General features: G+C 59.0%; 53 protein-coding genes, 4 tRNA genes and 1 pseudogene (2 of these 58 cut by a window edge). 26 read left to right on the top strand and 32 right to left on the bottom strand.

Features of this window, described 5'->3' with window-relative positions; genetic code table 11:
• The 7 genes and pseudogenes from clpB to CLU80_RS30635 form a co-directional block, all read left to right on the top strand.
• Positions 1–2,178, top strand: partial view of an ATP-dependent chaperone ClpB gene (clpB, locus tag CLU80_RS08900; protein ID WP_093434855.1) — the 3' portion only. 387 nt of this gene lie to the left of the window's left edge; only the last 2,178 of its 2,565 coding nucleotides appear in the window; the start codon falls outside the window, past its left edge; it ends in the stop codon at positions 2,176–2,178.
• 297 nt (positions 2,179–2,475) lie between these two features.
• Positions 2,476–2,551, top strand: a tRNA-Asn gene (locus CLU80_RS08895).
• Positions 2,552–2,560: 9 nt separating this feature from the next.
• Positions 2,561–2,637, top strand: a tRNA-Pro gene (locus CLU80_RS08890).
• Positions 2,638–2,642: 5 nt separating this feature from the next.
• Positions 2,643–2,718, top strand: a tRNA-Lys gene (locus CLU80_RS08885).
• A 97-nt stretch (positions 2,719–2,815) separates the two neighbouring features.
• Positions 2,816–2,892, top strand: a tRNA-Pro gene (locus CLU80_RS08880).
• Positions 2,893–3,057: 165 nt separating this feature from the next.
• Positions 3,058–3,828, top strand: a pseudogene (locus CLU80_RS30640) (MCP four helix bundle domain-containing protein); the annotation flags it as partial.
• Positions 3,820–4,683 (top strand): methyl-accepting chemotaxis protein, encoded by an 864-nt coding sequence (locus CLU80_RS30635; protein WP_371748319.1) that lies wholly within the window; start codon positions 3,820–3,822, stop codon positions 4,681–4,683. The pseudogene CLU80_RS30640 and the gene CLU80_RS30635, both read left to right, overlap by 9 nt.
• A 63-nt stretch (positions 4,684–4,746) precedes the next feature.
• On the opposite strand, the gene CLU80_RS08870 is transcribed toward CLU80_RS30635, so the two are convergent.
• From CLU80_RS08870 to CLU80_RS08850, 5 genes are all read right to left on the bottom strand, one after another.
• Positions 4,747–5,154 carry an HvfA family oxazolone/thioamide-modified RiPP metallophore gene (locus CLU80_RS08870; protein WP_016986236.1) on the bottom strand — a complete coding sequence of 136 codons (408 nt, stop codon included), beginning with the start codon at positions 5,152–5,154 and terminating at the stop codon, positions 4,747–4,749.
• A gap of 282 nt (positions 5,155–5,436) precedes the next feature.
• Complete coding sequence (locus tag CLU80_RS08865; RefSeq protein WP_016986237.1) at positions 5,437–6,735, bottom strand: NAD(P)/FAD-dependent oxidoreductase; 1,299 nt, start codon at positions 6,733–6,735, stop codon at positions 5,437–5,439.
• A gap of 63 nt (positions 6,736–6,798) precedes the next feature.
• Positions 6,799–6,972 (bottom strand): DUF3094 domain-containing protein, encoded by a 174-nt coding sequence (locus tag CLU80_RS08860; RefSeq protein WP_007909875.1) that lies wholly within the window; start codon positions 6,970–6,972, stop codon positions 6,799–6,801.
• A gap of 51 nt (positions 6,973–7,023) precedes the next feature.
• On the bottom strand, positions 7,024–7,551 hold the full coding sequence (locus CLU80_RS08855; protein WP_099757212.1) for an MOSC domain-containing protein: 528 nt from the start codon (positions 7,549–7,551) through the stop codon (positions 7,024–7,026).
• Positions 7,548–8,174 (bottom strand): DUF1780 domain-containing protein, encoded by a 627-nt coding sequence (locus CLU80_RS08850; protein ID WP_007909887.1) that lies wholly within the window; start codon positions 8,172–8,174, stop codon positions 7,548–7,550. The genes CLU80_RS08855 and CLU80_RS08850 overlap by 4 nt, the downstream gene beginning before the upstream one ends.
• 130 nt (positions 8,175–8,304) lie before the next feature.
• On the opposite strand from CLU80_RS08850, the gene CLU80_RS08845 reads away from it, so the two are divergent.
• The 3 genes from CLU80_RS08845 to CLU80_RS08835 all read left to right on the top strand — a co-directional run bounded on the left by CLU80_RS08845 (position 8,305) and on the right by CLU80_RS08835 (position 9,739).
• Positions 8,305–8,772, top strand: coding sequence for an FAD/FMN-containing dehydrogenase (locus CLU80_RS08845; protein ID WP_099757211.1), 468 nt, complete (start codon positions 8,305–8,307; stop codon positions 8,770–8,772).
• Positions 8,769–9,458 carry an energy-coupling factor ABC transporter permease gene (locus CLU80_RS08840; protein ID WP_099757210.1) on the top strand — a complete coding sequence of 230 codons (690 nt, stop codon included), beginning with the start codon at positions 8,769–8,771 and terminating at the stop codon, positions 9,456–9,458. The genes CLU80_RS08845 and CLU80_RS08840 overlap by 4 nt, the downstream gene beginning before the upstream one ends.
• Before the next feature lie 65 nt (positions 9,459–9,523).
• Positions 9,524–9,739: a hypothetical protein gene (locus CLU80_RS08835; RefSeq protein WP_007959584.1), complete on the top strand. Its 216-nt coding sequence runs from the start codon at positions 9,524–9,526 to the stop codon at positions 9,737–9,739.
• A gap of 6 nt (positions 9,740–9,745) precedes the next feature.
• Here CLU80_RS08835 and yacG read toward each other — a convergent pair whose 3' ends face one another.
• From yacG to pilB, 5 genes are read right to left on the bottom strand one after another with little or no spacing between them, the layout of a single operon-like run.
• Positions 9,746–9,946: a DNA gyrase inhibitor YacG gene (gene yacG, locus CLU80_RS08830; protein ID WP_095048684.1), complete on the bottom strand. Its 201-nt coding sequence runs from the start codon at positions 9,944–9,946 to the stop codon at positions 9,746–9,748.
• Positions 9,943–10,566, bottom strand: a complete 624-nt coding sequence (gene coaE, locus CLU80_RS08825; RefSeq protein ID WP_099757209.1) for a dephospho-CoA kinase — start codon at positions 10,564–10,566, stop codon at positions 9,943–9,945. The genes yacG and coaE overlap by 4 nt, the downstream gene beginning before the upstream one ends.
• Positions 10,563–11,435 carry a prepilin peptidase gene (locus CLU80_RS08820; RefSeq protein ID WP_093434872.1) on the bottom strand — a complete coding sequence of 291 codons (873 nt, stop codon included), beginning with the start codon at positions 11,433–11,435 and terminating at the stop codon, positions 10,563–10,565. The genes coaE and CLU80_RS08820 overlap by 4 nt, the downstream gene beginning before the upstream one ends.
• Before the next feature lies 1 nt (position 11,436).
• Positions 11,437–12,654, bottom strand: a complete 1,218-nt coding sequence (locus CLU80_RS08815; protein WP_093434875.1) for a type II secretion system F family protein — start codon at positions 12,652–12,654, stop codon at positions 11,437–11,439.
• A gap of 2 nt (positions 12,655–12,656) precedes the next feature.
• Complete coding sequence (gene pilB / locus CLU80_RS08810; RefSeq protein WP_099757208.1) at positions 12,657–14,357, bottom strand: type IV-A pilus assembly ATPase PilB; 1,701 nt, start codon at positions 14,355–14,357, stop codon at positions 12,657–12,659.
• Positions 14,358–14,583: 226 nt separating this feature from the next.
• Here pilB and CLU80_RS08805 point away from each other — a divergent pair, with 226 nt between their 5' ends.
• Both CLU80_RS08805 and CLU80_RS08800 read left to right on the top strand, forming a co-directional pair.
• Entirely contained in the window at positions 14,584–15,015 is a 432-nt protein-coding gene (locus tag CLU80_RS08805) for a pilin (protein WP_093434881.1), read from the top strand.
• 295 nt (positions 15,016–15,310) lie between these two features.
• The gene (locus CLU80_RS08800) at positions 15,311–15,667 is read left to right on the top strand and encodes a BON domain-containing protein (protein WP_077574577.1); all 357 of its coding nucleotides are present in this window, start codon (positions 15,311–15,313) and stop codon (positions 15,665–15,667) included.
• 285 nt (positions 15,668–15,952) lie between these two features.
• Here CLU80_RS08800 and CLU80_RS08795 read toward each other — a convergent pair whose 3' ends face one another.
• The 16 genes from CLU80_RS08795 to dksA all read right to left on the bottom strand — a co-directional run bounded on the left by CLU80_RS08795 (position 15,953) and on the right by dksA (position 37,076).
• Positions 15,953–16,249, bottom strand: coding sequence for a DUF2845 domain-containing protein (locus CLU80_RS08795; RefSeq protein ID WP_093434887.1), 297 nt, complete (start codon positions 16,247–16,249; stop codon positions 15,953–15,955).
• Entirely contained in the window at positions 16,249–19,200 is a 2,952-nt protein-coding gene (locus CLU80_RS08790) for a DUF748 domain-containing protein (RefSeq protein ID WP_099757207.1), read from the bottom strand. Before CLU80_RS08790 ends, CLU80_RS08795 begins: the two co-directional genes overlap by 1 nt.
• Before the next feature lie 218 nt (positions 19,201–19,418).
• Positions 19,419–20,435 carry a class I SAM-dependent rRNA methyltransferase gene (locus tag CLU80_RS08785; protein WP_093434893.1) on the bottom strand — a complete coding sequence of 339 codons (1,017 nt, stop codon included), beginning with the start codon at positions 20,433–20,435 and terminating at the stop codon, positions 19,419–19,421.
• A gap of 162 nt (positions 20,436–20,597) precedes the next feature.
• Positions 20,598–21,467: an oxygenase MpaB family protein gene (locus CLU80_RS08780; RefSeq protein WP_093434896.1), complete on the bottom strand. Its 870-nt coding sequence runs from the start codon at positions 21,465–21,467 to the stop codon at positions 20,598–20,600.
• Between the two features lie 51 nt (positions 21,468–21,518).
• Positions 21,519–23,456 carry an acetate--CoA ligase gene (acs, locus tag CLU80_RS08775; RefSeq protein ID WP_099757206.1) on the bottom strand — a complete coding sequence of 646 codons (1,938 nt, stop codon included), beginning with the start codon at positions 23,454–23,456 and terminating at the stop codon, positions 21,519–21,521.
• A gap of 266 nt (positions 23,457–23,722) precedes the next feature.
• The gene (gene pgi, locus CLU80_RS08765; protein WP_093434901.1) at positions 23,723–25,387 is read right to left on the bottom strand and encodes a glucose-6-phosphate isomerase; all 1,665 of its coding nucleotides are present in this window, start codon (positions 25,385–25,387) and stop codon (positions 23,723–23,725) included.
• A gap of 229 nt (positions 25,388–25,616) precedes the next feature.
• The gene (gene panD, locus CLU80_RS08760) at positions 25,617–25,997 is read right to left on the bottom strand and encodes an aspartate 1-decarboxylase (protein WP_003205654.1); all 381 of its coding nucleotides are present in this window, start codon (positions 25,995–25,997) and stop codon (positions 25,617–25,619) included.
• A gap of 211 nt (positions 25,998–26,208) precedes the next feature.
• Entirely contained in the window at positions 26,209–27,069 is an 861-nt protein-coding gene (gene panC, locus CLU80_RS08755; RefSeq protein ID WP_099757204.1) for a pantoate--beta-alanine ligase, read from the bottom strand.
• Positions 27,066–27,866 carry a 3-methyl-2-oxobutanoate hydroxymethyltransferase gene (gene panB / locus CLU80_RS08750; protein WP_093434905.1) on the bottom strand — a complete coding sequence of 267 codons (801 nt, stop codon included), beginning with the start codon at positions 27,864–27,866 and terminating at the stop codon, positions 27,066–27,068. Before panB ends, panC begins: the two co-directional genes overlap by 4 nt.
• A 401-nt stretch (positions 27,867–28,267) precedes the next feature.
• Positions 28,268–28,753: a 2-amino-4-hydroxy-6-hydroxymethyldihydropteridine diphosphokinase gene (folK, locus tag CLU80_RS08740; protein WP_099757203.1), complete on the bottom strand. Its 486-nt coding sequence runs from the start codon at positions 28,751–28,753 to the stop codon at positions 28,268–28,270.
• A 4-nt stretch (positions 28,754–28,757) separates the two neighbouring features.
• A complete protein-coding gene (locus tag CLU80_RS08735) occupies positions 28,758–30,158 on the bottom strand; it encodes a polynucleotide adenylyltransferase PcnB (RefSeq protein ID WP_064118692.1) in 1,401 nt (466 codons plus the stop codon).
• A gap of 734 nt (positions 30,159–30,892) precedes the next feature.
• Positions 30,893–32,329: a sigma-54-dependent transcriptional regulator gene (locus CLU80_RS08725; protein WP_093434911.1), complete on the bottom strand. Its 1,437-nt coding sequence runs from the start codon at positions 32,327–32,329 to the stop codon at positions 30,893–30,895.
• Positions 32,330–32,351: 22 nt separating this feature from the next.
• The gene (locus tag CLU80_RS08720; RefSeq protein ID WP_175559618.1) at positions 32,352–35,306 is read right to left on the bottom strand and encodes a sensor histidine kinase; all 2,955 of its coding nucleotides are present in this window, start codon (positions 35,304–35,306) and stop codon (positions 32,352–32,354) included.
• On the bottom strand, positions 35,290–35,466 hold the full coding sequence (locus CLU80_RS08715) for a hypothetical protein (protein WP_003176118.1): 177 nt from the start codon (positions 35,464–35,466) through the stop codon (positions 35,290–35,292). The genes CLU80_RS08720 and CLU80_RS08715 overlap by 17 nt, the downstream gene beginning before the upstream one ends.
• 77 nt (positions 35,467–35,543) lie before the next feature.
• Positions 35,544–36,440, bottom strand: coding sequence for a tRNA glutamyl-Q(34) synthetase GluQRS (gene gluQRS, locus CLU80_RS08710; protein ID WP_099757202.1), 897 nt, complete (start codon positions 36,438–36,440; stop codon positions 35,544–35,546).
• A 192-nt stretch (positions 36,441–36,632) separates the two neighbouring features.
• Entirely contained in the window at positions 36,633–37,076 is a 444-nt protein-coding gene (gene dksA / locus CLU80_RS08705) for an RNA polymerase-binding protein DksA (RefSeq protein WP_007909922.1), read from the bottom strand.
• Between the two features lie 334 nt (positions 37,077–37,410).
• Between dksA and CLU80_RS08700 the strand changes: the two genes are divergently transcribed.
• Together CLU80_RS08700 and sfsA are read left to right on the top strand one after the other, a co-directional pair.
• On the top strand, positions 37,411–38,583 hold the full coding sequence (locus tag CLU80_RS08700) for a pyridoxal phosphate-dependent aminotransferase (RefSeq protein WP_099757201.1): 1,173 nt from the start codon (positions 37,411–37,413) through the stop codon (positions 38,581–38,583).
• A complete protein-coding gene (gene sfsA, locus CLU80_RS08695; protein WP_093434919.1) occupies positions 38,583–39,296 on the top strand; it encodes a DNA/RNA nuclease SfsA in 714 nt (237 codons plus the stop codon). Before CLU80_RS08700 ends, sfsA begins: the two co-directional genes overlap by 1 nt.
• On the opposite strand, the gene CLU80_RS08690 is transcribed toward sfsA, so the two are convergent.
• Entirely contained in the window at positions 39,293–39,610 is a 318-nt protein-coding gene (locus CLU80_RS08690; protein WP_093434921.1) for a Rieske (2Fe-2S) protein, read from the bottom strand. The genes sfsA and CLU80_RS08690 overlap by 4 nt on opposite strands.
• Before the next feature lie 166 nt (positions 39,611–39,776).
• On the opposite strand from CLU80_RS08690, the gene CLU80_RS08685 reads away from it, so the two are divergent.
• Genes CLU80_RS08685 through CLU80_RS08670 form a run of 4 tightly spaced genes read left to right on the top strand, consistent with a single transcriptional unit; the run spans position 39,777 to position 43,323 of the window.
• Entirely contained in the window at positions 39,777–40,649 is an 873-nt protein-coding gene (locus tag CLU80_RS08685; protein WP_099757200.1) for a heme/hemin ABC transporter substrate-binding protein, read from the top strand.
• The gene (locus tag CLU80_RS08680) at positions 40,646–41,683 is read left to right on the top strand and encodes a FecCD family ABC transporter permease (RefSeq protein WP_099757199.1); all 1,038 of its coding nucleotides are present in this window, start codon (positions 40,646–40,648) and stop codon (positions 41,681–41,683) included. The genes CLU80_RS08685 and CLU80_RS08680 overlap by 4 nt, the downstream gene beginning before the upstream one ends.
• Positions 41,684–41,685: 2 nt before the next feature.
• Positions 41,686–42,450 (top strand): heme ABC transporter ATP-binding protein, encoded by a 765-nt coding sequence (locus tag CLU80_RS08675; RefSeq protein WP_502694638.1) that lies wholly within the window; start codon positions 41,686–41,688, stop codon positions 42,448–42,450.
• A 21-nt stretch (positions 42,451–42,471) separates the two neighbouring features.
• The gene (locus CLU80_RS08670; RefSeq protein ID WP_099757198.1) at positions 42,472–43,323 is read left to right on the top strand and encodes a ChaN family lipoprotein; all 852 of its coding nucleotides are present in this window, start codon (positions 42,472–42,474) and stop codon (positions 43,321–43,323) included.
• Positions 43,324–43,550: 227 nt separating this feature from the next.
• Here the strand turns inward: CLU80_RS08670 and CLU80_RS08665 are convergent, their stop codons facing one another.
• The 4 genes from CLU80_RS08665 to CLU80_RS08650 form a co-directional block, all read right to left on the bottom strand.
• A complete protein-coding gene (locus CLU80_RS08665) occupies positions 43,551–44,351 on the bottom strand; it encodes a Crp/Fnr family transcriptional regulator (protein ID WP_095125442.1) in 801 nt (266 codons plus the stop codon).
• A 16-nt stretch (positions 44,352–44,367) separates the two neighbouring features.
• Positions 44,368–44,640 (bottom strand): TfoX/Sxy family protein, encoded by a 273-nt coding sequence (locus CLU80_RS08660; RefSeq protein WP_003228231.1) that lies wholly within the window; start codon positions 44,638–44,640, stop codon positions 44,368–44,370.
• A gap of 286 nt (positions 44,641–44,926) precedes the next feature.
• On the bottom strand, positions 44,927–45,271 hold the full coding sequence (locus CLU80_RS08655; protein WP_007909940.1) for a pentapeptide repeat-containing protein: 345 nt from the start codon (positions 45,269–45,271) through the stop codon (positions 44,927–44,929).
• 90 nt (positions 45,272–45,361) lie between these two features.
• Positions 45,362–46,918: a bifunctional aminoglycoside phosphotransferase/ATP-binding protein gene (locus tag CLU80_RS08650; RefSeq protein ID WP_099757197.1), complete on the bottom strand. Its 1,557-nt coding sequence runs from the start codon at positions 46,916–46,918 to the stop codon at positions 45,362–45,364.
• Positions 46,919–47,036: 118 nt separating this feature from the next.
• Between CLU80_RS08650 and mrcB the strand changes: the two genes are divergently transcribed.
• The 3 genes from mrcB to CLU80_RS08635 are packed head-to-tail and all read left to right on the top strand — an operon-like array spanning position 47,037 to position 50,462.
• Positions 47,037–49,361: a penicillin-binding protein 1B gene (gene mrcB, locus CLU80_RS08645; protein WP_093434938.1), complete on the top strand. Its 2,325-nt coding sequence runs from the start codon at positions 47,037–47,039 to the stop codon at positions 49,359–49,361.
• 16 nt (positions 49,362–49,377) lie between these two features.
• Positions 49,378–50,127, top strand: a complete 750-nt coding sequence (locus CLU80_RS08640) for a tetratricopeptide repeat protein (protein ID WP_099757196.1) — start codon at positions 49,378–49,380, stop codon at positions 50,125–50,127.
• Positions 50,127–50,462, top strand: coding sequence for a YqcC family protein (locus tag CLU80_RS08635; RefSeq protein ID WP_093434942.1), 336 nt, complete (start codon positions 50,127–50,129; stop codon positions 50,460–50,462). The genes CLU80_RS08640 and CLU80_RS08635 overlap by 1 nt, the downstream gene beginning before the upstream one ends.
• A gap of 105 nt (positions 50,463–50,567) precedes the next feature.
• Here CLU80_RS08635 and CLU80_RS08630 read toward each other — a convergent pair whose 3' ends face one another.
• Positions 50,568–50,984, bottom strand: a complete 417-nt coding sequence (locus CLU80_RS08630) for a DUF4124 domain-containing protein (RefSeq protein WP_099757195.1) — start codon at positions 50,982–50,984, stop codon at positions 50,568–50,570.
• Positions 50,985–51,383: 399 nt separating this feature from the next.
• Here CLU80_RS08630 and CLU80_RS08625 point away from each other — a divergent pair, with 399 nt between their 5' ends.
• The 5 genes from CLU80_RS08625 to msrP form a co-directional block, all read left to right on the top strand.
• Positions 51,384–53,108: an acetolactate synthase 3 large subunit gene (locus tag CLU80_RS08625; RefSeq protein WP_093434972.1), complete on the top strand. Its 1,725-nt coding sequence runs from the start codon at positions 51,384–51,386 to the stop codon at positions 53,106–53,108.
• 2 nt (positions 53,109–53,110) lie between these two features.
• Complete coding sequence (gene ilvN / locus CLU80_RS08620) at positions 53,111–53,602, top strand: acetolactate synthase small subunit (protein ID WP_003176102.1); 492 nt, start codon at positions 53,111–53,113, stop codon at positions 53,600–53,602.
• A 48-nt stretch (positions 53,603–53,650) separates the two neighbouring features.
• Complete coding sequence (gene ilvC / locus CLU80_RS08615) at positions 53,651–54,667, top strand: ketol-acid reductoisomerase (protein WP_007909969.1); 1,017 nt, start codon at positions 53,651–53,653, stop codon at positions 54,665–54,667.
• A 149-nt stretch (positions 54,668–54,816) separates the two neighbouring features.
• Positions 54,817–55,674, top strand: coding sequence for a CDP-diacylglycerol--serine O-phosphatidyltransferase (gene pssA, locus CLU80_RS08610; RefSeq protein WP_016983477.1), 858 nt, complete (start codon positions 54,817–54,819; stop codon positions 55,672–55,674).
• A 63-nt stretch (positions 55,675–55,737) separates the two neighbouring features.
• Positions 55,738–56,435 carry the 5' portion of a protein-methionine-sulfoxide reductase catalytic subunit MsrP gene (gene msrP, locus CLU80_RS08605; protein WP_099757194.1) on the top strand. The gene runs 316 nt beyond the window's last position, so 698 of the gene's 1,014 nt are visible here — the first part of the coding sequence; the start codon lies at positions 55,738–55,740; the stop codon falls past the right edge of the window.

Below are 56,435 nucleotides of genomic sequence, written 5' to 3'. Positions count from 1 at the left end.
GGCGTGAGCAAGAAGGCCCTGGAAAACGCGATCAACAACCTGCGTGGCGGCGAAGCGGTAAACGACGCCAACCACGAAGAGTCGCGGCAGGCACTGGATAAGTACACCGTTGACCTGACCAAGCGCGCCGAAGATGGCAAGCTCGATCCGGTGATCGGTCGTGACGACGAAATTCGCCGCACCATTCAGGTTCTGCAACGCCGCACCAAGAACAACCCGGTGTTGATCGGTGAGCCAGGCGTGGGCAAAACCGCCATCGCCGAAGGCCTGGCCCAGCGCATCATCAACGGCGAAGTGCCGGACGGCCTCAAAGGCAAGCGTCTGCTCTCGCTGGACATGGGCGCGCTGATTGCCGGTGCCAAGTATCGCGGTGAGTTCGAAGAGCGCCTGAAATCGTTGCTCAACGAACTGTCGAAGCAGGAAGGGCAGATCATTCTGTTTATCGACGAACTGCATACCATGGTCGGCGCCGGTAAAGGCGAAGGCTCGATGGATGCCGGCAACATGCTCAAGCCTGCGCTGGCTCGCGGTGAGTTGCACTGCGTTGGCGCGACCACGCTCAACGAGTACCGCCAATATATAGAGAAGGATGCGGCGCTTGAGCGACGCTTCCAGAAAGTTCTGGTGGATGAGCCGAGCGAAGAAGACACCATTGCCATCCTGCGTGGCCTTAAAGAGCGTTACGAGGTTCACCACAAGGTAGCAATCACCGACGGCGCGATCATCGCCGCGGCCAAGCTCAGCCATCGCTACATCACTGACCGGCAGTTGCCGGACAAGGCCATCGATCTGATCGACGAGGCCGCTAGTCGCATCCGCATGGAAATCGACTCCAAACCGGAAGTGCTCGATCGTCTGGAACGTCGCCTGATTCAGTTGAAGGTGGAATCCCAGGCGCTGAAGAAAGAAAGCGACGAAGCGGCGATGAAACGTCTGGAGAAACTCCAGGAAGAAATCGTCCGCCTCGAACGCGAGTATTCCGATCTGGAAGAAATCTGGAACTCGGAAAAAGCCGAAGTGCAGGGTTCTGCACAGATTCAGCAGAAGATCGAGCAGTCGCGGCAGGAACTGGAAGCGGCACGCCGTAAAGGTGACCTCAACCGTATGGCTGAATTGCAGTACGGGGTGATCCCGGACCTGGAACGCAGCCTGCAAATGGTCGACCAGCACGGCAAGAGCGAGAACCAGTTGCTGCGCAGCAAGGTGACTGAAGAAGAAATCGCTGAAGTTGTGTCGAAGTGGACCGGCATCCCGGTGTCGAAAATGCTCGAAGGCGAGCGCGACAAGCTGATGAAGATGGAAAGCCTGTTGCACAAACGGGTGATCGGTCAGGAAGAGGCCGTGGTCGCCGTCGCCAACGCGGTACGCCGTTCGCGCGCCGGGTTGTCCGACCCGAATCGTCCGAGCGGCTCGTTCATGTTCCTCGGCCCCACCGGTGTCGGTAAAACCGAGCTGTGCAAGGCGCTGGCCGAATTCCTCTTTGATACGGAAGAGGCGATGGTGCGGATCGACATGTCCGAGTTCATGGAGAAACATTCTGTGGCTCGCCTGATCGGTGCACCACCGGGATACGTCGGCTACGAAGAGGGTGGTTACCTGACTGAGGCGGTGCGTCGCAAGCCTTATTCGGTGATCCTGCTGGACGAAGTCGAGAAGGCGCACCCGGATGTGTTCAACATCTTGCTGCAAGTGCTCGAGGATGGGCGCCTGACCGACAGCCATGGCCGTACGGTGGATTTCCGCAACACCGTGATCGTCATGACTTCGAACCTGGGGTCGGTACAGATCCAGGAACTGGTCGGTGATCGTGAGGCTCAACGTGCTGCAGTCATGGATGCGCTGACGTCGCACTTCCGTCCGGAGTTCATCAACCGGGTCGACGAAGTGGTGATCTTCGAGCCTTTGGCGCGGGATCAGATCGCGGGCATTACCGAGATCCAGTTGGGCCGTCTGCGTAGCCGTCTGGCCGAGCGCGAGCTGAAGCTGGAACTCAGTCCAGAGGCGATGGACAAGTTGATCGCCGTTGGCTACGACCCGGTGTATGGCGCACGTCCTTTGAAACGGGCAATTCAGCGCTGGATCGAAAACCCGCTGGCGCAGTTGATCCTCTCGGGTCACTTCATGCCGGGCGACACGGCAACCGGCACTGTCGAGAACGACGAAATCGTTTTCAACTAAGCCTGAGCGCCAATGAAAAAAGGAGGGCCCCACATTGTGGGGCCTTTTTTTTCGTTAGGCTGTTGAACTCAAAGGAAAAGGCTTGTAAAGTGCGCCCCGCAGTCAGTCGCCAAGACGGTCTCAGCTCACTGAGTTGAAATCTGAAATAAGTTGCAAATCATTAACTTGAAAGCAATTTAGGGGGTTGACAGAGGTGTTCTAGGTTGTAGAATAGCGCGCCTCAGACACACGAACGCAGCGATGCGAACGAGTGGCTAGATGCAGTAAGTTTCACCGTTGTAAATTGAAATATGTAGTTCCGTGATAGCTCAGTCGGTAGAGCAAATGACTGTTAATCATTGGGTCCCAGGTTCGAGTCCTGGTCACGGAGCCAATTTCAAACCGGGGTATAGCGCAGTCCGGTAGCGCGCCTGCTTTGGGAGCAGGATGTCAGGAGTTCGAATCCCCTTACCCCGACCATTTTTGGGTCGTTAGCTCAGTTGGTAGAGCAGTTGGCTTTTAACCAATTGGTCGTAGGTTCGAATCCCACACGACCCACCATTTTTGAAACCAGTTTGCGCTGGGATCGAATCTTAAGATCAGAGGCCAAAAGCGCTGATCGAAGAAGGCGATCTTTGAAAGGTCGCCTTTTTTTTACCGGGGTATAGCGCAGTCCGGTAGCGCGCCTGCTTTGGGAGCAGGATGTCAGGAGTTCGAATCCCCTTACCCCGACCATATTAAAAATCCTCGTATCGAAAGATACGGGGATTTTTTTTGTCCGACAAAAACTCATTTCCCCTTCAAGTCATCATACAACCTGCCGATAGCCCGCTAACACGAGGGGACTGCCATGGCTTTCGCCCCTTGAATCTGGCCAATACAAGAATAAGGGCGTTCGTCATGTTGCTTCGTCAGTTGAATATTGCTCCCCGGGCAGCCCTGGGGTTCGCCCTGATCGCGGTGTTGGTAGCCTTGCTCGGCGTGTTTGCGCTGGGGCAGATGTCGAGCATTCGCGATAGTGAAGTCGCAGTAGAAAACCAGTGGCTGCCGAGCATTCGTGGCGGCGACGAGATCCGCGAGATCATGCTGCGCATCCGCACCATCTCGTTGCGTATGGCGCTGGATCAGGACGCGAACAATATCGCCACCTACCGCAGCCAGATGGACACCCGCGACAAAGAGCTGAGCGAGAAAATCGCCGCCTACGACAAACTGGTCGACACCCCGGAGGGCCAGCAGCTATACGACCAATTCAAAAAGACCTTCGCCGCGTACCGCAACGGTATCGCTCAATCCTTCGCCCTCGCCGAGCAAGGCAAGCGTGATGAGTTGACCAGGTTGTTGCTGGTCGACATGAAAACCGTTGTCGATGGCTCCGGCAAACAACTCAACGACCTGGCGGATCTGTTCGCCAAACAGGTCGCCGCCGAAAGCCAGAAGTCCGCTGCGCACTATGAAAACTCGCGCACAATTGTCAGTTTGTTTATTGCGTTGGCCGCGCTGGCCACGGTGGCACTGGCGATGATGCTCACCCGCAGTATCGTTCGTCCGCTCAGCAGCGCCGTGAGCGCAGCAGAAAGTGTCGCGCAGGGGGATCTGACCCGGCCGATCGAAACCCATGGCAACGATGAAGTCAGTCGCTTGCTCAAAGCGTTGGCGGCCATGCAGCAGAACCTGCGCGAGACGCTGCAAGGCATCAGCGGTTCGGCCACGCAACTGGCGACCGCTGCCGATGAACTCAATGCGGTGACGCTCGACAGCACCCAGGGACTGCAACAGCAGAACAACGAAATCGAACAAGCCGCGACGGCCGTCAACCAGATGACGGCAGCAGTGGAAGAGGTCGCACGCAATGCGGTGTCGACGTCTGACGCGACCCGTCAATCCAGCGAGTCGGCGCATCTGGGTCAGGTGCGGGTCAGTGAGACCGCCACGGCCATCAATGCACTGGCCAGCGATGTGCAACAGACCGGTGAGTTGGTGCAATCACTGGCCAATCAATCGCAGGACATCGGCAAAGTGCTCGACGTGATTCGGGCGATTGCCGAGCAGACCAATTTGCTGGCGCTCAACGCGGCGATTGAAGCGGCGCGGGCCGGTGAGAGCGGGCGAGGCTTTGCCGTAGTCGCCGATGAAGTACGCGCGCTGGCCTATCGCACGCAGCAATCGACGCAGGAGATCGAGCAGATGGTCCAGGGCATGCGCAGCGGTTCGAGCCTGGCGCTGGATTCGATGCAGGCCAGTACCGCGCGGGCGACGACCACACTGGCCTTGGCTGAGCGTGCCGGTGAGGCGCTGCAAACCATTACCGCGTCGGTGCATGAGATCCATGAGCGCAATCTGGTGATCGCCAGCGCCGCTGAAGAACAAGCGCAAGTAGCCCGGGAAGTGGATCGCAACCTGGTGAATATTCGTGATTTATCGTTACGTTCTGCCGCAGGCGCTGACCAGACCAGCGCGTCCAGCCATGAGTTGTCGCAATTGGCCAATGCCTTGCAGGGCATGGTACGGCGCTTCCAGTTGTAAACGGGCAGGCGTGAAAAAGCCGCGTTTCTCTCAGGAGAAGCGCGGCTTGTTTTTTACTGTCGATCAAGCGCCGTCTTGATCTTTCAGGTGCTCGAACAAGCCTTTTGGCATCTTCTTGCCGTTGGCTTCAAAGTTGGCCTTCACGTTGTTGTAGGCCTCTTGTTCGTCGATGAAACCGTCATGGTTGGTGTCGATCTTGTCGAAATCGGACTTCGGCGCGACTTTCAGAAATTCGGCGCGCGAGACCTTGCCGTCACCGTCGCTGTCCGTCTTGGCCATCGAAGCATCGCCACATTTGCCTTCACCGCATTTGCCTTCCGGCGCTTTCACCGAGGTTTCCGCCGACGCAACCATGTAGCCCTGCGCCAGTGGTTGAGCGGCAAACACCGAACCAGACAACATCAGGCCGCCCGCCAGCGCGGCGCCGATCAGGCCAATGGATTTTTTACCGAGGGTCGAAGTACGGGACATTTACATTCTCCTGGGCTGCACTGCGCAACCACACGTTAAGGACGATTGCCTGAGCAGGTGTTGCTCGGGTGTGGCCATTAAGCGGTGGCGGTGTATCGCGTCTGTGTCGCGGAGCGGGGGAGTTTGTAAGCGAAGGGCGATAAAGAGGGCGCAGATACACTACGAGACAGAATCAAAAAGCAAATGTAGGAGTGAGCCTGCTCGCGATAGCGGTTTGTCATTCAACAATGATGTTGACTTACAAACCGCTATCGCGAGCAGGCTCGCTCCCACAGGTTTACATCAATGCAGTTTCAGGCGTGGCTCGGTGCCACGGCCAATCTTGCTGCCCAGCATCAACATCGCCGTGCGGAACGGCCCGTACAGCGCCATCTGGTGCATGCGATACAGCGACACGTAAAACATCCGCGCCAGCCAGCCTTCGAGCATCACGCTGCCGGTCAGATTGCCCATCAAGTTACCCACCGCCGAAAAGCGCGACAACGAGATCAGCGAGCCGTAGTCGGTGTACTTGTACTCCGGCAAGGTCTTGCCTTCGATGCGCAGTTTCAGCGATTTGGCCAGCAGCGACGCCTGTTGGTGTGCGGCTTGGGCACGCGGCGGCACATTGCGATCGGTACCCGGTTGCGGGCACGCGGCGCAGTCACCGAAAGCAAAGATGTTCTCGTCGCGGGTGGTTTGCAGCGTCGGCAGCACTTGCAGTTGATTGATGCGGTTGGTTTCCAGGCCGTCGATGTCCTTGAGGAAACCCGGCGCGCGAATGCCCGCTGCCCAGACTTTCAGGCTGGCCTTGATCTCGTTGCCATCGGCGGTGATCAGGCTGTCGGCGGTCACTTCGCTGACCGAAGCGTTGGTCATCACGTTGACCCCGAGTTTTTCCAGGGTCTTGTGCACCGGCCCGCTGATGCGCTCCGGCAGGGCGGGCAACACCCGTGGACCGGCTTCGATCAGGGTGATGTGCATGTTTTCCGGTTTGATCCGGTCCAGGCCATAAGCCGCCAGTTCGTGCGCGGCGTTGTGCAGTTCGGCCGCCAGCTCGACGCCAGTGGCGCCAGCGCCGACGATCGCAACGCTGATTTGCTCGACCACATCGGTTTGCCCGGCGTGTGCACGCAGATAGTGATTAAGCAGTTGCTGATGGAAGCGCTCGGCTTGCTTGCGGGTGTCGAGGAACAGGCAGTGCTGCGCCGCGCCCTGAGTGCCGAAATCGTTGGTAGTGCTGCCGACGCTGATCACCAGCGAGTCGTATTGCACTTCACGCGCCGGCACCAGTTCTACGCCGTTTTCGTCGTAGGTGGCGGCCAGCTGGATTTTCTTCTGTGCGCGATCAAGCCCGCTCATGCGCCCTAGCTGGAACTCGAAGTGGTTCCATTTTGCCTGGGCAACATAGTTGAGTTCGTCTTCGGAGGAGTTCAGCGATCCGGCGGCCACTTCGTGCAACAGCGGTTTCCAGATGTGCGTCAGGTTGGCGTCGACCAGCATCACACTGGCCGTGCCGCGCTTGCCCAGAGTCTTACCCAGACGGGTAGCCAACTCCAGACCGCCGGCGCCGCCGCCGACAATAACAATACGATGGGACATGGGGATAACTCGCAAGGTTTTTAAAGGAAATCGGTGCGGTTACCCAAGCGAGCGCCAAGCTGCTCATAGCGTCAGGTAACTGATAAATCGGCTCAACAGGCCAAGACCAATGGTCACTGCCAGCACCAGCACGAGGAGCATCCACGGCCGGAAAGGCCGGCGCTCGACTCGATGTTGGGACAGTTGCAGATACTCTTCGACATGTTTCTGGTCTTCGGGGTTCAGGCGGCTGGTCATATTTGCCTCGTCAGGTAGACGTTGCTGAATGGGCAGAAGCTACAGCGGTTTTTATCCGGGGTTGAACGCAGCATAGCCGCTGTCCGGAACCGGTTCGACGCTCACGCTATCTTCGAGGCGGATGATGCCGCTTTGTAACACCCGTGCGGTAATTCCGCCATGCCCGCGCACCGCTTGAAAGGTGCCCGGGCCGAGGTTGTTCTGCAGGCGTGCACAGGGCTGACACCAGCCCGTGGTTTCGAATATTGCCTGACCGATACGAAAGCGCCGACCCTTGAGACTAAACAAATTGATACCGCTGATAACCAGATTACGGCGCAGATCTTCAGGCTTGACCGGCTGATCGTGCGCACGCCCCATCAATGCGCTGATCACCGCCAGATGCTCCCACTGGATCAGCGTTACCTGGCGCGCATTACGCACACCGGGGCGCGCATGATCGCCGGTCAGCCCGGCCTCAAGTCGCGCCTCCACGGCATCCAGTTCGATCATCGGCCCACGGGAATCAGGGCGCACGCCAATCCAGCGCACACACCCGGTCTGTGGCACATCGGCAATCAATTGCTGAAGTGGCGTCACAGGCTGATCCCGACGTCGAAGACGATGCTGCGGCCGAGGTTGCTGCGCAGAAAGTCCGGCGCATCCGGGTGGGCGAACAGCACGCGGGCGAAGGTCGGGCCGACGAGGGACAGCGAGCGCCAGCCTTGGCGCAGGTATTCAGTAGGCGGGGGGAAATGGCTGTTCAGATCCAGCACCTCACGTTTAAGACTGGCGAAGGCGATGATATCCAGTTCGCCCAGATCCATGCCGCGTTCCTTGTAGTTATGTGCTTTTTTGCGCAAGGTCGGTGCCAGTCGCAGCAGGAATTCATTGGCCGGGATTCGTTTCGGCTTGGCTTCGCGGCGCACCAGTTGGCTGAGGGAAAAGGCGCTACGTCGTCGCTGCAATTCATCGCGCCATTCGTCGTTGAGCCGACGGCCCTCGTCGAGCACGAAGAACACCTCGAAATTGGCATCGCGAAACAATACGTCCGGCGGCTCGCCGGCCGGCGCGAATTCGTCGGCGCGGTAGGGAATGTTCAGGCCTTGCAGCAGGCGCTGGCAAACCCAACGCTCACGCTCCCATTTGCGGGCATTGGACAGAAAGGCGTTGGCCTGCTCGGCCGCGATGGTCAGCAGGCGTAAATAATCTGAGTCATCCATAAGCCCAAGCTTAGCGTTCAAATGCGACAAGCTGAAAGCGTTCCGCGGCAAAGTGCATCAGTGGGCAGTGGAGAAGGGCGGTGTAGACTCATGGAAATCGATTATTTGCGCCAAACCGTGAGGACTCATCGTGAAATTTCGCTGGCTGCTGCTGTTTGCTGTTTTTCCGCTGTGTGCCCATGCGCTCGAAACCGGTGAGCGTCTGGCTCCCTGGACGTTGCTCGATCAGTACGAGCAACCCTTCACCCTCGACAACAGCACCACCACGCTGCTGGTGGCACGGGATATGGACGGCGCCAAGCTGATCAAGGAAGCGTTGAAGGACCAGCCCAAGGGCTATCTGGAGGCCCGTCACGCGGTGTTCGTTGCCGACATCCAGCGCATGCCGGCGCTGATTGCCAAAATGTTTGCCGTACCGGCCATGCGCGACTACCACTATCGGGTCATGCTGGATCGAGAAGGACGGGTTGCGTCGCGCTATCCCGGCGCGGAAGGCCAGGTATTGTGGTTGCAACTCAAGGACGGTCGATTGCTCTCGCAACGTGAGTACGCCAACGCGGGTGACCTGCGCGAGGCACTGGAGAAGGCGCGCCCATGATCGGCGTCGACGTGCTGGCGACCGAAAGTCTGTTGCTGGGCTGGCTGATTTATCTGCCGGTGCTGCTCTGGGCGATCGCGCGTGCGCCGTGGGTCGAGTTGTTCAGCGACAGCCGGCGTCAGCATCTGCTGTTCGGCACCGTGTTTGCGTTGTTTCTCTTGTGGTTGATGCGCAGGGATTTCGACACGGGCGTGTCGTATCACTTCCTCGGTATGACGGCGGTAACCCTGTTGCTGGACTGGCCGCTGGCGATCGTTGGCGGGCTGGTGGCGCAAATCGGCCTGGTGCTGCTCGGGCGTCAGGATCTCGCAGCGATGGGGGTCAATGGCGCCTTGTTCATTTTGCTGCCGGTGCTGGTCACCGAATGCGTGGCGATCCTCGTCGAGCGTGCTCAGCCACGCAATCCGTTCGTGTACATCTTCTGTTCCGGCTTCTTTGCCGCCGCGCTGTCAGCCCTGTTGTGCCTGATCCTGAGCCTGACGCTGCTGTGGTACGACGGCCTCTTCGCCATGCCGGAGTGGCTGGAAGACTTCATCGGTTACGTGTGGCTGATCATTTTCCCCGAGGCGTTCATCAACGGCATGATCGTCAGTGCTCTGGTGGTATTCAGCCCGGAATGGCTGGAGACCTTCAACCGCACACGCTACCTTTCGGCGCCGTGGAAGGACGACGATCCGAAGTCTTGATCCACATCAAACCCGCTGCGCGCGGGAAATTTCATGCTCGCGCAAATCCCTTCAGGAGCAGCGGCATGAGTGTTTACGAGTGGGCCAGGCAGGAAACCCGGCAGAGTCTGGAGATGGCGCAGGAAGTGGGTTTCGACCCGGGGTTGAGTTTGCGCGCCTTGCTCAGTGCGGTGGTGCAGCAGAGCAAGGCCGTGCGCAACGCCGAAGACCTGGCCGACGAGTTGCGCTTTCTGGCGGAAAACCTCGACGACGATCAGGACTACGGCTTTATGCGGCCCTGATCGAGATCAGTGACGCGGATCGAAGTCGCCGGAAAACAGTTCGTCCTCGGCATCCGGTGCGACCGGAATCTTGTGTTCTTCCGACGCCCAGGCGCCGAGGTCGATCAGCTTGCAGCGATCAGAGCAGAACGGCCGAAACTTGTTTTCGGGGATGAATTCCACGGGGGCGCCGCAGGTCGGGCATTCAACGGTGGGGATCTGGCTCATGCTTGGCCTCCGGATAAAGTCAGGTAAAAGTGATGCAGACGCTCGACTTCGCTGTGCAGCCAGGCGAGGTCGCGGTCGTTGACGACCACGTCGTCGGCGCGGCTCACACGCTCTTCGCGGCTCGACTGGGCCTTGAGGATCGCCTGAACCTGCTGCTCGCTGGTCTGGTCACGTTGCAAGGTGCGTTCGATCTGCAATTGTTGCGGAGCGTCGATCACCATGATGCGTTGGGTCATCGTGTATTGCCCGGATTCGATCAATAGCGGCGAAACCAGAATCGCGTAAGACGATTTTGCCTGCGCCAGGTGATGAGCGATTTCCTCGGCGATCAACGGATGCAGCAGGGCTTCGAGCCAACGGCGTTGCTCCGGCACTTCAAAGATCAGTTTACGCAGGGCGGCGCGGTCCAGCGTGCCATCGGCCTGCAGCACACCGGGACCGAAGTGTTCGGCAATCTGCGCCAGCGCCGGACGCCCCGGCTCAACCACCCAGCGTGCCGCGTGATCGGCATCCACCACGTGGACACCCAGATCAATGAAGTGCTGAGCCGCTGCGCTTTTGCCGCTGCCGATGCCGCCGGTGAGGCCGAGAATCCAGGGTTTTTCCACAGGGGTATTCATTTCAAACCGACAAACTGCCAATAGAAGGCGGTTATTTGACCACCCCAGAGCAAGGCAATCCAGCCGGCAATTGCCAGATAAGGGCCGAAGGGGATTGGCGTCGAGGTTTTTTGCTCGCGCAGGCGCAACAAAATCACCCCGATAATGGCGCCGACCAGTGATGACAACAGAATCGTCAGCGGCAGAATCTGCCAGCCGCCCCATGCCCCCAGCAGCGCCAACAGTTTGAAATCACCATGACCGATGCCGTCCTTGCCGGTCAGCAGCTTGAACAGCCAGAACACTGACCACAGCGCCAGATAACCGGCCACCGCGCCCCACAACGCATCGTGCAAGGTTACGAACAGGCCGAAACTGTTGACGATCAACCCCAGCCACAGCAACGGCAACACCAGCACATCAGGCAATAGTTGATGCTCGGTGTCGATCAGACTCATCGCCAGCAGACCCCAGGTGAGGACGATCAGCAGGCACGCCGGCCAACCGAAACCCAAGTGCCAGGCGATGAAGGCCGAAAGCAGCCCACAGGCCAGCTCGGTCAACGGATAACGTTTGCTGATCGGAGCTGAGCACGCTGAACAGCGCCCGCGCAGCCATAGATAACTGAGCAGGGGAACGTTCTCCCACGGGCGAATCCGGTGGGCGCAATGCGGGCATTCGGAGTGCGGCAGCATCAGGTTGTAGATGGGTTGCGAGGCTTCGCCGGGCAAACCGAGCACATCGTGTGCCTGCTGGCGCCAGTCGCGTTCGAGCATTTTCGGCAGGCGCCAGATCAGCACATTGAGGAAGCTGCCGACCACCAGGCCCAGCAGCAGGGCGGTGCCGACAAACGCTAGCGGATACATGGCAAACAGTTCGTCGATAGGCATGTCAGATCGCTGAGCCGAGTTGGAAGATCGGCAGGTACATGGCCACCACCAGCCCGCCGACGATTACCCCCAGCACGACCATGATGAACGGCTCCATGAGGCTGGTGAGGTTGTCGACCATGTTATCCACTTCTTCCTCGTAAAAGCCCGCAACCTTGTCGAGCATGTCATCCAGGGCGCCGGACTCTTCGCCAATTGCGGTCATTTGCACGGCCATGCTGGGAAAGACCCCGGTGCTGCGCATCGAGAAATTCAGTTGCATACCGGTGGACACGTCCTGGCGAATGCGCAGCACGGCTCGCTTGAAGACCACGTTGCCGGTGGCGCCGGCCACCGAGTCAAGCGCTTCGACCAACGGCACACCGGCGGCAAACGTGGTCGACAAGGTTCGAGCGAATCGCGCCACGGCGGACTTGTACATCAGTGTGCCCACCAGTGGCAGTTTCAGCAGCCAGGTGTCTTTGCGATCGCGCAAGGCCTGGGATGTTTTTAGCGCGTGGCGGGTGCCAAAAATCGCTGCGACCAGTGCAGCGAGAATCGCCCACCACCATTGCTGCATGAATTCCGACAGGCTGATCACCATCAGGGTGAACGCCGGCAGTTCGGCACCGAAACCGGAAAACACTGACTGAAATTGTGGCACTACTTTGACCAGCAGAATCCCGGTGACAACAGCCGCGACCAGCACCACGGCGGTGGGATAGGTCATGGCTTTCTTGATCTTGGCTTTGAGGCTTTCGCTTTTTTCCTTATAGGTCGCGACGCGTTCGAGCAAGGTGTCGAGGGCGCCGGACTGTTCGCCGGCATCGACCAGGTTGCAATACAACTCGTCGAAATACTGCGGTTTCTTGCGCAGGGCTGCGGCGAAGCTGTTACCGGCCGCGACCTCCTGCTTCACGTCGTCCACCAGTTTGCGCATGGCCGGATTATCAAAGCCTTCGCCAATAATGTCGAACGACTGCAACAGCGGTACGCCGGCTTTCATCATGGTCGCCATCTGCCGGGTGAACAGGGCAATGTCCCGGGCCTTGATGCGTTTGCCAAAGCTCAGCAATGACGCGGATTTCTTGCGCACCTTGCCGGGATTGATCCCCTGTTTACGCAATTGTGCCTTGATCAGCGCCGGGTTCTGGCCGCTCAGTTCACCGGTGACTTTGCTGCCTTTTCTGTCCGTGCCTTCCCAGGCATAAATACTGATTTTTGCTGCCTTGACCGCCATGTTCAGTCCTTGGTGACCCGGTTGATTTCTTCAAGGCTGGTGATGCCTTGCATGGCCTTGTGCAGCCCGGAGGTGCGCAGGTCGTCGAAGCCGTCGCGGCGCATCTGCAGGTCGATTTCCAGCGAGTTGCCTTCAGCCATGATCAAGCGTTGCAGCTCCGGTGTGTTTTTCACCACTTCATAAATCCCCACGCGTCCTTTGTAACCGCCGTTGCAGTGATCGCAACCGACCGGCTCGTAGATCGTGAAATGGCCGATGCGTTCCTCGGGGAAGCCTTCCTTGAGCAAGGTTTCGCGTGGGATCTCGATGGCTTTCTTGCAGTGGATGCACAGTTTGCGCGCCAGGCGCTGGGCGATGATCAGGCTGACCGAGGTGGCGATGTTGAAACCGGGAATGCCCATGTTGTGCAGGCGCGTCAGGGTTTCCGCAGCGCTGTTGGTGTGCAGGGTCGAGAGCACCAGGTGACCGGTCTGCGCGGCTTTGATGGCGATCTCGGCGGTTTCCAGGTCGCGGATCTCACCTACCATGATCACGTCCGGGTCCTGACGCAGAAACGAGCGCAATGCTTGGGCAAAGTCGAGCCCTTGCTTGGGATTGACGTTGACCTGGTTGATGCCTTCCATGTTGATCTCCACCGGGTCTTCGGCGGTGGAGATATTGATGTCGACGGTGTTGAGGATATTCAGGCCGGTGTACAGCGACACGGTTTTCCCCGAACCGGTGGGCCCGGTGACCAGAATCATGCCCTGTGGTTGCTTGAGTGCGGCCATGTACAGATCTTTTTGCTCGGGCTCATAGCCGAGCGCGTCGATACCGATCTGCGCACTGGACGGATCGAGAATCCGGATCACCACTTTTTCGCCCCACAGGGTCGGCAGGGTGTTGACCCGGAAATCGATCGACTTGCTTTTCGACAGGCGCATCTTGATCCGCCCGTCCTGAGGTTTGCGCCGTTCCGAAATATCCAGGCTGGCCATGACTTTCAGGCGTGCGGCGATGCGCCCGGCCAGTTGAATCGGCGGTTTGGCAACCTCGCGCAGGATGCCGTCGGTGCGCACCCGCACCCGGTAGTTTTTTTCGTAAGGCTCGAAGTGCAAGTCGGAAGAACCGCTTTTGATCGCGTCGAGCAGCATCTTGTGCACGAAGCGCACCACCGGCGCATCGTCGGCGTCGAGGCCGCCGATGGCGTCCTGCTTGCTGTCGTCGACGGATTCGACATCGACCCCGTCGAGATCGACATCGGCCATGTCCTCGAGACCGCTGGTGTGGGTGTCGAAGAATTTTTCGATGGCATCGGTAAGTTTGTCGTCCTCGACCAGAATGGCTTCGGTGCTCAGCCCGGTGCTGAATTGAATGTCGTTGATTGCTTGATGATTGCTCGGGTCGGAAATGCCCACGAACAGCTTGTTGCCACGCCGCCACAAGGGCAGGGCGTGATGCTGACGCACGAGTTTTTCGCTGACCAGGCCTTTGGGCTGGGTTTCCTTGTCCAGGCAATTGAGATCAAGCAAGGCCATGCCGAAATGCTCACTGGCAATCTCGGCCACCTGCCAGCTCTTGACCAGTTTGTTCTGCACCAGATAGCTGACCAGCGACAGGCGATTGCGCTGGGCCTGTTGCCAGGCTTGCTGGGCGCCTTTTTCCGTGAGCAGTTCGGCCTGGACCAATTGCTTGGCCAGACCGCTCAGAGCGATGTCATTCATGGGGATTCCGCACGCTTGCCGTTCATGACTTATAGCCTAGTCAAGTGACAGCGCCAAACACGGCGGGTGCAGGTGACAAAAAGTGTCAGATAGTGCGGTTACAGGTTGTAGGAATTGGCGTTGCAAGCGCTTCGCGCCTAATGAACGGGGCTTTGCAGGCATTGGCATGGCCTATGCTCCGTCCCTTGCAGATCATGAGAATTCGACTCATGCATGGAGCGTGTCTATGAAAAAACAACAAGGTTTTACTCTGATCGAGCTGCTGATCGTGGTGGCGATCATCGGGATTCTGGCGACCATCGCGTTGCCGCAATATTCCAAATATCAGGCACGGTCGAAGGTGACGGCGGGGCTGGCGGAAATCAGCGCGCTGAAGGTGCCGTTCGAGGACACCATCAATCAAGGCACTGATCCGACCCTGACCCTAGTGGCGGGCAGTGCCACCGCTGCGACTTCCAACTGCACACTGGCCGCTTCCGGCACGGCATCCACCGGTGCCGGGACCATCACTTGCACATTGCTCAATGCTCCGGGTCCGGTGCTGAGCAAAACCATCACCCTCACACGTTCCTCAGGGACCGGCGCAGGTGTGTGGACTTGTGGTACCACCGTTGCTCCGGACTATTCGCCTAAAGGCTGCACTGCCACCGGTACATAAGCTGACGTGTGCTGGCCAGAATGCTCCGCTCTGCGGGGCATTTTTATTGTCTGGCACTTCACAAAAGCTTCAATAATTTCAGCGCCTTAGGAACTTTCCAAAAAACCGCAACTTGCATGTGAATATTCCTCGAGTCATGCATTTTGCATGAATCCGGAATTTTCAGATATCTGTAACCTATTGATTTATATGTGTTTTGTGTCTTTCAAAAAGTTGGCACAGCGTTCGCAACTACCTTGGTAACCCTGCTGACAAGACAACCAGCAGACTTTCCAGAAAAACAGGAGTTACTCGTATGAAGAAGTTCGCTATCACTGCCGCTGCTGCTACCGCGCTGACCCTGACCATGGCTTCCGGTGCATTCGCACAATCCACCCAGGCTACTCAGGCTCCAATGACTCTGGCCGCCGGTGAAGTCACCAAGGCGAAAGAAGCTACTTCCGACACCTGGATCACCACCAAAGTCAAAAGCGATCTGGTCACCGAAAAAGGCATTCCGGGCACCGACATCAAAGTAGAAACCAACAAAGGCGTGGTTTCCCTGTCCTCCACTGTTGCAGTGACCGAGGCTCAGAAAACCACCGCAGTGAACATCACCAAGAAAATCAAAGGCGTTAAAGCGGTCTCCGCTGACGGCCTGAAAGCCGAGTAAGGCATGACTTCTCGCCTGGACCGGGAGAAGGCGCGACAGACGGGCCGAGCCATACGTCTGCCGCAACTTTAGAGTTCATGCGAACGGTCACACGGATGTGACCATTACGGGCCCCGGCACTTGTGTCGGGGCCTGTTCTATTTCAGGGACGAAAGAGTCGAAGGGCACCGCAAAACAACTGTGGGAGCGAGCTTGCTCGCGAAAGCGGTATGCCAGTCACAATGGATTTGACTGACCAGACGCCTTCGCGAGCAAGCTCGCTCCCACATGGGTAAGTGATTTGGATCAGTTACCGCGTTTGCTGTTGATCTGCCGCAGGCGATTGCCTTCGAAGCGCAGGTATTGGTACATGCCGTTGCTCGGACCATAGGTCCATTCCTCGACCTGAAACTCCTCGCGGCGGTTGGCGCTGCGCTTGTAACCCAAGACATCACGGCTGACCGGCTCACCACACTTTTGCAGGACTTCGCTGGAACGGTCGCCCAGGCTGATCAGTTGACTGCCGCAGCGCAGGGTATCGGACGCCGAGGCGTGGCTGGCCGCGAAGGTCATTGCGATCAAGGCCAGCCACTGCAGTTTCATCATTCGGCATCCAGGTGCATTTGCGTCACCACGCGGCCATCGCTCTCGGCTTCACCGAGACTGGCGTCGATGAAGTACACGCGGTCGTCTGCCAGCTGGCCTTTATCGACCAGATAATCCTTGATGCTGCTGGCACGGTCCTGACCCAACTGACGCAACAACACCTCGCTGCCACTCCAGAACTTGATCACGCCTTCGCGCATCTTCGCCGTGCGTTCTTCCTTGCCCAGATCCTTCCATTCGGCTGGCGGCTGGGTTTTCAGACGGGTGCGGTAAATGCCTTCGAGCAGTGGACCTTTTTCGCTGTCTGGCACTTGCAGCAACGAAGCTTGGGCCGGGACTTTATCGCCGCGACGTTGGAGCATCTTGTAGTAGTTGTACTGGTATTCACGTTCCAGGCGTTGCTCGGCGAGTAACGGGCCGTCACTGCTTTTGGCGGCAGTGCCTTCGATCTCTAGACGCAGTGCCGGACGCTCCTTCAGCGCTTGAGACAGTTTGATCAGCGCCGCTTCGGCATCCTTGCTCAACTCGCTGGAACCCGGAGCAAACGACACGGTGCCAAGGTCTTGCGAACTGCCACCACTGATCAGCCCGCCAATCATTTTGAAGGGTGCGGCAGCGGCTTTGACGATGAGATTGCGCAGGGTCTGCCAGACAATCGGCATCACGCTGAACTGCGGGTTGTTCAAGTCGCCGGTCACCGGCAATTCGATGGAGATCTTGCCGTCTACGTCCTTGAGCAAGGCAATCGCCAGTTTCAGTGGCAGGCTCACAGCATCCGGGCTGTCGACTTTCTCACCGAGCTGCAATTGCTCGACCACCACTTTGTTTTCGGCTTTGAGCTGGCCCTTGGTGATCAGGTAATGCAGGTCGAGATTGAGCCGGCCCTTGCGGATACGGTAACCGGCGAATTTGCCGGAGTAGGGCGTCAACGTTGTCAGCTCGACACGTTTGAAACTGGTGGCGATGTCGAGGCTGGCCATCGGGTCGAACGGATTGACCGCGCCCTTGATGGTCACCGGTGCATAGCGGTCGACCTTGCCTTTGATGTCGACACTGGCCGGTTTCGCCTGACGGCTGTCGATGGTGCCGATCTGGCCATTGAGTTGCTGCACGGCGGTAGCGAAATTCGGCGTCAGGCTGAAGTCGGCGAAGTTGGCCGAACCGTCGTTGATGGCGATGCCGCCGATGTGAATGCCCAGCGGTTTCTCGTTGCTGGCCGGTTTCGCTGCTGCGCTTTTGGTGCCGCTGTCGGCGGGCTGCGGGATCAGCAGGTCATCGATGTTGGTGGTGCGATCATCGTTGATCATGAACCGCACATACGGCTGGAACAGGTTGACCTTGTCAATCGACAGGCTGTCGCCGTGCTGATAGTTCAAGCCTTCGACCACGACCTGCTGCCACTTGAGGAAATCGCGGGTTTTCAGGGTGTCGAGGGTGTGCAGTTGATCGATCTGCGCGCGCCCGGTGACGCTTAGGGCCAGCGGCTCGGTGCTCTTGAGATTGACCTTGAGATCACTGCCGAGCATGCCGCTGCGCAGTTCCAGGCGAATGAACGGGTTGATGTAAGACTGCGCGACTCGCAGGTCGATGTCCTGGGTTTTTACATTGAGCTGGGCGTTGACCGGAGCGAGATTGACCGTGCCGTCAGCCGTGATCTTGCCTTGCTTGCCCACGCCGCTATCGAGCTTGAGCTTGAAGGGCGAGCCGTTGAGGCTGTCGAAGTCTTGCAGGTCGACATTCAGCGGGGTGATGTCCAGTGCTACTGCCGGTTTGGCCGAGCGGTCGGCCAGATGCACGGTGTAATTGCGCAATTGCACGTCTTTGAGCAGCACTTGCCAAGGCTTGCTCGGCGCAGTCGGTTCAGCTTTCGGCGAGTCTGCAGCGGCTGGCGTGTTCGCCGGTTCTGCGGCGGCTTTGGCGGCAGGTTTGGACGGTTGGCTGGCGAACAGTTTCTGCCAGTCCAGCTGGCCGTCGGCTTCAAGGGCAGCCCAGGTTTCCAGTTTCTGGCTGCGGATCTTGCCGACTACGACTTGTTGTTTGGCCAGATCCACCGAGGTCTCGCTGACGTCGAGGCGTTCAAGTTTCACAAGTGGCCGCCCGTCCGGAGCCTTGATGGCGAATGGCGCGATGCTCACTGCGACATTGTTCAACTGCAGTTCGGTTTCTTTCGACAGATTGAGTTTGTATTCGCTGCTGAGGCTGATCACACCATCTTCGAGTACCAGCGGTACCGAGTCACGCACGTAGGGCCAGAACGCTTTCATCTTGCCGTCGGTGACTTTCAGGGTGCCTTCGGAAGTGAACGGGATCAGGCTGAAATTGCCACTCCAGTCGATCCGGCCACCGGCAGGGCCGATGGCGACCAGGGTCATGTCGGCGCTGTCTTCGGGCAGGGTGCTGAGGTTTTTCAGTTCGAAGCTGAGGTCGTCGTAGAGGAATTCGATCGGCTCGCTCGGGCGCACGTCCTCAAAGTGCACGACGCCGCCGGCCAGTTTGATGTTGTCGATGCGCAGCGGGAAGGGCTTGGCGTCAGGGTCGGCCGGTGTCGGCTCGCTGGCCGGCACATTGAACAGGCCGAGCAGGTTGAGCTTGCCGTCTTTGGCGAAAAGGATTTCGGTCTTTGGCTTGTCCAGCTCGATGTTGGCCAGATGCAGAGCTTTGGTCCACAGACTGTCGATTTGCAGGTCGGCGTACAGGCGATCGAAACCGACCTGTTCCTTGCCCGGCTCGCCGATGACCAGCCCCCACAAGGTAACTTCAAGGCTGAACGGGTTGAGCTCGATACGCTGGATATGCGCAGGCACTGTTGCGTAGTTGGCCAGTTGCTGATTGGCCACGCGCAGGGCGATGCCCGGCAAAATCAGAAACCCCAGCAGGCTGTAGAGGGCCAGAGCAGTCAACGAGGCGCCAATCGCGCGAATCAATCCTTTGGGCATGTGCGGCTTCATCTGTCTGAATCGGAGTGCCTTGGAGTATGGCACGCGATTCTGGTTCCGAAGTAACAGCCGTGCTGCAGGATTGTTCAGATTTCTCTGTAATCACAAAAAATGTGGGAGCGAGCTTGCTCGCGAAAGCGGTCGTCCAGTTGATCAAGATGCCGACTGACACGACGCCTTCGCGAGCAAGCTCGCTCCCACAGGGGAACAGTTGCCGCCGCGCGAGCGCTTCAGAGCTGCAGAATCAGGGTTTTCAGCGGCGGTTGCTGATCCATCGACGGGAAGTCGGCGCCTGGGGTCATCACGCTCCACTCACGCACCGGTCGCCCGGCCTTCTCGGCACAGCGCAGCACCTGCTCGCGCCAGTCGTCCATGCTGACTTTCGCCAGATTGTTGCAGCAGATCAGCACGCCATTGTCGGCGGTGGTCAGCAGGGCCGGTTTGAGCAGGCTCTGATAGTCGCGCAGCAAATCGACAGTGCCGAATGCGCTCTTGGCCCACGCTGGCGGATCAAGCAGGACCAGATCGTATTGGCGCTGATCGAGGCGCTGGTAGCTCGGCAGTTTTTGTCCACGGCGCTGACTGATCGGCAGCCCGGCGAGTTGGCGGATGGCCGGGAAGTAGTCCGACTGGATGAATTCCATCTCCGGCAACTGCGGGTTGAGCAGGCCGTTTTCGCGACCGACCGCCAGATTGCCTTCGGCGAAATCCAGATTGCACACTTCACGCGCGCCACCGGCGGCCGCACTGAGGCCGACGCCGCAGGTGTAGGCGAACAGGTTGAGCACGGATTTGCCTTGGGCGTGATCCTTGACCCAGCCACGGGTGTTGCGCAGATCGAGGAACAGCAAGGGATCCTGCCCGGCATGGCGTCCGCGCACCCGGTAGTTGAGGCCCCATTCGTGGCCGACCAGATCGGCCAGTGCCGCGTCTTCAGCTTTGTAGACGCTGTCTTCACGGTCAATGCGCGAGTTGCCTCGGGATCGGTCGTTGTAAACCAGCAAGGTTTCCATCCCCAGGCTCTGATTAACCATGGCGTGCAGTTGCAGCAGGTCGTCACGCTCCAGCGTCTGGTGGAAGCTTTGCACCAGCAGTTGCGGGCCGTAGCGGTCGATGGTCAGGCCGCCGGCGCCTTCCTGGCTGCCGTGGAACAGCCGATAGCAATCGGTGCCCTGGCGGTGCAACTCGGCCAGCAGATCCTGGCGTTGATCGAGGGCGGCGCGCAGCGCCTGATTCAAGGAAGACATGCGGGCGCCTTGCTGGTGAGAATGGGGGCGCGGGAGTTTAGCAGCTTGGCGGGCAATCGAGTTGCGCCCTTCGCGAGCAGGCTCGCTCCCTCATGGGATCCATGGTGCAAATTAGATCTCCTGTGGGAGCGAGCTTGCTCGCGAAGGCGTCCGACGAAGTTTTCAGCTCAAGCCCATCCGGCGTTTGGCCCGTTGCACCGAACCATTGCGCATTGCCCAGCGCAGCATCGGTGCGCTGCGCCGGACGCTGGCGCGAATCAGTTGCCGTTGCAGCGAACTCTGGCGGACGTCGAGCATGTCGCTGGCCCAGTCCGGCAACAGGTCGATCCCGGCCTTCATCATCAGATCGCCAAACGGTCGCGCCAGAACACTCGGCGCCGGCGCGTCGAGCAGCAGGCGCAAAACCTCACGGCTGCGCTCGTCGCACAGCAACTGCGGGCGCATGCGTTGCAGATACTCGGCCACGGCTTGCCGCGATTTCGGTACATCGCGCGCGCCCAGGCGTTCGGCTATCACGGCGATTTCCGTGTAATAACGATCCTGATCTGCCCCCGACAACTGCGGATTGCGATAACGCAAATGCGCCGCCAGAAAGTTACTCACTTCCGCCACATGCACCCAGGTCAACAAATCCGCATCGCTGGCTGCGTAGGGCCGGCCATCAGGCGCCGTGCCGACCACCTGCAAATGAATGGTGCGCACTTTCTCGATCAACCAGTCGGCGTCCCGGCGCGAGCCAAACGTGGTACCGGATACAAACTGGCTGGTGCGCCGCAAACGCCCGAGCATGTCTTCACGAAAGTTCGAATGATCCCAAACCCCGGCCAGCGCCAGCGGATGCAAAGCTTGTAGCAACAACGCGCTGATACCGCCGATCAACATGCTGCTGAAATCGCCGTGCACCTGCCAACTGATCGAGTCCGGACCAAACAGGCCGGGATCGCCCTTGGGGTTTTCCAGGTCGAGCTGACCAAGCGACAGCCCGGTCAGGCTCATGAGTTGCTGTTCGATACGGCTGCGGATGAATTCCATGACCACTCAGTGAGAAAGGCCAGGCGCGACCGGTTGACCGCGCCCGGGGTGTTACTGATTGAGGCGCGTGTCGATCAGGCCTTGCACCACACTCGGATCGGCCAGGGTCGAGGTATCACCGAGGCTGTCGAGTTCGTTGCAGGCGATCTTGCGCAAGATGCGCCGCATGATCTTGCCTGAACGGGTTTTCGGCAAGGCCGGCGCCCACTGGATCAGATCCGGTTTGGCGAAGCTGCCGATTTCCTTGCTGACGTGGGCCAGCAATTCTTTCTTCAACTCGTCATTGGGTTCGGTGCCGTTCATGGGAGTGACGAAGGCGTAGATGCCCTGACCTTTGACGTCGTGGGGGTAACCAACCACGGCGGCCTCGGCGATGCTGTCGTGCAATACCAGTGCGCTTTCCACTTCGGCGGTGCCGATGCGGTGACCGGAGACGTTGATCACGTCATCGATGCGCCCGGTGATCCAGTAATCGCCGTCCTCATCGCGGCGTGCGCCGTCGCCGGTGAAGTAGTAGCCGGGGTAGGGTTTGAAATAGGTGTCGACCATGCGCTGCGGGTCGCCATAGACGCTGCGGATCTGCGCCGGCCAACTCGACTTGATCGCCAGCACGCCACTGCCGGCGCCTTTGATTTCCTTGCCGTGCTCATCGAGCAGCACCGGTTGCACGCCGAACATCGGTTGGGTGGCGCAGCCAGGCTTGATTCGCTGGGCGCTGACCAGGGGACTGAGCATGATGCCGCCGGTTTCGGTCTGCCACCAAGTGTCGACGATGGGGCAGCGCTGTTCTCCGACGACATTGAAATACCATTCCCACGCTTCCGGATTGATCGGCTCACCGACGCTGCCGAGTAATCTGAGGCTGGCGCGCGAGGTTTCCTTCAACGGTTCGGCACCTTCACGCATCAACGCGCGCAGGGCGGTCGGCGCGGTGTAGAAGATATTGACTTTGTGTTTGTCGATCACCTGCCAGAAACGCGAACTGCTCGGATAGCTCGGCACGCCTTCGAACATCAGCGTGGTCGCACCATTGGCCAGCGGGCCGTAGACAATGTAGCTGTGACCTGTGACCCAGCCGACGTCAGCAGTGCACCAGAACACTTCGCCGTCGCGGTAATCGAGCACGTACTTGAAGGTCATCGCCGCTTGCAGCAGGTAGCCGCCGGTGGTGTGCAGCACGCCTTTGGGTTTGCCGGTGCTGCCGGAGGTGTAGAGGATGAACAGCGGGTCTTCGGCGTCCATCGGCTCCGGTGGGCAATCGTCGCTGACCTCGCGCACGGCCTGGTGATACCAGAGGTCACGACCCTCGACCCAATCGACTTTGCCCTGGGTGCGTTCGACCACCACGACGGTGCTGACGTCGGGGCAACTTTGCAGGGCTTTGTCGACGTTCTGCTTGAGCGGGACGAACTTGCCACCGCGCACGCCTTCATCGGCGGTGATCACCGTGCGGCAATCGGCATCGAGGATGCGGTCACGCAGGGAGTCAGGGGAGAAACCGCCAAACACCACCGAATGGATTGCGCCGATCCGCGCGCAGGCGAGCATGGCGTATGCGGCCTCGGGGATCATCGGCATGTAGATGCACACCCGGTCGCCTTTGTTCACGCCACGGCTTTTCAGCACGTTGGCGAGTCGGCAGACGTGGTGGTGAAGTTTTTTGTAGGTGATTTGCGCCGATTCGGCAGGGTCGTCGCCCTCCCAGAGCAGGGCGGTCTGATCGCCGCGCTTGGCCAGATGACGGTCGATGCAGTTGTAACTGACGTTCAGTTTCGCACCGGCAAACCAGGCGGCTTCACCGGTTTTCAGGTCGTAGCGCTGAACGGTCTGCCACGGCGTGCTCCAGTCGAGGAACCGCGTGGCCTGTTCGGCCCAGAAGGTGCTGGGGTGTTCAATGGATTCGCGGTACAGGCGCCGATAGTCTTCCTGACTCAATTGCGCAGCCCGGCGGACGGCATCGGCTTTGGGGAACGTGCTGATATCGAACATGACGGTTCCTTATTCTTGTGGTGCGACAGGAATAAAGATGCGCCGAGCGGGCGAAGGGTTCAAGCCGGATCAGGAATCTGATGGCTGAAGCTGATTCTGAATGCCCCCAAAACAACTGTAGGAGTGAGCCTGCTCGCGATAGCGGTGTGTCATTCAACATCAATGCTGACTGATTCACCGCTATCGCGAGCAGGCTCACTCCTACAAGGGATTTCTGTGCCCACAGGATTTGGGTTGAGCCAAACCTTGTGGGCCGAACCATCACATCAACCGCGGTGACGACCGCGGAAGTAGTTGATCAAGCCCTGAGTGGAAGGGTCATCAGCAGTGCTTTCATCGCTGCCGACCAGACGGTTGTAAACGCCTTTGCCCAGTTCCTTGCCCAGTTCCACGCCCCATTGGTCGAAGGCGTTGATGCCCCAGACCACGCTTTGCACGAACACTTTGTGTTCATACATCGCCACCAGTGCGCCGAGACGACGCGGGCTGATGCGCTCGACCACGAGGGTGTTGCTCGGACGGTTGCCCGGGATCACCTTGTGCGGCGCGAGCTTGTGCACTTCATCTTCGCTCATGCCCTTGTCGCGCAGTTCCTGCTCGGCTTCCGGCAAGGTCTTGCCGAGCATCAGCGCCTGGCTCTGCGACAGGCAGTTGGCGTACAGCCACTGATGGTGGTCGGAGACCGGGTTGAAGCTGACGATCGGCACGATGAAATCGGCCGGAATCAACTGCGAACCTTGATGCAGCAACTGGTGGTAGGCGTGCTGACCGTTGCAGCCGACGCCGCCCCAGATCACCGGACCGGTATCGGTCGACACCGGCGTGCCGTCCTGACGCACGCTCTTGCCGTTGGATTCCATGTCCAGCTGTTGCAAGTGCTTGGTGATGTTACGCAAATAGTGGTCGTACGGCAGGATCGCGTGGCTTTGCGCGCCCCAGAAGTTGCCGTACCACACACCGAGCAGGGCCAGCAGCACCGGCATGTTCTGTTCGAACGGCGCGGTCTGGAAATGCTGGTCCATGGTGTAGGCGCCGGACAGCAGTTCCTTGAAGTTGGACATGCCGATGGCCAGGGCGATCGGCAAACCGATGGCCGACCACAGCGAATAACGACCACCGACCCAGTCCCACATCGGGAAGATGTTTTCTTCGCGGATACCGAACGCAACGGCCGCTGCGTTGTTGCTCGATACGGCGATGAAGTGACGATACAGCTCGGCCTCCGAACCGCCCTGCGCCAGGTACCAGGCGCGCGCAGCCTGCGCGTTCTTCAGGGTTTCGAGGGTGTTGAAGGATTTCGACGAAACGATGAACAGCGTGGTCTCGGCGCGCAGTTTCTGCGTCAGTTCGTGGAATTCGCTGCCGTCGATGTTCGCCAGATAATGGCAACGCACGCCTTTCTGTGCGTACGACAGCAGCGCTTCGGAAACCAGCTCAGGGCCGAGGAACGAGCCACCGATACCGATGTTCACCACGTCGGTGATCGGCTTCTCGGTGTAACCGCGCCACAGACCGTCGTGGATGCGGCCGACCAGATCGGTAATCTGGTTCAGGACCTTGTGGACTTCCGGCATCACGTTGACGCCGTTGACCGACAGCTTGTCGCCTACCGGGCGGCGCAGGGCGGTGTGCAGCGCCGGGCGGCCTTCGGACGTGTTGACGATTTCGCCTTCAAACAGCGCTTTGATGGCGCCTTTGAGATCGACTTCATTGGCCAGACCGACCAGCAGGTTGCGGGTCTGGGCGTTGATCAAATTCTTCGAATAATCGAGAAACAGTCCGCAGCTGCTGAGGGTGAACTGGTTGAAGCGCTGCGGATCGGCGTTGAAGGCTTCGCGCATGCTGAAATCCTGCATGGCTTGGCGGTGATCTTTCAACGCTTGCCAGGCGGGCAGAGCGGTAACGTCTTGAGGAGTGAGGTAATACGCCATCGCTGCGGTTTTCCTTTTTACTTGAACGGCCTTTTGAACACTGAACAGACCCGGCACGCCATGTTTGGGCATGGGATCAACTGCGTCGACACGATTTCTGGACACAGGGCGAATACAGTAAACCTCGCGCTGCGTTCTGTCTTGACTTTGTCTGACCAGATCCCTGTACTTTTTTAACATCGAGACCGGGATTTGGCCGACAAACGGAGGGGGCGGGGCAAAATCGGGATCAGGCGAGCTGAACCGGGATGGCGTTGCTGGTGTGGCTCAGCTCGTTGCCTGGCGCCATGTAGAGCATGCGCGGCTTGAAATTGACCAGTTCCGCTTCGCTGTAATGGGCGTAGGCACAAATGATCACACGGTCGCCAACCTTGGCCTTGTGCGCTGCGGCGCCGTTGACGGAGATCATCCGCGAGCCTTCTTCGCCACGAATCGCGTAGGTGGTGAAACGCTCGCCGTTGTCGACGTTATAAATCTGGATCTGCTCGTATTCACGAATGCCGGACAAGTCCAGCCACTCGCCATCGATAGCGCACGAACCTTCGTAATCGAGCACCGCATGAGTGACTTCGGCGCGGTGCAGTTTGGCCTTGAGCATGATCGCGTGCATGAGGGATTTTCCCGGGTTGGAATCGAACGGCGGGCAGTGTGCCCGAAGGCTTTAGGGGCGGCAATAAGGCTTGAAACGCAATTTTCATAACACCGAAAACCACTGTAGGAGTGAGCCTGCTCGCGATAGCGGTGTGTCATTCAACACTAATGCTGACTGACACACCGCTATCGCTAGCAGGCTCACTCCTACAGGGGGTATTGCGATGTTTTCAAGCGGGGGTGTCGAGATTCAGGTGCAGGTTGTCGATCAACCGAGTAGTGCCAAGAAACGCCGCCACCAGAATCACCAGATCACGATCCTCCGGCGTCGCCGGACGCAGGGTCAGTGCATGGCGGATTTCCAGGTAATCCGGACGCAGGCCCGCCGCTTCCAGCTGCTGTACCTGGGCACTGATCATTGCCGGGAAGTCGCGTTGGCCTTGCTTGATCAACTCGGCAATGTTGCTCAGCGAGCGATAGACCACCGGAGCCACCGCGCGCTGTTCCTCGTTGAGGAAGCCATTGCGCGATGACAGCGCCAGGCCGTCGGCGGCACGCACAGTCGGTTCGCCAATGATCTGGATCGGCATGTTCAAGTCGTGCACCAGCGCGCGAATCACCGCCAGTTGCTGGTAATCCTTCTGGCCGAAAATCGCCAGATCCGGCTGGACCATGTTGAACAGTTTGCTGACGACGGTCGCTACACCCTCGAAATGCCCCGGACGGCTGGCGCCGCACAGGCCTTCGGACAACTGCGGCACGCTGACCCGAGTCTGACCGGCCATGCCGTCGGGGTACATTTCTTCGACAGTCGGCGCGAAGAGCAGGGAGCAACCGGCTTCGAGCAGCTTCTCCTGATCCGCTGCCAACGTGCGCGGGTATTTATCGAGGTCTTCGCCGGCACCGAACTGCAGCGGGTTGACGAAAATACTCGCGACCACGAAGTCCACCCGTTGGGTGGCTTTGGTGATCAGTGCAACGTGACCGCTGTGCAGGTTGCCCATGGTCGGCACAAAGCCGATGCGCTTGCCTTCGCTGCGGGCGCGGGCTACGGCGGCGCGCAGTTCGCGTACGGTTTTAACGGTGTTCATGCAGAGAATCCGTGTTCGATGCCAGGGAACGTGGTGGCTTTGACTTCGTTGACGTAAGCCTTCAGCGCGGATTGGATGCTGTCCTGGCCGTGCATGAAGTTTTTGACAAATTTCGGCACGCGGCCAGTGATCGACAGGCCGAGCATGTCGTGCAGTACCAGGACCTGGCCGTCAGTGGCGTTACCGGCGCCGATGCCGATGACTGGAATCTTCACCGCCTGGCTGATTTCGGCAGCCAGTTCGCTCGGTACGCATTCGAGCAGCAGCATGGCGGCGCCGGCCTGTTCCAGCGAGATCGCATCGGCACGCATCTGCCGCGCCTGATTTTCGTTACGGCCCTGCACTTTATAGCCGCCGAGAATGTTCACTGCTTGCGGAGTCAGGCCCATGTGCGCGCATACCGGTACACCGCGCTCGGCGAGCAGACGGATCGACTCGGCCAGCCACAGCTGACCTTCGACCTTGACCATGTGCGCACCGGCCTGCATCAGCATGGCGCTGTTAGTCATGGTTTGTTCAAGGGTGGCGTTGGCCATGAACGGCAAGTCAGCCAGGATCAGGGCATCGGTATTGCCACGTTTGACGCAAGCGGTGTGGTAGGCCATTTCTGCGGTGGTCACCGGCAAAGTGCTGTCGTGACCTTGCAGGACCATGCCGAGGGAGTCGCCCACCAGCAGCACTTCGACACCAGCCTCGTTGCAGGCGTGGGCGAAGGTCGCGTCATAGCAGGTCAGCATGGTGATCTTTTCACCTTTCTGCTTGAGGCTCTGGAGCGTGGTCAGGGTGATGGCTGGCATGTAAAAAATCCTCGTTCAGGCGCTCTGGAAACTACTGCGAGTAACGCGCGTGATTCTTCATCTACTCAGGCGCACGCTCTTTTGTCGTGCTTATAAGGCCTGGATTGCGCCCGTATGTGCCGGGTTGGCGGCAGCGGGACGCCTATAGTCGTGATGAGCCAACAGGAAGTCAATTGCGTGTGTTACCGCATTGTTACGAGGGGAGTGTTACCGGCGTTACTGATGCGATTCAGCGCTGCGGCGGGCCTGATTCGCGGGGTTTTTGTCGGACAATAAATCTGGATGTGGCGCAATCCCTGTAGGAGTGAGCCTGCTCGCGATAGCGTTCTGTCAGCCAAAGATTTATTGGTTGATCCACCGCTATCGCGAGCAGGCTCACTCCTACAAAGGGCGGATTTGTGTCAGGCGTGGGGGAGGCGTTCCAGGCCGACGAACGGGCAGGCTGCCAGCAGCTCGGACAAGGTGCGGCCATCGGCCAGACGCAGATCTTGCGGCGCCAGTTCGGCAAGGGGATAGAGTACGAACGCACGTTCCTGAATCTGATAATGCGGGACTTTCAGGCGCGGTTCATCGATCAAGCGATCACCGAACAGCAGAATATCCAGGTCCAACGTGCGCGGGCCCCAGCGCTCCAGACGCTCGCGGCCCTGATCATTCTCGATGGCTTGCAGCGCGTCGAGCAGTTCAATCGGCGCAAAATCGCTGTCGAGCGCAGCGACCGCGTTGGTGTACCGCGGTTGGCCTGGCAGCAACGAGTCGCTTTGATAGAAGGCGGAAACGCCCGCGAGTGTGGTCTGCGGCAGTTGCCCCAGCGCCTCGACGGCGCTGCGCAACTGTTCGGCCGGGTCAGCGAGGTTGCTGCCCATGCCGATGTAGATGCGTTCCATGCCTTTATTCGCCTGTAGCGCTCGGGGCGCCGGCGCGTTTGCGCTTGGAACCGCTGCTGCGGCGACGTTTGCGCGGAGCACCACTGGCGTCATCGCCCTTGCCGCTGAGGTCGCGGATCATGTCGCGACGTTCGCTGTCGTTGGCGTCCTGATAATCCGTCCACCATTCACCGAGGCCATCAGTCTCCTCGCCGGCGCTTTCACGCAGCAGGAGGAAGTCGTAACCGGCGCGGAAACGCGGATTGTCCAGCAACAGGTCGGCACGTTTGCCGCTGCGGCGTGGCAGGCGCTCCTGCATGTCCCAGATCTCGCGGATCGGCATCGTGAAGCGTTTCGGAATCGCAATGCGCTGGCATTGTTCGGCGATCAGCTCGTGCGCGCCTTCCTGCATCGCTGGAATCGGCGGCATGCCACGTTCCTGCAAGCGCAACACGCGAGCCGGCAAAGCAGGCCACAACAGTGCGGCAAACAGGAACGCCGGGGTCACCGGTTTGTTCTGCTTGATGCGCAAGTCGGTGTTGGTCAGCGCTTCGCTGATCAGCGTGTGGGTGTATTCCGGGTTGTGTTCCAGCGCATCGGCACTGGCCGGGAACAGCGGGGCGAACAGTTGCAGATCGACCAGCATTTCGAAGGTGATTGCGCCGTGTCCCGAAAGGAACAGCTTGAGTACTTCTTCGAACAGGCGTGCCGACGGAATCTCGCGCAGCATCGGCGCCAGTTCGCGGATCGGCTGAACCGTGTGCTTCTCGATGCCGAAATTGAGCTTGGCGGCAAAACGCACGGCGCGCAGCATGCGTACCGGATCTTCCTGGTAACGCTGCTTCGGATCGCCGATCAAACGGATCAGGTGGTTGCGTATATCGTGTACGCCGTTGGCGTAGTCGAGGATGCGCTCGCTGACCGGATCGTAATACAGGGCGTTGATGGTGAAGTCGCGGCGTTGCGCGTCTTCTTCCAGGGTGCCGTAAACGTTGTCGCGCAGAATCCGCCCGCTCTCGTTACGCGAAGACTGGTTGCTGTCTTCGTCGTCTTCGTTGACCGGGTGATTGGCGCGGAAGGTCGCGACTTCGATGATTTCGCGACCGAAATGGATGTGCACCAGTTTGAAGCGACGGCCTATGATCCGCGCATTGCGGAATTCGGCACGGACTTGCTCGGGGGTGGCGCTGGTGGCGACGTCGAAATCCTTGGGCGTGATGCCCAGCAGCATGTCACGCACGCAACCGCCGACCAGATAAGCCTGGTAACCGGCACCTTGCAGGCGTTCGACGATATTCACCGCGTAGCGGCTGAATTGCGTTTTCTGCAGCGAATGTTGGCCGCTGTTGAGCACTTCAGGGGTGCTGCGGATGTGTTGCGTACGACGCACGGGAGTTCGGAATGACTGGAACAGCTTCTTCAGCATGGGATGCACTGTTTGAAGGAATGTTCGGCCATACCAAAGAATGACCGCATGATGGGCGCAGATTCTAGCATTTAGTCGGGGGATGGTGTAGGACACGGCAGATTTGAGCTGTAAGCCCCAAGCTGCAAGGGGCGAGCAAGGGAAATTCGAAGGATTTTGCCGGAAGGGAGAAACTACAAGGGGAGCCGAAGCTCCCCAAGAAGTAGTTGCGTGCTCTTTTTATTATTGATTCGGGCTTCTTGTTTTTGTTGAGTGCCCTCGCCACGAAGTGTTTCCTTCGTGACCCTCCCAATCGGGAGCCAAGAGCAAACGGATTGCTTTGGTCGCTGAATTGCAGTGATCTCTCGATCCAACCAGTACAGGCTCTGTCTTAGGACAGTTTTTGTTGTTCTCGGCCTGGTCGTGGGGCAAGCCCCAAATACAACGCCTCTCCAAAAGAATCAGTTAGCTGCGCCTCTCGCCGTCTTGTTTTTATTGTGCGTGAGTCGATTCGTCTTATTTTTATTGTCTTGTGCATTGCTTGTTATTGTTCTTGTACCAAACATATAGCAGGGGCCGTGCCAACTTTTGCGAAACCCAATAAAACAAGGGGTTAGGTCGATATAACCGTTTTGTCGGGGCGAAAAAAAGCCGGGGTTTCGTTACCGATAACCCCGGCTTCTGTTACGTGAATCGACTGAGGTAACAGTTTTTTCACATCTTCAAGCGTTACCCGCACACTCGACAGGTAACGTTCAGCTCTCGCTGGCGACTCCGGTCTTGCGCCGTGGGATGCCTAGACGCTGACGGCGCTCCCACAGACATTTACGGCTGACGCCCAGTTTGCGCGCCAGTTCGGTCTCGGTCATGTGGTCCTGATGCTCGAGAACGAAGTGCTGGAAGTAGTCTTCCAGCGACAGGTCTTCGGTCGGCTCGTGGCTGCTGTTGCTGGCGTTACCCGGCGTTTGTGGCGGCAGACCGATGAACTCGTCGTCTTCCAGATCGCTCAGCTCGATGTCGATGCCCAGCAGGTCGGCGGAGATTTCCGCGCTTTCGCTCAGAATCACCGCGCGCTCGACTGCGTTTTCCAGTTCACGCACGTTACCCGGCCAGGAATAATGACGAATCGCCTGTTCGGCATCCGCGGCAAATTTCAGGTCGGTACGGTTGATGCGCGCACTTTGGCGAGCGAGGAAAGCCGTGGCGATCTCGTTGACGTCGGCGCCGCGCTCGCGCAGGGCCGGCAGTTTTAACGCGATCACGTGCAGACGGTAATAAAGGTCTTCACGGAACTGGCCGATTTTCGCCAGGCTCTTCAAGTCGCGGTGAGTGGCCGCGATCAGGCGTACATCGACCTTCTGCGACTGCACCGAGCCAACACGGCGAATTTCGCCTTCCTGCAACACACGCAGCAGGCGAGCCTGAGCTTCCAGTGGCAGTTCGCCGATTTCGTCGAGGAACAAGGTGCCGCCGTCCGCCGCTTCGACCAGACCGGCACGCCCGGCGCTGGCGCCGGTGAATGCGCCTTTCTCGTGGCCGAACAGTTCGGACTCGATCAGGCTTTCCGGAATGGCTGCGCAGTTCACCGAGATCATCGGCGCCTTGGCGCGTTTCGACAGGTTGTGCAGTGCGCGGGCCACCAGTTCTTTACCGGTGCCAGACTCGCCCTGGATCAATACATTGGAATCGGTCGGCGCGACTTTGCGGATCTTGCTGTACAAGTCCTGCATCGGTGGGCAGGAGCCGATGATGCCAATCTCGCCATTGCTGTTGTCGACGGCGGATTTGCCGCTGCCATTGGCCGGTTTACTGGCAACTGCTTCGCCGGCCGCCGGTGCCGATTGGCGATCACGCAGGATCCGCGCGACAGCCTGAAGCATCTCATCGTGGTCGAAAGGCTTGGCGATGTAGTCCACCGCGCCCATCTTCATCGAGTCGACCGCCGAGCGCAGGCTGGCATAGCTGGTCATGATCAGCACCGGTGTGCCCTGGCCGAGCTTGATCAGCTCAGTACCCGGCGCGCCCGGCAAACGCAGATCGCTGACGATCAGATCGAACGTAGGAATGGTGAAGCGTTCTTGTGCTTCCTGCACTGAACCGGCTTCGCTGACCTGGTACTGGTTGCGTTCCAGCAGGCGGCGCAAGGCGGAGCGGATAATTGTTTCGTCTTCGACGATCAAAATGTGCGGCATTGATTCGATACTCTCGACGGTCTCAGTTCACAGCGGACGTCGCTTCGACATGACGCGGTAAGGTCACCCGGATACGGGTGCCGCGTTGGCTTTGTACATCAGCCGGGCTGTCGATGGTGATTTGTCCATAATGCTCTTCAACGATGGAATAGACCAGTGCAAGGCCCAGACCGGTGCCTTCGCCAGGATCCTTGGTGGTGAAGAAGGGTTCGAACAATCTATCCATGATGTTCTTCGGAATACCGCTGCCTTCGTCTTCGACGATCAGATCGACCGTGTGTTCGCCGGCTTCACTCTTGACCCGTACCGCACTGTGCGGCGGCGAGGCGTCGCGGGCGTTGGAGAGCAAGTTGATCAATACCTGGGCGAGTCGCTGCGGATCGCCTTCGACCCAATGATCAGGATCGCAGAGGTTGTAGAACTGCACCTCGAAATTGCGTCGGTTCAGGGCCAGCAGGCCGATTGCATCTTGAGCGACCTCTGCCAGACAAACGGGCTCGTCACTGTGCTGATGGCTGCCAGCGTGGGCGAAACTCATCAACGACTGGACGATGCGCGACACACGTTTGGTCTGTTCGAGAATCTGCCCGCTGATTTCCGTCAGTTCGCCGTCGTCTTCACGCTCTTCGCGCAGGTTTTGCGCAAGACAAGCAATGCCGGTGATCGGGTTGCCGATTTCGTGAGCCACACCCGCCGCGAGACGACCAATGCTGGCCAGACGCTCGGAGTGCACCAGTTTGTCTTCGAGCATCTGCGTTTCGGTCAAATCTTCGACCAGTAGCACCAGGCCGCTGTTACCCGGTGCCAACGGTTCGTCGATTGCCGCTTTGTGCAGGTTCAGCCAGCGCGTCTGACCGTCGAGGGCCAGGTGCTGTTTGTGCAAATGCTCGTCGGGCAGGTTGATGAAACCCTGGAGTAACTCTTTCCACGGCTCGCCGATGGTACTCAGGCGCGAACCGACCACGCGTTGGGCGGCGATTCCGGTGAGCTCTTCCATGGCCTTGTTCCACATCAGGATCTCTTGATCCTTGGCCAGCGAGCAGACGCCCATCGGCAGTTCCTGCAAGGTTTGGCGGTGGTAACGGCGCAGGGCGTCGAGTTCGGCGGCCAGGCCTGTGAGGCGCGAGTGGTAATCCTCGAGGCGGCTTTCGATGAAGTGGATGTCTTCGGTCACGTAGTTTTCGCCACCCGCCTTGTAGGGCAGGAAGGTTTCCACCATGTCCTGCGCCACGCTCGGGCCCATCAGACCGGAAAGGTTGGCCTCGATACGGTCACGCAAACGGCGCAGTGCATAAGGACGGCGTTCGTCAAATGGTAGATAGAGGTCACGCAACGCTTGCTCGACTTCTTTCTGCGCAGCCTTGGCGCCCAGCGGTTTGGCCAGTTGTGTGGCGAATTCCTGTGGCGAGGCCGCATGCAGTTCACGGCGCTGCGGACGACGGACGTTGTCTACCGCACAGGCTTCGGCGGCGCTGGCTTCTTCCGGGCTGGCGTTGGTGAACAGCGAGATCAGCGTGAACATCAAGACGTTTGCAGCCAGCGAGGCGATTGCCGCCATGTGCCAACTGGTGTCGTCGAGCACGTAAATCATGTTCAGCAGCGGGATGTAGAAACCCTGCAGATTGCCGACCAGCGGCAGCAGCATGGTCACTACCCAGACCAGAATGCCCGCCAGCAGACCGGCGATAAAGCCGCGACGGTTGGCGGTCGGCCAGTACAGCACCGACAACACCCCGGGCAGGAATTGCAGGGTCGCGACAAACGCGACGATGCCGAGGTTGGCCAGATCCTGCTCGGCGCCAAGCATCAGGTAGAAACCGAAACCGGCCATGATGATCGCGACGATCAGCGCGCGGCGGGTCCACTTCAGCCAGCGGTAGATGTTGCCTTCGGCCGGCGGCTGGTAGAGCGGCAAAACCAAGTGGTTCAGCGCCATGCCCGACAGCGCCAGCGTGGTGACGATGATCAGCCCGCTGGCCGCCGATAAACCGCCGACATAGGCGAGCAACGCCAGCGGTTTGCTGTTGGCGGCGATGCCGATGCCGAGGGTGAAGTATTCCGGGTTGGTTGTGGCGCCGAGTTTGAGGCCGGCCCAGAGAATCAGCGGTACCGCCAGGCTCATCAGCAGCAGGAACAGCGGCAGGCCCCAGCTCGCACTGACCAGCGAGCGCGGGTTGAGGTTTTCGGTAAAAGTCATGTGATACATGTGCGGCATCACGATCGCCGAGGCAAAGAACACCAGCAGCAGCGTACGCCACGGGCCTTCCTGCAACGGCGTGTGCAGCGCGGCGAGGGCAGTCTGGTTTTGCAGCAGCCAAATCTCAAGCTGTTGCGGGCCGTCGAACACGCCGTACAACGCATACAGGCCGACGCCGCCAAGAGCGATCAGTTTGATCACCGACTCGAAGGCAATCGCAAACACCAGTCCTTCGTGCTTCTCACGGGTGGCGATATGCCGGGAACCGAAGAAAATCGTGAACAGGATGATCAGCGCACAGAACGCCAGCGCGACGCGACTCTGGATCGGCTCGCCGGTCAGAATGCCGATGGAGTCGGCCACCGCCTGAATCTGCAACGCCAGCAGCGGCAGCACACCGATCAACATGAAAATAGTGGTCAGCGCGCCGGCCCAGGTGCTGCGAAAGCGAAACGCGAACAGATCCGCCAGCGACGACAGTTGATAGGTGCGGGTGATTTTCAGGATCGGATAGAGCAACACCGGCGCCAGCAGAAATGCGCCGGACACGCCGAGGTAACTGGACAGAAAGCCGTAGCCGTACTGATAGGCGAGGCCGACCGTGCCGTAGAACGCCCACGCACTGGCGTAAACCCCCAGCGACAAGGTGTAGGTCAGCGGGTGGCGAATGATCGCCCGCGGGATCATGCCCCGTTCGCTGATCCAGGCGACGCCGAACAGCACCGCCAGGTACGCGGCGCTGATCAGGATCATCTGGGTCAGGCTAAAGCTCATCGGCATCTTTTTGGCTCTGCAGGATGAAGGTCACGACAATCAGGATCAGCCAGAGCAGATAGGGGCGATACCAGGCGCCCGTAGCGTCGATCCACCAATCCATGATGGCGGGGGAAAACAGGTAGATCCCCACGACTAAAAGCAGGACCAAGCGATAGATGTACATCCCGGCCTCTCTTTTTTATGCGCGTGCCCGAAAACGTGCGGCGATGGTAACGGATGGGCGCGCGACTGCAAGTGTCGTCATAGCAGTTGCGCTTCGGGCAGGGTCAGTGTGCGCGGGATCTTCGTGGCATCCCAGTGTGCGCTGCCCCACTTGAGTAATTCTTGCGGTGAGGCGTGGGCCAGTTCAGCGCCAGGGTTTTGCCCCAGAGCACGCAGGGCGCGCAGCAACAATGGTGTGGCTTGATCAGCTTGCAGCGGCGGCGAGCGATAGGACTTGCCGAGTTTGTTGCCGTCCGGTTGGGTAATCAGCGGCAGGTGCAGATAGCGCGGCTGGCGCAACCCCAGCAACTCTTGCAGATAGAGTTGGCGCGGCGTCGAGTCGAGCAGGTCGGCACCACGCACGATGTCGGTGATACCTTGCCAGGCATCATCCAGCACCACCGCCAGTTGATAGGCGTAGAGACCGTCACGGCGGCGGATCACGAAATCGCCGACGTCGCGACCCAGATGCTGGCGGTATTCGCCTTGCACGCGGTCGATAAAGTGGTATTCCAGTTCGGGTACGCGCAGGCGGATAGCGGCGTCTTGCTGATCGTGGCCGGCATTGCGGCACAGGCCCGGATAAATCCCGTTATACGCTTCGAGCTGTTTGCGCGAGCACGTGCAGGCGTAAGCGAGGCCGTGATTGAACAGGCTGTTGAGCACGTCCGCGTAGGCGTCGTGGCGATCGCTCTGGCGCACCATGTCGCCGTCCCATTCAAAGCCGTAGCTTTCCAGCGCCTTGAGAATCGCCGCTTGTGCGCCGGGTTCTTCGCGGGGCGGGTCGAGATCTTCCATGCGCACCAGCCAGCGACCGCTGACCGAGCGAGCGTCGAGGTAAGAGGCGAGGGCGGCAACCAGCGAACCGAAGTGCAAGTGGCCACTGGGGGTTGGGGCGAAGCGGCCGATGTAGGCGGGGGATATTTTGGCAGTCATGGAGACGAAGCTACTTTTCAGGCTATACGCAGGTCAACCTGTGGGAGTGAGCCTGCTCGCGATAGCGGTGTGACATTCAACACCGATATCGACCGACCCACCGCTATCGCGAGCAGGCTCACTCCTACAAAAGGCAAAAGGCAGAAACAAAAACGGAGCGTTCGCACGCTCCGTTTTTCGTTCAGGTCGAGATTACTTGCCGACCTGCTTTTCCTTGATCTCAGCCAGGTTCTTGCAGTCGACGCACATGTCGGCGGTAGGACGGGCTTCAAGGCGCTTGACGCCGATCTCGATACCGCACGAATCGCACCAGCCGTATTCGCCGTCTTCGATCAGTTGCAGTGTCTTGTCGATCTTCTTGATCAGCTTGCGCTCGCGATCACGGGCACGCAGTTCAAGGGCAAACTCTTCTTCCTGACTGGCACGGTCGGCCGGATCGGGAAAGTTGGCCGCTTCGTCCTTCATGTGATCAACAGTTCGGTCGACTTCCTGCATCAAGTCCAGTTTCCACTTGGTCAGGATCTTGGTGAAGTGCGCGCGCATGGGTTTGCCCATGTACTCTTCGTCTTTGGCCTGAACGTAAGGTTCGAAGCCACTGATCGCCGTTTGCTGCTGTTGCTTTGCTTGGGTGGGCATGAAATGGACCGCCTCTACTCTTGTAATCCATTGCGCAGGATTGCTCCATCACCGACACCTGCCGGCCCTGCGGCTGCAAGCGGGCGAACTTACCAGATCAATTCGGCCTGCGCTACTCCCGGATGTCGAGGCCCCGGCGGGTGGCGCTTGCAAATGTTTGGCAAGCCGTGTCTGGTGGTGCTGAAGACCTGTTCAATCACTGATTTTAGTCAATCCTGGAGCGTACGCTCATATCGTTACAGTCCAGCGTTCTTGAGGCTGTGACCGCTGCGGGTTCTCGCTCGTTCCGGCAGATGGGTAGAATCGTCTCTTTTTCCCTGCCGAAGGAAAACCAATGGCTCAGCCCTACAGTGCGCGCAGTCGTGCGATCGAACCGTTCCATGTGATGGCGCTGCTGGCGCGGGCCAATGAATTACAGGCTGAAGGCCACGACGTGATCCACCTGGAAATCGGCGAGCCGGACTTTACTACTGCCGAGCCGATCATCCGTGCCGGGCAGGCCGCTTTAACGGCGGGCAAGACCCGTTACACCGCTGCGCGCGGCATTCCTGAATTGCGCGAGGCGATTTCCGGTTTTTACCAATCGCGCTATGGCCTGAACATCGATCCGCGGCGGATTCTGATCACGCCGGGCGGTTCCGGTGCGCTGTTGCTGGCCAGTGCATTACTGGTCGATCCGGGGAAACACTGGCTGCTGGCGGACCCGGGCTACCCGTGCAACCGGCACTTCCTGCGACTGGTCGAAGGCGCAGCGCAGCTGGTGCCAGTTGGCCCGGACGTGCGCTATCAACTGACTCCGGATCTGGTCGAGCGTCATTGGGATCACGACAGCGTCGGTGCATTGGTCGCTTCGCCGGCCAACCCGACCGGGACGATCCTGACCCGCGATGAGCTGGCCGGGTTATCCACAGCCATCAAGGCGAAACACGGGCATCTGGTGGTGGACGAGATCTATCACGGTCTGACTTACGGCACCGATGCGGCGAGCGTGCTGGAAGTCGATGACAGCGCTTTTGTGTTGAACAGTTTCTCCAAATATTTCGGCATGACCGGCTGGCGTCTCGGCTGGCTGGTGGCGCCGGATGCTGCCGTCAGCGAGTTGGAAAAACTGGCACAGAACCTCTACATCAGCGCGCCGAGCATGGCCCAATATGCGGCGTTGGCCTGTTTCGAACCGGACACCATCGCCATTCTGGAAGAGCGTCGGACCGAATTTGGTCGCCGCCGTGATTTCCTCCTGCCAGCGTTGCGCGAGTTGGGTTTCAACATCGCCGTGGAGCCGGAAGGCGCGTTCTATCTTTACGCCGATATCAGCCAGTTCGGCGGCGATGCCTTCGCGTTCTGCCGACATTTTCTCGAAACCGAACATGTAGCGTTCACCCCGGGTCTGGATTTCGGTCGCTATCAGGCCAGCCACCACGTGCGTTTTGCCTACACGCAAAACCTCCCTCGCTTACAGGAAGCGGTGGAGCGTATTGCCCGTGGCTTGAAGAGCTGGCAAGGCTGATGCGCTTTTATCCTGCTCTGGAAGAGGCGCGACTGATCCGTCGTTACAAGCGTTTTCTCGCCGATATCGAAACTGTTGACGGCGAGTTGCTGACCATTCACTGCCCGAACACTGGTTCGATGCTCAACTGTCAGGTCGAAGGCGGGCAGGTCTGGTTCAGCCGCTCAAATGACCCGAAACGTAAATTACCGGGCACTTGGGAAATTGGTGAAACCCCGCAGGGTCGGTTGTTTTGCGTGAATACCGCACGGGCCAACGGTTTGGTCGAGGAGGCGCTGCAGGCCGGCGTCATCAGCGAGTTGAACGGCTTTACCGCATTGAAACGTGAAGTCGCATACGGGCAGGAAAAGAGCCGAATCGACTTCCGCCTCGAATACCCGAGCGGCCCGGCTTATGTTGAAGTGAAAAGCGTCACCCTCGGTTTCGACGGCACCGCCGTGGCGGCGTTTCCCGATGCGGTGACCCAGCGCGGCGCCAAGCATTTGCGTGAATTGGCGCATCTGGCGCGGGACGGCATTCGGGCGGTGCAGTTGTATTGCGTCAATCTGACCGGGATTGACGCGGTGCGGCCGGCGAAGGAAATCGATTCGGCCTACGCCGATGCCCTTCTCGAAGCGGTGGCTTGTGGCGTTGAGGTGCTGGCGTATGGCGTGCGGCTGGACCATGAAGAGATGGTCATCGACCGGCGTCTCGACGTGCTGCTTAACGGTTAAACATCGATCCACAGCCCTTGCGCATCTTCCCGGCAAGAAATGGCGGTGAGTGCTTGCCCGGCGCAAGGCCCGGCGACGCATTCACCGTCCTCGATCAGAAACAGTGCGCCGTGGGTGGCGCACTGGATCAGGCTGTTGCTCGGGTCGAGAAACCGGTCGGGTTGCCATTCCAGGCCCACGCCCCGGTGCGGGCAGCGATTGAGGTAGACATAGGCCTGACCATTGCGACGCACGGCAAACAGCTTTTTTCCGTCGATCTCGAATCCACGACTTTTCGCTTCGGCCAGATCGGCGCCTGCGCAGAGAAGCTTCATGACTATCCTCTAGTGTCCGCTCGTGTCTGGATATGTCCGAGCTTGACGTTTAAATGCAAACAATTATCAAATGGCGGCCTTCACCCGCAGGCGTCTGGCAGATGTCGAGGATACTTGGCCTGCCATCCGGATGCCCGGGAAAAAACCTTATTCAAGGAAGCTGTGTATGCGCCTGAGTACCCGCGTTGCCGTGCTGTGTGTCGGACTTTTGGTCAGCCACCAGGCTGCAGCGGCCGATTTGCCGCAACGTTGGGTCAGCGCCGGCGGTGCGCTGTCGGAGTGGGTAACGACATTGGGCGGCGAGTCGAAACTGGTTGGCGTCGATACCACCAGCCAGCATCCGGAGTCGTTGAAGGCGCTGCCAAGCATTGGTTATCAGCGCAGCCTTTCCGCTGAAGGCATTCTCAGCCTGCGTCCGGACATTCTCATCGGCACTGAAGAAATGGGCCCGCCACCGGTACTGTCGCAGGTAAAAGCGGCCAAGGTTCAGGTGGCGTTGTTTTCGGCTCAGCCAGATCTGCCAACGCTGGAGAAAAACGTTACTCATTTGGGCCAATTGCTCGGCGCACAGGCTCAGGCCGCGCAACTGCTGCAAAGTTATCAACAGCAACTCGATGCGCAGAAGGCTCGGGTTACTGAAGTGCAGACCAAACAAAAAGCACCGGGTGTGTTGCTGTTGCTTGGACATGCCGGTGGCAAGCCATTGATTGCTGGCAAGGACACCGCCGCCGACTGGTTGCTGCAACAGGCGGGCGGACATAACCTGGCGACGCACACGGGTTACAAGCCGTTTTCCGTGGAATCCCTCGCCAGTCTCGATCCTGAAGTGCTGGTGTTCGCCGACCGTGCGTTGACCGGTGAGGCGGCGAAAGCGGCGCTGTTCAAGGAAAACCCTATTCTCAATTCAAGTCGCGCCGCGAAGACCGGGCGTGTGCTGGAGCTGGATCCGACCCTGCTGGTCGGTGGGCTCGGGCCGCGTTTGCCAGCGGCGCTGAAAACCCTGACTGACGGTTTCTACCCGGCCAAGAGCGGCCAATGACCACACTGGTAAAACCCCGTGGCTTGTTCATTGGCCTGACGCTCCTGTGTTTATTGGCGATCTGGCTATCGTTGGCACTCGGGCCCGTCAGTCTGCCGCTGTTCGACACGTTGCGTGCCGCGTTACGCATGCTTGGTGTGCCGTTGGCACCGGACGGACTGGAGCAGGCTGAACTGATCCTTGGGCAGATTCGTCTGCCGCGAACGCTGCTGGGACTTGCAGTGGGCGGTGTGCTGGCGTTGTCTGGCGTGGCGATGCAGGGCTTGTTTCGTAACCCGCTGGCCGATCCGGGACTGGTCGGTGTTTCCAGCGGAGCGGCATTGGGCGCAGCGATCGCGATTGTCGGCGGTGCTTTTTTTGGCGGCCTGCCGGAATGGATCGGGCCGTATCTGCTGTCGGTCTGCGCGTTTCTCGGCGGCCTCGGCGTGACGGCGCTGGTGTATCGACTGGGTCGCCGTAATGGCCAGATCAACGTCGCTACCATGTTGCTGGCGGGCATCGCACTGACGGCGCTGGCCGGTTCGGCGGTGGGGCTGTTCACTTATCTGGCGGATGACGCGACCTTGCGTACGCTGACGTTCTGGAACCTGGGCAGTCTCAACGGCGCCAGTTACGCGCGGTTGTGGCCATTGCTGATCATCAGCGCCGGCGTGGCGTTGTGGTTGCCGCGTCGCGCCAAAGCGCTGAATGCCTTGCTGCTCGGGGAATCCGAGGCTGGTCATTTGGGCATTGATGTCGAGCGGCTCAAGCGTGAATTGGTGTTTTGCACGGCGCTGGGGGTTGGCGCAGCAGTGGCGGCAGCCGGGATGATCGGTTTTGTCGGGCTGGTGGTGCCGCATCTGGTGCGCTTGCTGGCGGGACCGGATCACAAAGTGTTGCTGCCGGCCTCAGTGCTGGCGGGGGCGAGCCTGTTGCTGTTGGCTGATCTGGTCGCGCGGCTGGCGCTGGCGCCGGCAGAGTTGCCGATCGGCATCGTCACCGCGTTTATCGGTGCGCCGTTCTTTCTCTATTTGCTGCTGCGAGGGCGTGCCTGATGTTGCGTGCGCAGAATCTGCACATCCTTCGGGGTCGCAAGGCTGTGCTCAGCGATGTCTCGTTGCAGGTCGAACCGGGTGAAGTGCTCGGTGTGCTTGGGCCGAACGGTGCTGGCAAAAGTACGTTACTCGGTGCCTTGTGCGGTGAGCTGGCAGCGAGCGCGGGCGGGGTTTCGCTCGACGGGCAAGCGTTGAGCCACTGGACTGGCCCGCAGCGCGCGCAACGACTGGCGGTGTTGCCTCAGGTGTCGACCCTGGATTTTGCTTTTCGCGTTGAGGAAGTGGTCGGCATGGGCCGCTTGCCTTGGCAAAGCGGGCGGGTGCGGGATGCCGAAATCATCGCACAGGCATTGACGGCAGCTGATGCCGGGCACTTGAGTGGTCGCAGTTATCTGGCGCTGTCCGGGGGCGAGCGTCAGCGTGTGCATCTGGCGCGGGTGCTCGCGCAGCTTTGGCCGGGGCAGGCCGGGCAGACACTGTTGCTGGATGAGCCGACTTCGATGCTTGATCCGCTGCATCAACATACGACACTGCAGGCCGTACGCGAGTTTGCCGATCGTGGCGCGGCGGTGTTGGTGATCCTGCATGATCTGAATCTGGCGGCGCGTTATTGTGATCGCATTCTGCTGCTGGAGGGTGGGCGTCCGGTGGCGCTGGATACACCGCAGCAGGTTTTGCGTCCGGACACGCTTCAGGCCGTATTCGGTCTCGAAGTGTTGGTGCAGCCGCACCCGGAGCGCGGGCATCCGCTGATCATCGCCCGCTGACAGGATCCTTGAGGTGATGGCATGCGTGGGTTGTGGTTGTTGGCGGTGATGTTACTTGCGGGGTGTCAGCATGTTGCGGCGCCACCGCCGATCAGTGGCGAGATTCGCGACCTGCGCAACGGTCAGGTGCTGACGGCACAGCAGTTGCTGACGCGTCTTGTCGAGTCTGAACGGCTGATTATCGGTGAACAGCATGACAACGCCGATCATCACGCCGCGCAATTGTGGCTGTTGCGCTCGCTCGGTGAGCAGCGGCCGCAGGGCAGTCTTTTACTGGAAATGCTCACGCCGGATCAGCAGCCTCGCATTGATCAAGTGCGCCAGGCTGCAACGCCGCCCGCGGACTTCCCTGCCGCATTGGCCTGGAAGGACGGCTGGGACTGGAATCTCTATGGACCCATTGTCCGCTTCGCGCTGACTCAGCCGTATCCACTGCTGGCGGCGAATTTGAACAGCGCTGAAATCCGCACCTTCTATCGTGATCCGCCTGTGCTTAACGGGGAGCGCAGCAATACAGCATCCGTGAAAGCTGTTTTGCTGGAACAGATCAGCGATTCCCATTGTGGCCTGCTGCCCGAATCACAGATGCCGGCGATGCTCGCCGTTCAGCAACAACGTGATCGGCGTATGGCCGAGCGTCTGCTGGCGGCTCCTTCACCTTCAGTCCTGCTGGCCGGTGCGTGGCATGCGCGCAAGGACGTCGGCGTGCCGTTGCATGTTGTTGATCTGGGCGCCGCCCAGGCACCCACCGTGTTGCTGTTGGCGGAGCATGGCTCCGAGGTAACGGCTGCGATGGCCGATTACGTTTGGTACACGCCGGCCACGCCAAAACAGGATTACTGCGAGCAGATGCGTAAACAGTTCGGCAAATGACTTTTCCACAGGCAAAAAAAGACCCGGTAAAAACCGGGTCAAATAACCGTGATTAGCCTGATGAGGAGATAATCTGAGAGTCCGAACCAAGGGCTTTTCAGAATATCGACTGATCTCGCGACCAGTTGTGATAATCATAGCGATTCTCATTACCGAGTCAACAACTGTTTTTCCGTTTCTTTGAAATCGTCCGGAAAATGGTCGGTACGCCCAGCAAACAAAGACTTTTAGCGTTGACCTTCAGTCGGTGTCATTTGCGTGATCTGCCGATTCAACTGGCCGATCCGCCGTGCCATGCTCTCGATCAGGCTGTGGGCGATCTTTGGATTGGTGCGGGTCATGCTCAAAAAATGATCACCGGGAATCAGCATCACCGTGCTCGGTTCTCGTGCTATCACCGTGGCATTGCGTGGCTCGCCGGTAAACACGGCCATGGCACCGAAAATCTCGTCTTTGGCCACATCTCCCACCTTATGCCCGTCGACAAACGCTTCGGCATGCCCGTCGATGATCACGAACACGTGATCAGCCGCGTCCCCTTGGTTAATCAGGATTTCACCCGCCTCGACCCGTTTGAAGCCATTGGTGCTGCGAAACTCGCGCGGTTTCAGTTCCGCGACGGCATGGGCGAGGATCGCCATCTGCCCCAGCAGATACTCTAGAAACTGGTCTGTCCGATGAGCGTCGGCATACACATGCTGGAAAACCTCACGGCGCCAATAGGGCGTCAAGCGCAACGCCCCGTCACTGCACAAACGGCAATCAGCCCAGTCCTCACCTTGCTGAAGGCCGATCAAATCGCCGTCCTGCCAATAAAACAGCGGACGGGCGCCGATACAGCCGTTGATCATCCCTTCATTCAGCATGAATAGCTGATCGGCGGGTAACTGCGTCAGCAAATCATCCGCCGCCTCCAGTTCCAGCATTGGACCGCAAGGCGCCAAATCGCGCAGCCACAGTGCGGGCAAGCTCTGCAAACGGTTGATCAAGGCATCGGCGCAGGCCGATTGTTCCCCCAGTAAATACATGACGGTCAATGCCCGTTCAGTTCTTGTGGCGCGAGGAAATGGCTTCGAGTTGCTTGTTGAGGGCGTCCTTGCGTTCGGCAGGGATGTCGTTCCAGTGCACATCCATCAGCGCGCCTTCGATCGCATACAACAACACCTTCGATGCGCGAAACCCGCGGGTACGCACGGCCCGGTAGGCGTCCACCGCGCCCAGGCGACGCAAGTCCGAGGCGCTGTGGATGCCCACGGCATGCAGCCATTGCGCCGACGTCTTGCCAAGATTCTTCAGGTGTTGCAGTTCATCATTCATCAAGCCTCCTTGCGACGGCCGAATGGTGCGTGGGCGAGCTTCTCAGGAGTGTAGCCATCAGTAGGAAAAGCGTGATTGTTTGGTCGGATTCAACGCAAACGCTTCTAAGAAAGGGCGCTTGAAAAGCCTGCGAACGCAGAAAGAAGGGGAAAAAACACATATCAATGTAGGCGTGAGCCTGCTCGCGATAGCGGACTGGCAGGCACACATGTGTTGAATGTTAGACAGCTATCGCGAGCAGGCTCACGCCTACAGGGTGTGCGTCGTGTCAGAGGGAAGGCGACTTTCAGCGGGTGCGATAGCGCAGGCGCGTGCCGAAATTCATCGACATCAGAATCTCGTCAGCGCTCAGTTCCGGCGGGAAGTAAGCCCCGGAAATCTGCGCGTGAGCCAGGCTCGCGCCTTCCAGCGACGCATTGCGGAAATCGATGCCTCGCAGATCGGCAGAACGGAAATACGCGTCCCTGAAATCCACGCCATCGGCATTCAGTTCGCGCAAATCAAGACCACGGAAATCGCCGCCGACCATGTCGATCGGGCCATCTTGTGGGCGCTCTTTGTTGAAACCTGTGATGTCGTCTTTGTGCAGCAAGGCATATAGCGGGGTGTCGAGAAGTTTCGGCTGGCTCATGTCATATCACCGTTGGTTTTATGACGCCAGTATAGTGCCACTATTTGGCGGCCGTGAAGCAAGCGTGGGCTTCACGGCCGAAATAGTTTTTTACAGGCCTGGCAGGCGTTGACGAATCTGCGCGACCACGGTGTCCAGCGTGCCGGATTCATTGGTCTGTACGCGTTTGCTGCGCAGGATTTCTTCCGGCGTCAGCGCTTCGCGATTGGCCTGCTGCGCTTCGATCACCGCCAGGGTGGCGTCGGACGGATCCTTTTGGTCGGCCTGACGAATCGCCAGCCAGCTCTCGATCACCGCTTGTGGCGCGTTGCAATCGAGGATCAGGAATGGCGTGCCGGTGGCTTCGGCAATTTTTGCCGCGTTGTCGCGTTGTTCGCGCTTCAGGTAAGTCGCGTCGATCACCACCGGGAAACCGGCGTGCAGGATCACTTCAGCGATTTCATGCAGACGCGCGTAAGTGGCGGCGCTGGCGTCGGCACTGTAAATGCCAGCCTGCACATCATTAGCAACAGTTTGCTCACCGAACAGACGCTTGCGTTCTACGTCCGAACGCAGACGGATGGCACCCAGCGCTTCGACCAGACGCATGGCCACGTGGCTCTTGCCGACAGCGGAAACACCGTGGGTGATTGCCATGAAGCGCGATGGAATGGTGCTGTAGCTTTCCGCCAGGTTGGCGTAGTTGCGGTACTGGCGCAGGGTGGTGGCGCGCTGCACCGGGGTCGCGTCAGCCGGCATGCTGAACAGGGCAACCTTGGCACGCACCAGTGCACGGTAGGCTTTATAGAAGTTCAGCACTTCCAGGCCCTGATAGTCGCCAGTCAGTTCCAGATACTGACTGATGAAGCGGCGCGCCAGGGATTTCAGACCACGGTCTTCCAGGTCCATCGCGAGGAAACCGGTGTCGGCCCAGACGTCAGTGAAGCGGAACGGTTCGTTGAACTCGATGCAGTCGAAGATAACCACTTTGCCGTCGATGACCGTGGCGTTGCCCAAGTGGATATCGCCGTGGCATTCACGGGTGAAACCCTCGGTCTTGCGCTGAGCGAACAGTGGCTTGAGACGTTCGAAGCTGCTTTCGGCCCAGGCTTTCAGTGCCTCGAGTTGCAGCAGATCGTTTTTGTCGCTGAGAAACGGCAGGATCTGTTCGAAGTTTTGCGAGACCGGCGCCATCACGCTGTCCGGGGTGCCGGCGTCGTGTTCGGCCGGGACCTTTGGCGCGGTGAGGTGGAAGCGGGCGATCTGCTCGGCCATCTCGTCGATGTGCCGAGTCGTCAGCTCACCGTTGGCTTGCAAGGTGCTGAGCAAACCGCTCTGCGGGAATTGACGCATTTTCAGTACGTATTCGATGGCCGGACCGTCGCCGCCCAGTTGCGGTGCTTCAAGGCTGCCGGTGACTGGCAACACTTCCAGATACAAATCATCGGTCAGGCGCTGGTTCAAACGCAGCTCTTCCGCACAGAAATGCGCGCGCGATTCGAGGCCAGTGAAGTCGAGGAAGCCGAAATTAACCGGCTTCTTCACTTTATAAGCGAAGGGACCGGTGAGGATCACCCACGAGATATGGGTTTCGATGACCTGAAACCCTTCGACAGGGTGCGGGTAGAGGGCCGGGTTTTGCAGGGCAGCGATCAGAGACTGGCTCACGGGCGATCCTTCAGAGACTGGGGGAAATTCGAGGCCGCCATTATGGCCGCTCGCCAGCCCGACGCAAACCTCGGAGCGCTCCTGTTGAGGATGAATAAAGTGCGTATAATCCGCCGCCATGACTCGAACTCGATCCCCCCGTACCAAGAAAAAACCACCCTCCAAGGGCCTTAGCCCATGGTTGAGCTGGGCCATTAAACTCAGTCTGGTCGGCCTTGTCGTGCTGGCTGGCTTCGCCGTTTACCTCGATGCCGTGGTGCAGGAGAAGTTCTCCGGCAAGCGCTGGACCATCCCGGCCAAGGTTTACGCGCGGCCGCTCGAGCTGTTCGTCGGACAAAAGCTCAGCAAGGACGACTTCCTTACCGAACTCGATGCCCTCGGTTATCGCCGCGAAGCCGTGAGCAATGGTCCCGGCGCGGCAGCCGTTAGCGGCAACACCGTCGATCTGAATACCCGTGGCTTCCAGTTCTATGAAGGTCTGGAAAAGCCGCAGCCGGTGCGCGTGCGTTTCTCTGGCGATTATGTGGCTGAGCTGTCAGCGACCAACGGATCGAAATTGTCTGTGGTGCGCCTCGAACCGCTGATGATCGGTGGTATTTATCCGAAAAATCTCGAAGACCGCATTCTGATCAAACTCGATCAGGTGCCGCCGTACCTGCTTGAAACTCTGGTCGCTGTCGAAGACCGCGATTACTACAGCCACTGGGGCGTGTCGCCGAAGTCGATTGCCCGCGCTATCTGGGTCAACACCTCGGGCGGCAAGATGACGCAGGGCGGCAGTACGCTGACCCAGCAGTTGGTGAAAAACTTCTACCTGACCAACGAACGCAGCCTGACCCGCAAACTCACCGAAGCGATGATGGCGATGCTGCTGGAGCTGCATTACGACAAAAAGGAAATCCTTGAGGCCTACCTCAACGAAGTCTTTGTCGGCCAGGACGGTCAACGTGCGGTCCACGGTTTCGGTCTGGCCAGTCAGTTCTTCTTCGGTCAGCCGTTGTCCGAGCTGAAACTGCATCAGGTGGCGTTGCTGGTCGGCATGGTCAAAGGCCCGTCTTACTACAACCCGCGTCGCAACCCGGAGCGTGCGCTGGAGCGGCGCAACCTGGTGCTCGACGTGCTTGAGCAGCAAGGCGTGGCGACGGCCGAGCAAGTGGCCGCAGCGAAGAGCATGCCGTTGGGCGTGACCACTCGTGGCAAACTGGCCGACAGTTCGTTCCCGGGCTTCATCGATCTGGTCAAACGTCAGTTGCGTGAAGACTATCGCGACGAAGACTTGACCGAAGAAGGCCTGCGCATCTTCACCAGCTTCGACCCGATCCTGCAGATGAAAGCCGAGGCGTCGGTCAACGACACCTTTAAACGTCTGTCCGGGCGCAAAGGCTCTGATGACGTGGAAGCGGCGATGGTCGTGACCAATCCGGAAACCGGTGAAGTCCAGGCGATGATCGGCAGCCGTCAGGCCAGTTATGCCGGGTTCAACCGCGCACTGGATGCCGTGCGACCGATCGGCTCGTTGATCAAGCCTGCGGTTTATCTGACTGCGCTGGAAAAACCGAGCCAGTACACCCTGACCAGTTGGCTGTCGGACGACCCGTTGTCGGTCAAAGGCGCGAACGGTCAGGTGTGGAAACCGCAGAACTACGACCGTCGCTCCCACGGCACCGTGTTCCTTTATCAGGGGCTCGCGCATTCCTACAACCTTTCGACTTCGCGTCTAGGTCTGGAAGTTGGTGTGCCGAATGTGCTCAAGACCTTGGGTCGTCTGGGTGTGACGCGCGAATTTCCGGCATTCCCGTCGATGTTGCTCGGTGCCGGTGGTATGACCCCGATCGAAGTCGCGACCATGTACCAGACGCTGGCCAACGGTGGTTTCAATACGCCGATGCGCGGTATTCGCAGTGTGCTGACCGCCGAGGGCGAACCGCTCAAGCGTTATCCTTTCCAGATCGAGCAGCGTTTCGATCCGGCGTCCATCTATCTGATCCAGAACGCCATGCAGCGCGTGATGCGTGAAGGTACCGGCAGCTCGGTTTATAACGTGCTGCCCAAGACTCTGACGCTGGCGGGCAAGACCGGTACCAGTAACGACTCCCGTGATAGCTGGTTCGCCGGTTTCAGTCAGGATCTGCTGGCAGTGGTCTGGCTGGGGCGCGATGACAACGGCAAGACGCCGTTCACCGGGGCCACCGGTGCGTTGCAGGTCTGGACCAGTTTCATGCGCAAGGCCGATCCGCTACCGCTGGACATGCCGCAGCCGGACAATGTCGTACAGGCTTGGGTCGATTCGCGTACCGGGCAGGGCTCCGATGCCAACTGTCCGGGGGCGGTGCAGATGCCGTATATTCGCGGCAGCGAACCGCCACCCGGCGCCGCGTGTGCGGGCGAAACGCCTGCCTCCGGCGAGTCGGTGATGGATTGGGTCAAGGGCTGGATGAATTAAGCAAAGAGGGTTTCAAGTGAACAAGTGGTTGATTCCAGCGGTGACCGCCGTGGCTTTGCTCAGCGGCTGCTCTACCGTACAGCGTGGTTCGATTCCGGTTGTTGACTCCGGTACTGCGGTGTCCAACAGCGAACGTATTTCGGCCAATGGCGGCTTTCGTCAAACCACCGTAAAGCGTCCTGCGCAAGCGCAGACTCAAGCGATCCCGCAAGGCGATACCGGCGTGGTGGTGATGGTGCCGGGTGGCGGCGCGACAACGTCCGCGCCGATCAGCTCTTCGCCGATTGTGCCGGGCCCTGCGTCCGGTGGTATCACGGCAGGCCCGTACAACCCTTCAGCGATTGATTCTGCGCCGGTCAACACGGGCAGCTACAGCATGCCGTCGACACCGAGCGGTATTCCCTCGGCTAGCAGCGGCGGTGGCCTGTCGGCGGATGAGCAACTGGACGGCCCGGTACTCGCCTTGCTGACGACAGCTCAACAGCAACAGGCCGGCGGTGACCTCAACGGTGCGTCCTCCAGCCTGGAGCGTGCTCAGCGTGTTGCCCCGCGTGAGCCGCAAGTGCTTTATCGCTTGGCGCAGGTGCGCATGGCCCAAGGTGATGCGCCACAAGCGGAGCAATTCGCTCGTCGCGCGCTGACCATGGCCAACGGTCGCCCGGACCTGCAAGCCAACCTGTGGGAAATCATCGCTCAGTCCCGTGAGAAACAAGGCGATTCCGCCGGTGCCGCTCAGGCCCGTCAGAAGGCCAAGGTTTCGCTGTAATGGATGCTCGTTTCCCGAAAATCGCCGATCAGCTGTTGCTGATCGAGCGTGAACTGCGCACTCAAGGCTGGTGGGACGAGGTTCAGCCGTCGGTGGAAGCGTTGAGCAGTGTCGAGCCGTTTTCGGTCGATACGCTCGACTTCGAGCAATGGCTGCAATGGATCTTCCTGCCGAAGATGAAATACATCCTTGAGCAGGATCTGCCGTTGCCGAACGCCTCGGGCATCCAGGAAATGGCTGAAATGGTCTTCGCCCAGCGCAACTTGCAGGGCAAGGATCGTCAGCTTCAGGTGTTGCTCAAAGAGTTTGACCTTTTGATCACTGCCTCGCGCTAATACCGATTCTGTGTAGGAACTGCCGAAGGCTGCGATCTATTGATCTTTAAAGTCAAAAGATCGCAGCCTCGTTTCACTCGACAGCTCCTACCGTCCTGCAGATGCCTATTGGCAATTATCGGCTATCTGTTTCTGAGCCTCGACAATGCGTTCCTGACGCTGCGCATCATCCAGCCGTCGCATCTGTCCCTCCACTTCTTCCCTCAAACGCGGATTGTTCTGCAATTGCGCAAGGTTTGTGCGTGCCTGCTCGCAAAACTGTTTGAGCTGCTCCTGTTGGTCCGCGACCTGTTTCTTCACTTTGTTGTCGATAGCCTTCTGGTCACCGAGTACACCGCTGCCCGGCATTGCCGCTGGTGTGGTCGGAGGCGAGGAGGGCGTCTGCATTGTCGTCGATGGCTGACCCGGTGGCGGCTGCGCATCGAAGTGCGTGACACCCTGGGCATCGACCCATTTGTAGATTTGAGCGGCCATGCACCATGGGCTGAGGCCGATCAGCAGAGTAAGGAGGAGCGTTCGCATGCTGATTCCTTGGCAAAAATGCGCAATTGACACTAACAGAGTAGCGGTTTTCAGGTTTTTTCTTGCGTTCTCATGTGCTTACCCACAATTAACCACATAGACGGCTTGACTTGGAGAGGGCGAAACAGAAGAATCCAAAGTCCGCTGTAGAGGGACTGCCAGAAGCAGACCCACTCGGTAGATCATGAGGCGCACATCCGCGCCGACCTGTTACACCCGCAACGCGTTACCTCGCGCTGGGTGGGAAAGGCCCGCAACACTTGGGACGATCCCAATACTTGCTCAGTCAGTGCTGACGTAGTCGGCGACCACCGTCGCTCATGCTCTGCCGAGAAGTAAACCTATTAAGACCCGCCCCTTTTTTGTGGACGGTATTCTGGCGTTTTAGAGGTGAACAACGTGGAGCTTTTATCTGGCGGTGAGATGCTCGTCCGCTTTTTGCGTGACGAAGGCGTCAAATATATCTACGGGTACCCGGGTGGTGCTCTCCTGCATGTTTACGATGCCCTGTTCAAAGAACCGGAAGTGACTCACATCCTGGTTCGTCACGAACAAGCGGCAACCCATATGGCTGACGGTTATGCCCGTGCCACCGGTAAAGCCGGCGTGGTATTGGTGACGTCCGGTCCTGGCGCCACAAACGCCATCACCGGTATCGCGACCGCCTATATGGACTCGATTCCAATGGTGATCATTTCCGGTCAGGTGCCAAGCACCATGGTCGGCACCGACGCGTTCCAGGAAACCGACATGATCGGTATCTCCCGGCCGATCGTGAAGCACAGCTTCATGATCAAGCACGCCTCGGAAATCCCGGAAGTCATGAAGAAGGCGTTCTACCTGGCGCAATCCGGTCGTCCGGGCCCGGTCGTGGTCGATATCCCGAAAGACATGACCAACCCAGCCGAGAAGTTCGAATACATCTTCCCGAAGAAAGCCAAGCTGCGTTCCTACAGCCCGGCCGTTCGTGGTCACTCCGGGCAAATCCGCAAGGCAGCAGAAATGCTTCTGGCGGCCAAGCGTCCGGTCATGTACTCCGGTGGCGGCGTAATTCTCGGCAACGGTTCCGCACCGCTGACCGAACTGGCGAAAATGCTCAACTTGCCCGTGACCAACACGTTGATGGGCTTGGGTGGTTTCCCGGGGACTGATCGTCAGTTCATCGGCATGCTCGGCATGCACGGCAGTTACACCGCCAACCTGGCGATGCACCATGCTGACGTGATCCTGGCGGTCGGCGCGCGTTTCGACGATCGCGTGATCAATGGCGCGGCGAAGTTCTGCCCGAACGCCAAGATCATTCACATCGACATCGACCCGGCTTCGATTTCCAAGACCATCAAGGCCGACGTGCCAATCGTGGGTCCGGTGGAGAGCGTCCTGACCGAAATGGTCGCGATCCTCAAGGAAATCGGCGAGACCCCGAACAAAGAGTCCGTGGCCAGTTGGTGGAAGCAGGTGGATGAATGGCGCGGTGATCGCGGCCTGTTCCCTTATGAAAAGGGCGACGGCAGCCTGATCAAGCCGCAGACCGTGATCGAAACCCTCTGCGAAGTGACCAAGGGCGATGCCTTTATCACTTCCGACGTGGGCCAGCACCAGATGTTCGCGGCGCAGTACTACACGTTCAACAAGCCAAATCGCTGGATCAACTCCGGTGGTCTGGGCACCATGGGCTTCGGTTTTCCGGCGGCCATGGGCATCAAGTTGAGCTTCCCGGATGACGACGTTGCCTGCGTCACCGGTGAAGGCAGTATCCAGATGAACATCCAGGAACTGTCGACCTGCCTGCAATATGGCTTGCCAGTCAAAATCGTCATCCTGAACAACGGTGTTCTGGGGATGGTTCGTCAGTGGCAGGACATGAGCTACGGCAGCCGTCACTCGCACTCCTACATGGAATCGCTGCCTGACTTCGTCAAGCTGGCTGAAGCCTACGGCCACGTTGGCGTACGCATCACCGAATCGAAAGATTTGAAGTCGAAGATGGCAGAAGCGTTCGCCATGAAGGATCGCCTGGTCGTGATCGATATTTCGGTCGACACCAGCGAGCACGTCTACCCGATGCAGATCAAAGACGGCTCGATGCGCGATATGTGGCTGAGCAAGACGGAGCGTACTTAATCATGCGGCACATTATTTCCTTGCTTCTGGAAAACGAACCCGGCGCTTTGTCTCGCGTAGTCGGCCTGTTCTCGCAGCGCAACTACAACATCGAAAGCCTGACTGTGGCCCCGACCGAAGACCCGACCCTGTCGCGTCTGACGCTGACCACTGTTGGTCACGATGAAGTCATCGAGCAGATCACCAAAAACCTGAACAAGCTGATCGAAGTGGTCAAGCTGGTGGACCTCTCGGAAAGTGCTCACATCGAGCGCGAACTGATGCTGGTCAAGGTCAAGGCCACTGGCGCCCAACGCGCCGAGATCAAACGCACCACCGATATTTACCGTGGACAGATCGTCGATGTCAGCGCCAGCGTGTATACCGTTCAATTGACCGGTACCAGCGACAAGCTCGATAGCTTCATTCAGTCCATCGGCACCGCATCGATTCTGGAAACCGTCCGTAGCGGCGTGACCGGCATTGCCCGCGGCGACAAAGTACTCAGCATCTAAACCAAATTAGCGAATGGCCTGAACGGCCTGGATATAAAGGGGAAATTCATGAAAGTTTTCTACGATAAAGACTGCGACCTGTCGATCATCCAGGGCAAGAAAGTTGCCATCATCGGTTACGGTTCCCAGGGCCACGCCCAAGCGTGCAACCTGAAAGACTCCGGTGTCGACGTTACCGTTGGTCTGCGTAAAGGTTCGGCCACTGTTGCCAAAGCTGAAGCTCACGGCCTGAAAGTGACCGACGTTGCTTCCGCTGTTGCTGCCGCCGACCTGGTCATGATCCTGACCCCGGACGAGTTCCAGTCCTCGCTGTACAAGAATGAAATCGAGCCGAACATCAAGAAAGGCGCCACCCTGGCCTTCTCCCACGGCTTCGCGATCCACTACAACCAGGTTGTTCCGCGTGCCGACCTCGACGTGATCATGATCGCGCCGAAAGCTCCGGGTCACACCGTACGTTCCGAGTTCGTGAAGGGCGGCGGTATCCCTGACCTGATCGCTATCTACCAGGACGCCTCGGGCAACGCCAAAAACGTTGCGCTGTCCTACGCCGCTGGCGTTGGTGGCGGTCGTACCGGCATCATCGAAACCACCTTCAAGGACGAGACCGAAACCGACCTGTTCGGCGAACAAGCCGTTCTGTGCGGCGGTACCGTTGAACTGGTAAAAGCCGGTTTCGAAACCCTGGTTGAAGCTGGCTACGCGCCGGAAATGGCCTACTTCGAGTGCCTGCACGAACTGAAGCTGATCGTTGACCTCATGTACGAAGGCGGTATCGCCAACATGAACTACTCGATCTCCAACAACGCCGAGTACGGCGAGTACGTGACCGGTCCGGAAGTGATCAACGCCGAATCCCGTCAGGCCATGCGCAACGCCCTGAAACGTATTCAGGACGGCGAATACGCCAAAATGTTCATCAGCGAAGGCGCAACCGGCTACCCTTCGATGACCGCCAAGCGTCGTAACAACGCCGCTCACGGTATCGAAGTCATCGGCGAGCAACTGCGCTCCATGATGCCGTGGATCGGTGCCAACAAGATCGTCGACAAAGCCAAAAACTAAGTCGTTGTCCCTTGTATGAAAAAACGCGGCCTCGGCCGCGTTTTTTCGTTTGAGGCGGTGGTTCTGGTATAAAGCTGCAGCGTTTGTGGCCGAACTGTCGTCCTCAAGCACCTGTCGAATTTTCTTCAAACCGTTGCAAGGTAATGTCCATGAGCGAACGTCCCGAAGAGCCGAACAAGGCTTCTGACGCCGAAAGCCTGTTGCCCATCGATGAGCACATCGAAGAAGGGCACGACGCAGAAGGTCGTAAAGTCCGGCATCGTGGTATCTATCTGCTGCCGAACCTGTTCACCACTGCGAACCTGTTCGCAGGGTTTTACTCCATCATCAACTCGATGAGCGCCCAGGCTGCGTTGAGTGCCGGTGATTCGGCGAACGCGAGCAAGTATTTTGCGTTCGCCGCGATCGCGATTTTCGTCGCCATGGTGCTCGACGGCCTCGACGGTCGTGTCGCGCGCATGACCAATACGCAAAGTGCCTTTGGCGCCGAGTACGACTCGCTGTCGGATATGGTCGCGTTCGGTGTTGCACCGGCGTTGCTGGCATTCGGTTGGGCGTTGGGCGACATGGGCAAGGTCGGCTGGATGGTTGCCTTCATCTATGTAGCAGGCGCGGCGTTGCGTCTGGCGCGTTTCAATACGCAGGTTGGCACGGCGGATAAACGTTATTTCATTGGTCTGGCCAGCCCGGCAGCGGCCGGTGTGGTGGCGGGGATTGTCTGGGCATTCAGTGATTACGGGATCCAGGGTTCGAAGATGTCGTTCCTTGTCGCGTTGATGGTGGCGGCTGCCGGCATGCTGATGGTCAGCAACATCAAGTACAACAGCTTTAAAGAGCTGGATCTGAAAGGGCGCGTACCGTTCGTGGCGATCCTTGCGGTGGTGCTGGTGTTCGCCGTGGTCTTCAGTGATCCGCCGCGCATTCTGTTGCTGGTGTTCCTCGCTTACGCGGCTTCCGGCCCGGTTCAGTACCTGTTGCATCTTCGTCGGCACAAAAAAGCCGAGTGATGTAATTTCCCGCATACTCCGCAGTCTATGGGTGCATCTGTCCTCCAAAGCTGCGGAGTTGCCATGTTGATCAAAGTCCCCAAAGCGTCCGACTGCTACGAGTCGGATGTCACGCCTGAGTCCATTTATCTCTCTCGCCGCCAATTGCTGGGGGCGACTGCTGCCGGTATCGCCGTCAGTAGCCTGCCGCGCTGGGCCAATGCCGACGATGCGGCGCGGTATGCCGACGTCGAGCCGGGCAAGTCACCTGCATGGTTCACCGAGAAGCTGCCTTCTACTAAATGGGGGGCGGTCAACGTCAAGGATGAGTCGGTCACGCCTTATAAAGACGCCACTCACTACAACAACTTCTATGAGTTTGGTACCGACAAGGGCGACCCGGCGGCGAATGCGGGCTCGCTGAAAACCGAACCATGGAGTGTGGTGGTCGACGGGGAGGTGGGTAAGCCAGGGCGCTATGCGCTGGAAGACTTCATGAAGCCTTACCAGTTGGAGGAGCGTATCTATCGTTTGCGCTGTGTCGAGGCGTGGTCGATGGTCATTCCGTGGATCGGTTTTCCAATCTCGGCGCTGCTCAAGCAGGTCGAGCCAACGTCCAAGGCCAAATACATCCGTTTTGAAACCTTGCAGGATCCCAAGAGCATGCCTGGCCAGCGTTCAGGGTTTGCCCTGATCGATTGGCCTTATGTAGAAGGCTTGCGGTTGGATGAGGCGATGAATCCACTGGCGATTCTGGCGGTGGGTATGTATGGCCGCGAGTT

Source organism: Pseudomonas sp. 29 (genome assembly GCF_002754355.1).
GTDB lineage: Bacteria > Pseudomonadota > Gammaproteobacteria > Pseudomonadales > Pseudomonadaceae > Aquipseudomonas > Aquipseudomonas neuropathica.
This window is presented reverse-complemented; position numbering and strand designations above follow the sequence as displayed.

Bases quoted from the DNA above. Each gene is read 5' to 3' on its own strand.
- sfsA (WP_093434919.1), top strand. From the start codon at position 38,583: ATGCGCTTTTATCCTGCTCTGGAAGAGGCGCGACTGATCCGTCGTTAC.
- CLU80_RS08835 (WP_007959584.1), top strand. From the start codon at position 9,524: ATGAGTGTTTACGAGTGGGCCAGGCAGGAAACCCGGCAGAGTCTGGAG.
- CLU80_RS08850 (WP_007909887.1), bottom strand. From the start codon at position 8,174: ATGGATGACTCAGATTATTTACGCCTGCTGACCATCGCGGCCGAGCAG.
- CLU80_RS08685 (WP_099757200.1), top strand. From the start codon at position 39,777: ATGCGCCTGAGTACCCGCGTTGCCGTGCTGTGTGTCGGACTTTTGGTC.
- CLU80_RS08715 (WP_003176118.1), bottom strand. From the start codon at position 35,466: ATGTACATCTATCGCTTGGTCCTGCTTTTAGTCGTGGGGATCTACCTG.
- CLU80_RS08720 (WP_175559618.1), bottom strand. From the start codon at position 35,306: ATGCCGATGAGCTTTAGCCTGACCCAGATGATCCTGATCAGCGCCGCG.
- yacG (WP_095048684.1), bottom strand. From the start codon at position 9,946: ATGAGCCAGATCCCCACCGTTGAATGCCCGACCTGCGGCGCCCCCGTG.
- panD (WP_003205654.1), bottom strand. From the start codon at position 25,997: ATGCACGCGATCATGCTCAAGGCCAAACTGCACCGCGCCGAAGTCACT.
- CLU80_RS08655 (WP_007909940.1), bottom strand. From the start codon at position 45,271: ATGAGCCAGCCGAAACTTCTCGACACCCCGCTATATGCCTTGCTGCAC.
- CLU80_RS08630 (WP_099757195.1), bottom strand. From the start codon at position 50,984: ATGCGAACGCTCCTCCTTACTCTGCTGATCGGCCTCAGCCCATGGTGC.
- CLU80_RS30635 (WP_371748319.1), top strand. From the start codon at position 3,820: ATGCAGCAGAACCTGCGCGAGACGCTGCAAGGCATCAGCGGTTCGGCC.
- CLU80_RS08790 (WP_099757207.1), bottom strand. From the start codon at position 19,200: ATGAAGCCGCACATGCCCAAAGGATTGATTCGCGCGATTGGCGCCTCG.
- panB (WP_093434905.1), bottom strand. From the start codon at position 27,866: ATGCCAGCCATCACCCTGACCACGCTCCAGAGCCTCAAGCAGAAAGGT.
- CLU80_RS08865 (WP_016986237.1), bottom strand. From the start codon at position 6,735: ATGTCCCATCGTATTGTTATTGTCGGCGGCGGCGCCGGCGGTCTGGAG.
- ilvN (WP_003176102.1), top strand. From the start codon at position 53,111: ATGCGGCACATTATTTCCTTGCTTCTGGAAAACGAACCCGGCGCTTTG.
- ilvC (WP_007909969.1), top strand. From the start codon at position 53,651: ATGAAAGTTTTCTACGATAAAGACTGCGACCTGTCGATCATCCAGGGC.
- panC (WP_099757204.1), bottom strand. From the start codon at position 27,069: ATGAACACCGTTAAAACCGTACGCGAACTGCGCGCCGCCGTAGCCCGC.
- CLU80_RS08735 (WP_064118692.1), bottom strand. From the start codon at position 30,158: ATGCTGAAGAAGCTGTTCCAGTCATTCCGAACTCCCGTGCGTCGTACG.
- CLU80_RS08795 (WP_093434887.1), bottom strand. From the start codon at position 16,249: ATGAAACTGCAGTGGCTGGCCTTGATCGCAATGACCTTCGCGGCCAGC.
- pgi (WP_093434901.1), bottom strand. From the start codon at position 25,387: ATGGCGTATTACCTCACTCCTCAAGACGTTACCGCTCTGCCCGCCTGG.
- CLU80_RS08785 (WP_093434893.1), bottom strand. From the start codon at position 20,435: ATGTCTTCCTTGAATCAGGCGCTGCGCGCCGCCCTCGATCAACGCCAG.
- dksA (WP_007909922.1), bottom strand. From the start codon at position 37,076: ATGCCCACCCAAGCAAAGCAACAGCAGCAAACGGCGATCAGTGGCTTC.
- CLU80_RS08690 (WP_093434921.1), bottom strand. From the start codon at position 39,610: ATGAAGCTTCTCTGCGCAGGCGCCGATCTGGCCGAAGCGAAAAGTCGT.
- CLU80_RS08820 (WP_093434872.1), bottom strand. From the start codon at position 11,435: ATGCCTATCGACGAACTGTTTGCCATGTATCCGCTAGCGTTTGTCGGC.
- mrcB (WP_093434938.1), top strand. From the start codon at position 47,037: ATGACTCGAACTCGATCCCCCCGTACCAAGAAAAAACCACCCTCCAAG.
- CLU80_RS08660 (WP_003228231.1), bottom strand. From the start codon at position 44,640: ATGAATGATGAACTGCAACACCTGAAGAATCTTGGCAAGACGTCGGCG.
- CLU80_RS08870 (WP_016986236.1), bottom strand. From the start codon at position 5,154: ATGTCCCGTACTTCGACCCTCGGTAAAAAATCCATTGGCCTGATCGGC.
- folK (WP_099757203.1), bottom strand. From the start codon at position 28,753: ATGGAACGCATCTACATCGGCATGGGCAGCAACCTCGCTGACCCGGCC.
- CLU80_RS08680 (WP_099757199.1), top strand. From the start codon at position 40,646: ATGACCACACTGGTAAAACCCCGTGGCTTGTTCATTGGCCTGACGCTC.
- CLU80_RS08700 (WP_099757201.1), top strand. From the start codon at position 37,411: ATGGCTCAGCCCTACAGTGCGCGCAGTCGTGCGATCGAACCGTTCCAT.
- CLU80_RS08665 (WP_095125442.1), bottom strand. From the start codon at position 44,351: ATGTATTTACTGGGGGAACAATCGGCCTGCGCCGATGCCTTGATCAAC.
- pssA (WP_016983477.1), top strand. From the start codon at position 54,817: ATGAGCGAACGTCCCGAAGAGCCGAACAAGGCTTCTGACGCCGAAAGC.
- CLU80_RS08725 (WP_093434911.1), bottom strand. From the start codon at position 32,329: ATGCCGCACATTTTGATCGTCGAAGACGAAACAATTATCCGCTCCGCC.
- CLU80_RS08815 (WP_093434875.1), bottom strand. From the start codon at position 12,654: ATGGCGGTCAAGGCAGCAAAAATCAGTATTTATGCCTGGGAAGGCACG.
- CLU80_RS08840 (WP_099757210.1), top strand. From the start codon at position 8,769: ATGATCGGCGTCGACGTGCTGGCGACCGAAAGTCTGTTGCTGGGCTGG.
- CLU80_RS08800 (WP_077574577.1), top strand. From the start codon at position 15,311: ATGAAGAAGTTCGCTATCACTGCCGCTGCTGCTACCGCGCTGACCCTG.
- coaE (WP_099757209.1), bottom strand. From the start codon at position 10,566: ATGAATACCCCTGTGGAAAAACCCTGGATTCTCGGCCTCACCGGCGGC.
- CLU80_RS08805 (WP_093434881.1), top strand. From the start codon at position 14,584: ATGAAAAAACAACAAGGTTTTACTCTGATCGAGCTGCTGATCGTGGTG.
- gluQRS (WP_099757202.1), bottom strand. From the start codon at position 36,440: ATGACTGCCAAAATATCCCCCGCCTACATCGGCCGCTTCGCCCCAACC.
- CLU80_RS08860 (WP_007909875.1), bottom strand. From the start codon at position 6,972: ATGACCAGCCGCCTGAACCCCGAAGACCAGAAACATGTCGAAGAGTAT.
- CLU80_RS08635 (WP_093434942.1), top strand. From the start codon at position 50,127: ATGGATGCTCGTTTCCCGAAAATCGCCGATCAGCTGTTGCTGATCGAG.
- CLU80_RS08780 (WP_093434896.1), bottom strand. From the start codon at position 21,467: ATGGAATTCATCCGCAGCCGTATCGAACAGCAACTCATGAGCCTGACC.
- acs (WP_099757206.1), bottom strand. From the start codon at position 23,456: ATGTTCGATATCAGCACGTTCCCCAAAGCCGATGCCGTCCGCCGGGCT.
- pilB (WP_099757208.1), bottom strand. From the start codon at position 14,357: ATGAATGACATCGCTCTGAGCGGTCTGGCCAAGCAATTGGTCCAGGCC.
- CLU80_RS08670 (WP_099757198.1), top strand. From the start codon at position 42,472: ATGCGTGGGTTGTGGTTGTTGGCGGTGATGTTACTTGCGGGGTGTCAG.